Raw genomic sequence first — 42,310 nt, 5'->3', positions numbered from 1 at the left:
CGCAGTGCGGGAAATCTGCATGCTGCGTTTGACGAGGGGGGCCAGGGGCGACCCTGGCCTCTACTCTACCGGTTCCAATTGCCGAATCTAGGCTAAAGCTAGAAGAGCGGCCAGCCGCGAGCCAGGCCGCCTTGGGAGCGCCGCCTCGGCTCGACTGGCACCCGGTCGTGGCGAGGCACCGCTCCCACCCAGCGGTCAGCTGGATCTCGTTGACCTCCCGAAACGCCGATAGGCCAAAAAATGGAAATCAGCGCTAGCGCGCGAGGGCTGGGGCGTCTTCGGTCGCGTCGGCCGTCTTTCTTGGCCTCAATGCCTCGTCAAGTACCGCGTCGAGCAGACTGCGATGGCTGCCGTCGTCGGCAGTAAGGCTGGCTTTGTCGCAGGCGCAGAGGGTCATGACGGCGTCGACCTTTGCAACCTAAAAGGAGCAGTTGAACCGCAAAGGGCACAAAGAGCGCAAAGAATTTCGACACCTTGTCTGCGAAGCGATGCTCACCCAGAGGGTGAAGCGACGCAGTAATGCAAGCCCCTGTTTCTCTTCGTGTCCTTCGCGCCTTTGGGGTTCCAATTGCCGAATCTAGGTTGCAACGATATGGGGTTGTTCGGCGAGAGCCGGTACGGCGACCGGCTGACGATCTGCCGATCGAGAAGAACATTGTCTGTCCCTGTTCTGTCTGTCCCTGTTCTATTCCTGCCGACGCGGAAGACCGCTTTGGAAGGACTGCGCGATTCGCACATGGGGCTCAGGGAGACGCTGGGCTACCCGGGTCCGGACGGCAAAGGCAACGAGTCAGCGTTTCCTTGGGGCGAGAGAGCCGCCCGCCGTGGCGTGACGTTGCGTGGACGGCCGTGTCTCTGTCCGGCCTTCCAGCGGAGCGATGCTCTCTCGTCCCGCAACGAGCAAGTCAGCCATGCGAAGCCCTCGGTGCATAGTGGCAGCGGTTCTTGGCGAGCTCGAGCAGGATGCCTTCGGGAGCTCGCGGTCGCGTGAAGGGCCGCCAGTGGGGGGTTGGGATGTTCCGCCTTTCTCCGGGCGTGGTGATTCCGATGCTCCGGTACCGAAGCCTTGTGCCGAAGACGGCCTGCACCGCCATGTCGACGAAGACCTCGGCCTCGATGAGGTCGCTGCGAAGATGGGTGTCCTGAATGGCGAGCGAGTGGATCCACTTCCGCGCTCGGCAGACGGCGACCATGTCGGCGACGACATCGGGGAAGCGGTGTGAGGCGTCGAACTGCACGAAGCTGCCCTGCGGGCTCTCCAGCATCTGATCGGCAGCCACGTAGCTCGGGAAATCGCCGTGGAAGAGGCGCACAAAGCGGTCGCTTCCGGGCAAGAGGCTCAGCAGGCGCTCGTAGGTGTAGCCGAGATAGGCGGGGTTGATGTCGGCCAAGTGCAGCTCCAGCCCCAGGTCCTCCGCCGCCTGAGCGAGGTAGGCGCTCGCGCCGCCGAGAAAGACGCCGACCTCGACGATTCTCCGAATCCTGCCGCGCTTGGTGTGCAGGTGGCGGACCAGGTCGCGGTAATACTTGGGGGAGCATTGCTCGGCGAGCATCCATGGGTGGGTGCGGATGCGAGCCGAGTAGCGAGCGAACGCCGAGCGCCGCGGCAGGAGACGGCGTCCGCCCGCCAGCCCGCGGTGCGCTGCCGCCGCGGGGATGCCGTACTTCTCCAGCAGATCGGGCGAGTCCCTATGAAGCGCGATGTCATTGAGCGAGACGAAGCGCCCGAACGTAGCAGCGGCGCGCATCTCTCGCACGAATCTCAGCTCGTCTGCGATTCCCATGGCTTGGTCTCGGCGCGATGAGGGCGCGCGCAACGACTCCCAATCGCTCAGCTGATGAGGGCCTATCCAATCCCCGGAGCGCACCAGCCAGAAACCGGAAGCGCGCGGCCTCCCGGCTCATACTATTTCGGTGGCTTGCTGTCGGCTAGGTGATCGCGTCAGGGCTGCCGCAGCCGAGAAGCGCGATGCTTCCGCCTTCACCTCGGTCTCGCGTCAGTGGAAAGAAGACGGATCGGGCTGTTGCGATCGGCTCGAGTAGGCCAGAGCTTGCGCGAGCGAGTCAAGTATTCGTGTACATCCTGCTGTTGGCGTCTAAGCAAGCACTCCGCCTAGCTTGCGTGCTGCCTCCGAGCAGATGCAGCTTTTCGGCGCCGGATTTCTCCTGGCGACCGATTGGGGCCTTCGAGCCACGAGGCTCTGGGCTCTGGCTTGTTTATTGAAGGTGGATGCGCTGCAATGCTGGTGGTGAATAAGCGATCCCCTGACCCGGCTATCGAATCCACGAGAGCGCGGAGGCCGCCAATGGATGTGCAGGCCGGCTGTTGCCAGCCAGATTCGGACAAGCGCCATGCCAGTCATGGGTCCAGGCCATGCTTCGGGCTCTTGGGATGTCGCCGACTCCGCTGGCCGCGCGACGGCTGTCGGGATTGCGCTTCGGTCGCGGCGCCGCCATGACCACGACCCTCGACCTGAGCCACTCGATCGAACTTGACCGCCGCTTCGGGAGCTTGTGAATGGAGCTGAGGCTTCACGTGACAAACCGTCAGGGCCAGACCAGCGACCGTGAGGTCCGGCTCAGCCTCGCGCAGGGCAGTCTCACCATCGGCCGGGCCGTCACCAGTGACCTCTGTCTCGACGACCCCGAGCGCGTCATTTCAGGGAATCATGCCCGGATCGAGGTCCGCGAGGGCGGTGTCTGGGTCGTCGACACCAGCCGCAACGGGACCTATTTGAATAGTGGCCCCGACCCCATTCCCCAGCATCAGTCGGTCGCACTCTATGACGGGGACGTGCTGGGTATCGGGTCCTATGATGTGATCGTCGGCTTTGGCAGTGTGGAGGCTGCTCCAGGCGAGGAGATTCCTGACCTCTTCGGCGAGACTGGGAAGCGCGATCTTGGCGATCTCACGCCTAGCGGGCCCTCCGCCGATATTCTCGACCTGCTCGATCCCGGCGGCTCGCACGATCAGGGCGATCTGCTGCCGGATCTGCCGCCCGAGCCCAATCTGCATCAGGAGCCGTTCGCCGACGCATCTTCCCTCGACGATGGCTTGGCGGGGCCGGCGGCCGACGCGCCGCCGCGCGGCGCGCCGCATCGCCACACGCCGGTGGAGCACGTCTTCTTTCGTCCCGACGAGCAGCAGCCGGTTCCGGACAACTACGACCTTCTGAACGATGCCTGGGTGGGCGGCGAGGAGCCAGCACCTCCTATCGAGGAGCCGCCAACCTCAGGCGTGGTGCCCTTCGGGCCGGACGCCCCCGAGCCGCCGCCCGAGCCTTTTGCCGAGCCCAAGCCCGAGGTCGATGATCAGAAGACGGACGTCATCCCGGAGCTGCAGACCGAGTCGCCGGAGACGCCACCTCCCCCGCCGCGTCCCGAGCCGTCCCAGCCTCAGCCCCCCCGGCCGCAGGCCCCCCAGGCACCTGCGTCGCCCGGGGGGGAGCTGAGCGCCTTCATCGCCGGCCTCGGCTTCGGTGAGAGCGAGGAGATCGAGGATCCGCAGTCCTTCATGCGGCTCTCCGGCCAGCTGTTGCGTGCCCTCGCCGCCGGGCTGGTGCAGACCATGATCGGCCGGGCCGAGTTCAAGAGCGAGCTGCGCCTCGGGGTGACCAGCATCCGCGCCGCGCAGAACAATCCTTTCAAGTTCTCGCCCAGTACCGACGATATCCTCGACCGCCTGCTGTTTCGCCCGAGCCCCGGCTATCTCCCGGCGGTCTCGGCCGCGAGCGAGGCCTTCGACGACATCCAGGCCCACGAGATGGCGATGACCGCCGGGCTGCAGGCCGCGCTCCGCGCCCTCTTCGCGCGCTTCGAGCCGGCCAGCCTCGAGCAGCGCCTGGGCCGGGCCTCCGGGCTGGACCAGGTGCTGCCGATGGCGCGCAAGGCGAAGTATTGGGAGCTGTTCACCGACGAGTACGAAAAGGTCGCGGCGGACGCGTCCGAGGATTTCATGCAGCTCTTCGAGGACGCCTTCGCGCGGGCCTATCACGAGCAGATCGAGCGGCTGCGCGCGGCACGCTCTGCGGATCGGCGCTGAGACGAGCCGAGTGCATGGGTAATTTTGAGCCATAATCAGCCAGGTGCCCTGACACCGGAGGAGACGACCTTGGATATCCCCGTGAGCGCACGGCGCCGACAGATCTTGACCGGGCTCATCGCCCTCCCGGCTGTCTTGGCCGCCGCCTGTGGAAAGAAGCCTGAGGTCAGGCCCGCGCCTCCGCCGGACAAGCCGCCGCCCAAGCTGAGCGTCGAGATCCGCGCGGATGGCAATGCCAATCGAGGGCCGAGCGGCAAGGGGCTTCCGGTCGTCGTCCGCGTCTACACCTTGAAGAGCGCCGGCGTTTTCAATACCTCTGACTTCTATAGCCTCTTCGACAAGGACGCGGCCGTCTTGGGCGCCGACCTCATCGCGCGCGACGAGATGACGCTGGCGCCCGGGCAGTCGCTCCCGCTCGAGCGCGGGCTGAATGCCGGTGCCGGCTATCTCGGCGTGGTCGCCGCCTTCCGTGACATCGACCACAGCCTTTGGCGCGAGGCGCTGAGGCTGAATCCCGGGGTGGACAACAGGGTGCTGATCGAGGTCGGCGCTAGCAAGGTCTCCATTCGTCACCAATAGGAGCGAGCCTTGTCACTCGACAACAAGGTGCTGTGGTCCGAAGGGCTCTTTCTGCAGCCGCATCACTTTCAGCAGCAGGACCGTTACCTCGAGCACCTGGTCGGCGCCAAATCCGGGCCGGGCATGCCCTATCCCTGGGGCTTGCGGCGGCTGAAGATCGACGAGGAGCTCTTGGCCTTCGGCAAGGTCGCCGTGGTGGATCTGGCCGGCATCCTGCCCGACGGCACGCCCTTCGACGCGCCGGCGAGCGATCCGCTGCCCGAGCCGCTCGAGCTCGACGAGAACGTCGCCGGCGAGGTCCTCTATCTCGCCCTGCCCCTGCGCCAGCCGGGTGCGGCGGAGAGCGGCAGCTCGAGCGATGCCGAGACCATCCTCAGATATCGCTCGGCGGAGCTGACGGTGCGGGACAACATCGCGGGCTCGGAGACCGATGCGGTGGTCGATGTCGGTCGGCTGGGGCTGCGGCTGATGCTCGAGCGGCAGTCGCGCGACGGCTACGCCTGCTGCGGGATCACCCGCATTGTCGAGTGTCGCGCCGACCGCCAGGTGCTGCTCGATGCCGGCTACATCCCGTCCTGCATGGATTTCCAGGTCTCGCGGCGGCTGTCGGACTTCGTCGAAGAGCTGACCGGGCTCCTGCACCGCCAGGCCGAGTCGCGCGCGACGCGGGTGCGCGGCGTGGGGCGGGGCGGCGTCGCGGATTGGGCCGACTTCCTGATGCTGCAGCTGCTCAACCGCGCCGAGCCGGTCGCCGCGCATCTGACCCAGGTGCGAGGGCTGCATCCGGAGGCCGTCTATCGCCACTTCCTCGCGCTGGCCGGGGAGCTGGCGACCTTCGCGAGCGATGAAAAACGCCCGCCCGATTTTCCGCCCTACAAGCATGACGCGCTCGAGACCTGCTTCGGCCCGGTGATCGACCGTCTGCGCGAGTACCTCAATCGCGAGTACGTCGAGCGGGCGATCGCCATTCCCATCCAAGAGCGCCAGTACGGGTTTCGCATCGCCTTGGTGCAAGACAGGTCGCTCCTCAGCGGCTCCCGCTTCGTGCTGGCCGCGCAGTCCAGTCTGGACTCCCAGACGCTGCGCAACCGCTTCCCGAGCCAGGTGAAGGTCGGGCCGGTGGAGAAGATCCAGGAGCTGGTCAAGCTGGCGCTGCCAGGCATCGCGCTGAGGCCCATGCCGACCGCCCCGCTGGAGATCCCCTACCATGCCGGCTTCGACTACTTCGAGCTGGAGCGTAGCGGCGACTATTGGAAACAGCTCGCCACAGGTGGCGGCTTCGGCATGCACATCGGTGGCGATTTCCCCGAGCTGACGCTCGAGCTTTGGGCGATCCGCGAGTAAGCCGTGACAGACGACGATCCTTTCCTCTCGCCAGGCGACGCAGGTCCGACGGTCATCCGCCCGATTCCAGGCGGGCGGCGCGCGCCCGGGATGGCGCCGGGCGCGGCTTCTCCGGCTCCCGCGCCAGCGCCCGCGGGCGCGCCGCCCAGCTTCCAGAAGATCGGCGAGGTGCCGGTCAATCTGGATAACCCCTTGGTCGCCTGCGCCGTGGGCCTTCTGACCGTGGCCGCCCAGCTGCGCGGCACCCAGTCCCACCCGGACCCCGATGGACTCCGCGACGGCCTGACGCGCCAGGTGCGCGACTTCGAGACCTGCGCGCGCGCCAAGGGGCTGGTCGACGCCGTGGTGCTGCCCGCCCGCTATGTGCTCTGCTCGCTGATCGACGAGTCGGTGCTCGACACGCCTTGGGGCAGCCACAGTGTTTGGAGCAACCGCGGCCTGCTCATCAGCTTCCACAACGAGGCCTGGGGCGGGGAGAAGTTCTTCACCGCGCTCGATCGGCTGCTGGCCTATCCGGCCGGGAATCTTCACCTGCTCGAGCTCATGTATCTCTGCCTGGCCCTGGGATTCGAGGGTCGCTATCGCGTCCGCGAGGGCGGTCACGGCCAGTTGGAGCGCGTGCGCGAGCAGCTCTATCAGACCATCCGTGCGCAGCGCGGCGAGCCCGAGCCCGAGCTCTCGCCCCACTGGCAGGGCGTGACCCAGAAGCGCGATCCGCTCATCCATCAGATGCCGCTGTGGGTCTTCGCCTCCATCGCCGCCCTCATCCTGCTCGCGCTCTTCGCCTATTTCACCTTCGCGCTCAATCGCGAGTCGGATCCCGTCTACCTCTCGCTCGGTAATCTGGACAAGGGGCTGCCAACGCTGACGGACCGCCCGCGGACCCCTATCCCCGGGGTCATCCCGGTGGACGAGCCGCCAGGTCCGCCGCCCTTGACGCTGCGTATTCTCTTGGCCGACGAGATCGCCGCCAACAAGCTGGAGGTGGTGGATCGGGCGCAGGGCCAGGTGGTCATCATCCGCGGCGACGCCCTCTTCGCCTCCGGGAGCAGCGCGGTCAGGTCGCAGTACATCCCCTTGCTCAAGCGGATCGCTGAGGCCTTGGCGCAGCTGCCCGGGGCCGTTCTGGTGACCGGACATTCCGACAGCGTTCCCATCAAGACCCTGCGCTTCCCCTCCAACTGGCACCTGTCCCAGGCACGCGCCGAGAACGTGCGGGATCTCTTGGTCGAGGTCGCGGGCAACCCCTCCAGGTTCACCGCCGAGGGGCGCGCGGACACTGAGCTGCGCGTCCCCGACAAGCCCAAGGATGCGCGCAACCGGCGTGTCGAGGTCATGCTGATGACGCCGGCGCGCTCCGTGGGCGGCGTGTCATCCGTCGCTGGAGTCGGCTCATGAAGGCCGTGCTGAAGTTCTTCATCTCGCGCCAGTTCCTGGTGATGGTCGGCCTGGTCGCGCTGGCGCTGCTGATCTGGTTCCTGGGGCCCATGATCAGCATCGGCGGCACCGAGCCGCTGGCCTCGGCGGGGCGCCGCTGGATGATCATCGGCATGCTGGTCGGCGTCTGGGGGCTGTCCCAGATCACCTCCGCGGTGCGCTCGCGGGCACGGAACCGCAAGCTCGTGGAGCAGCTGGCCTCCGGCCCTGAGGCTGAGGAGGATCCGGCGCAGGCGGCCTCGGAAGAGGAGCTCCAGGCCCTGCGCGAGCGCTTCGACCAGGCCCTCGCAACCCTGAAGCGCTCGGAAGGCAAGCACAAGCTGGGCGGGCGCTGGGTCTATCAGCTGCCCTGGTATCTCATCATCGGCCCGCCGGGCTGCGGTAAGACCACGGCCCTGGTCAATTCCGGGCTGCGCTTCCCGCTCGCCGACGAGCTGGGTCAGGACGCCATCCACGGCATCGGCGGCACGCGCAACTGCGACTGGTGGTTCACGGACGAGGCCGTGCTCATCGACACGGCCGGGCGCTACACCACCCAGGACAGCTACGAGCAGGTCGACAAGGCGGCCTGGCGGAACTTCCTGGAGCTGCTAAAGAAGCACCGGCCGCGCCGGCCGATCAATGGCGTGCTGGTGGCGGTGAGCTTTTCGGACCTGATGCAGCAGACCCAGGTCGAGCGCACCGCCCACGCCAAGGCCATTCGGCAACGGGTCCAGGAGCTGTGCCAGACGTTTGGCATCGCCGTGCCCGTCTATGTGCTCTTCATGAAGGCGGATCTGGTCGCCGGCTTCACCGAGTTCTTCGGCGATCTCGGCAAGGAGGCGCGTGAGCAGGTCTGGGGCACCACCTTCAAGCTGGACCAGAGCGAGCGCGCGAAGCCGGCGATCAGTGCCTTCCCGGCCGAGCTCGAGGCGCTGGTCGAGCGGCTCGACCAGCGCCTGCTCGTGCGCATGGAGCAGGAGCGCGAGCCGCACAAGCGCGCGCTGGTCTTCAGCTTCCCGCGTCAGCTCGCCGAGCTCGGGGAGGTGCTGGAGCAATTCCTGAGCGATGCCTTCGCGCCCTCGCGCTACGAGGTCCGTCCACAGGTGCGCGGCGTCTACTTCACCAGTGGTACCCAGACAGGCACGCCCATCGACCGCATCCTTGGCGCCTATGCCGCGAATTTCGGCCTGGGCCGCCAGGGCGCCCTGCCGTTTCGGGGCACCGGGAAGAGCTTCTTCCTGACACGGCTGCTGCGCGATGTGGTCTTCCACGAGGCCGGCCTCGCCGGGCTCAATCTGCGCATGGAGCGCCGCCGCGTCTGGCTGAGGCGCGGGGCCTATGCGAGCGTCGCCGCCATCTTTCTGCTCACCGCGGCGGCCTGGGCGACCAGCTATTCGCGCAACAAGCACTTCATCGAGGAGGTCGAGCAGCGCGTCCTCGACATCGAGACCCGGATCGATGCCCTGCCGCCCGAGGAGCGCAACCCGCTCGGCGTGCTGCCGCTGCTCGATGCCGCGCGCGAGATCCCGCGCGGCTATGCCGAGCGCGAGGCATCCGTGCCGCTCACCATGGGGCTTGGCCTCTATCAAGGCGACAAGCTCGGGTCTCAGGCGCAGCGCGCCTATCTGCGGATCCTCAACAAGGCGCTGCTGCCGCGCGTCATCCTGCGCCTGGAGGACCAGATCCGTCAGGCCGGCGGGGATTCCGAGTACCTCTACGACGCCCTGGGGGTCTATCTCATGCTCGGCAGCGACGAGCACTATGACGCCGAGGCCGTGCAGCTCTGGGTGGGCCGCGACTGGCAGACCAGCCTGCCGCGCGAGACGACGACCGAGCAGCAGGAATCTCTGCGCGATCACCTGGCCGCCCTGCTGGCAAGACGGCCGACGCCCCTGCCGCTCGAGCTGGACGGCGCGCTGATCGCGGATGCCAGAGACATCTTGAATCGCACCCCCTTGGCCGACCGCGTCTACGCCAGCCTCAAGCGCCGCGGCGTCGGCGACGATCTGCCGGACTTCACGGTCGCGGACGCCGGCGGAGACTTCGCCAAGCTGGTCTTCGTGCGCAGCAGCGGCCGTCCGCTCAACCAGGGCGTCCCGGCGCTCTACACCTATGACGGCTACTACCGCGGCTTTGCCGACGCCAGCACGCACATCATCGAGGCGACCGCGGCGGATAGCTGGATCCTGGGGCCGGCGGCGCGTCTGGAGCCAGACTCCGAGGAGGCGCGGCGGCTGTTCGAAGAGGTGCGCCGCCGCTACCTCAACGACTATGTGATCCAGTGGCAGCGTCTGCTCGACGACATCGACCTGGTGGCCGTTCGCGACCTCCAGCATGCGGCCGAGGTGGCGCGTATCCTCGCCGACCCCAGCGACTCGCCCCTACGCCGCCTGCTCATCGCCGCGTCGCAGCAGACCGAGCTGGACCGCAAGCCGGAGCAGGCCGAGGAGGCAGCCGCCGGCGCCGCCGAGGAGGAGGGCGGGCTCGCCGGCTTCCGCCGTCGCGTCGACCGCTATTTCGAGTCCGGCGCCACGGAGTCCGCGCCCGCCGGCGAGGCCCCGGAGGCCTATGTGACGCGGCGTTTCTCCTGGCTCCATGACCTGGTGCGCACCAATGATCGCGGGCAGGCACCCCTGGATGCCGTGCTCGAGACCCTGAGCAAGCTGCAGCTGCAGCTGCAGTCCATGGCGGCCGCCGTCTCCTCCGGGCGGGCGCCACTGGTGTCGGCGGACTCGCCCGAGATGCGGGAGGCGAGGGCGCTTGCCGACCGGCTGCCGCCCGTGCTCGGAAAATGGCTGGGTACGCTCGCGCAGGATACCTCCAACCTCTCCGCCAACCGTGCGCGCGCCCTGCTCAACAACATCTGGACGGCGGAGGTCCTGCCCTTCTGCCGCGAGGCCATCAACGACCGCTACCCCTTCGTGCGCGGGACAGAGCGCGAGACCACGCTCTTCGATTTCGGCCGATTGCTCGGGCCCGGCGGGCTCATGGACGCCTTCTTCAAGGCGAACCTCATGCCTCTGGTCGACACCGCGCGGCCGACCTGGCGCTGGGTCGACGAGAACATCGGCATTCCCAATGAGACGCTGGCGCAGTTCCAGCGCGCGGCGACCATTCGCGAGGCCTTCTTCATGAGCGGGGGCAAGACGCCGGACGTCACCTTCGAGGTCAAGCCGGTGAGCATGGATTCGCGCGTCACCCAGTTCATGCTGGACCTGGGCGGGCAGATCGTCGACTACCGCCACGGGCCGCCGCGCGGTCAAACGCTGAAATGGCCCTCGCCCGAGGGCATCGACCGTGTCCGCCTGGTCTTCGTCGACAGCACGGGCAGCGGTCCGAGCCTCACCGAAGAGGGTCCCTGGGCCTGGTTCCGGATCCTCGATCGGTCGTCCTTCCGCCCCACGCGGCAGCCCGAGAAGTTCAATGTGACCTTCTCGCTCGGCGGCCTCTCGGCGCGCTTCGAGCTGCGCGCGGTCAGCGTGCGCAATCCCTTCAAGCTCGACGAGGTTCGGGCCTTCAGGTGTCCGGGGCGGCTATGAGCGGCAAGGATCAGGCAACGCCCGGCTTCTACGGCAAGCTGCCAGGCCTGGGCGATTTCGTCAGCCGCCGGCTCCCGGTGGACTTCATCCAGCCTTGGGATCTGTGGCTGCGCGAGTCCATCGCCAGCAGTCAGGCGCAGCTGGGCGAGGATTGGCTCAATGCCTATCTGACGAGTCCGCTCTGGCGCTTCGTCCTGTCGCCCGGTGTTGCGGGCCGCAGCGGCTGGGCCGGCGTGCTCATGCCGAGCGTCGACCGGGTCGGGCGCTATTTTCCCTTCACTCTGGCCTCGCCCCTGGCTCCAGGCGCGGATAGCGTCGGTCTTCTGTGCGACTCCCCGTGGCTCGAGCAGGCCGCACGTCTCGCCCTGTCCGGGCTGCAGGACGACTGGAGCATCGAGGCGTTCGACGCGGACGTCATGGCGCTGGGTGCGCCGCCGTCCGAGGGTCAGAGCGCCGCATCCGCGTCGGTCGAGGGAATTCGGCGCAATGCCTGGCGGCTCGCGGCGGACGCGCCCTCGGATGTCCGCCAGGCTATGCCGCGCCTTCTGAATCGCGCCCTGGATCAGATGTTCTGTGCCTATAGCCTCTGGTGGTCGAGCGGCTCCGACCGGGTCGCGCCATCCATGCTCAGCTGCCAGGGACTGCCTCCCGCCGAGGGCTTCAGCGCCCTGATCGGTGGCGGCTGGGCGGCGAGCGGATGGTGGGAGCTATGAGCCTGGATTCGGCAAATCGAACCGCAAAGGCGCAAAGGACGCTAAGAAGGATGCTCCCTGGAAGAGCAAGAAGTTGCTCGATGCATCTCTTTCGCCCGCTGGGTGAGTAAGATCTCCACTCCACAACGCATTGAAATCCTTTGCGCTCTTCGCGCCTTTGCGGTTCAACCGCTCGTTTCAGGATAAGGCACAAGATCGCGGCCGCGGGAGGATTCAGCATGACCAGCACAGCCCGACTCTTCGCCTGGAAGTCCGCCGGCGTCACACATCCCGGGCGCATCCGCAGCCTGAATCAGGACGCCTATCTTGATCGTCCCGAGCTGGGGCTTTGGGTCGTTGCGGACGGGATGGGCGGGCACAGCTCCGGCGGCATGGCGAGCAGCCTCATCGTCGAGCGCATGGCGGCCATGCCCCATGCGCGGCTGCTGGGTGCCGCGGCGGACGAGGCCAGCGAGATCCTGCGGCGCGTCAATCGCGAGCTGGTCGCCGAGGCGGAGATGCTCCACGGCGACATCATCGGCTCCACCGTGGTGGCCGTCATCGCCGTCGGCGATCATTGCGCCTTGCTCTGGGCGGGGGACAGCCGCGCCTATCGGCTGCGCGACGGCGATCTGCAGCAGCTGACCCTGGATCACACCCAGGTTCAGGAGATGGTCGACGAAGGGGTGCTCACGCCCGAGCAGGCCGAGTCGCATCCTCTGTCCAACGTCTTGGTGCGTGCGGTCGGCGGTGACGTGGAGCTGGAGGTCGATCGGCGCGTCGAGGCCCTGGCGGACGGCGACCGCTATCTGCTGTGCAGCGACGGGCTGGTCAAGGAGCTGAGCCTCGCGCGCATCGGCGAGATCCTCGCCGAGCCTGAGCCGGCGTCGGCCGCAGAGACACTCATTCAGGCGGCCTGCGATGCGGGCGGGCGCGACAATGTGACCGTCCTCGTCATCGATTTCATGTCCAATCCGGGCTGACCCTTGTCCGTGCTCAGCATTCCGGCCGTGTGGATGCGCGGCGGCACCAGCAAGGGACTCTTCTTTCGCGCGCAGGATCTGCCAGCGGAGCCGGCACAACGCAATGCCATCCTGCTGCGGGCGCTCGGCAGTCCGGACCCCTACGGCAAGCAGATCGACGGGCTCGGCGGCGCCACCTCCAGCACCAGCAAGGCGGTCATCGTCGGGCCATCCGAGCGTTCGGACGCTGACGTCGACTATGGCTTCGCCCATGTCTCCATCGATTCCCCCGTCATCGACGTCAGCAGGAACTGCGGCAACCTGACCGCCGCGGTCGGCCCCTTCGCCATCGCCACTGGCCTGGTCGAGGCGGTCGAGGGCATGACCGAGGTTCGCATCTGGCAGGCCAATATCGGCAAGCGCATCCTGGCGCGTGTGCCCGTCCGTGACGGCATGCCGGTCGAGGAGGGTGATCTGCAGGTCGACGGTATCCCCTGGCCGGGCGCGGCCATCGAGCTGAGCTTCCTGGATCCTGGTGGATCCGCGGAGGCCCCCTTGCTGCCGACTGGCCGCAGGCGCGACCGCCTCGATGTCCCGGGTGTCGGCAAGCTCGATGTCAGCTTGGTCAATGCCGGCAATCCAACCGTTTTCGTCCGCGCATCGGACCTCGGGCTCAGCGGCCGTGAGCAGCCCGCCGAGATCGACGCCGACGCGGACGGCTTGGCGCGATTCGAGCGCATCCGCGCGCAGGCGGCGGTTGCCATGGGGCTCGGCGACGCGCCCGAGGTGGTCAGCCGCGAGCGCCCGGCGACGCCCAAGCTCGCCTTCGTCGCGCCGGCCGCCGACGATCGCGCCTCGAGCGGCGTACCCATCCGAAGCCAAGACATGGATCTCCTCGCCCGCATCCTCTCCATGGGCCGACTCCATCACGCCTTCCCCGGAACGGGCGCCGTCGCCCTGGCCGTGGCCGCCGCGATGCCGGGGACCCTGGTCAACGAGATGACACCCTGGGCAGGCCAAGGAGGCGAGCGCCGCACGCGGATCTGTCATCCGTCGGGTCTGCTCGAGGTCGGCGCCGAAGTCACCTCGGACGGCAACGGCTGGCGCGCGCACCAGGTCATCATGCGCCGCACGGCGCGCCGCCTGATGGTTGGGCAGGTGCTGGTGCCCATGCGTGGTCTTGATCGTCAGTTGGACGGGTAGGGTAGACTCGCGCGCGCAGTCCACCGAATCCCGCGCCGGCCTTGGTGGACCGCGCTTGTCCGCCCGACACCGGGAGGCCGGGCCGGCCGATGGTCCTAGACAGAGCTGCCAGCCACCAGCGCCAGCTTCAGGTTTCGTCTTGGGGCTGCTTTCAGGTCGTCTCCGAGCCGCCCAGTGGCTGACCGGCTGGCCGGCCAGAAAATCCGACAACGGTATGATTTCCTCCGCTGGCCGCTGGCCGCTGGCCGCTGGCCGCTGACTGCTCCAATTAGGACGATCGGCGCAGGGCAAGACGCCAGCGAGTGCTTTGGCAGGCCAGATTGGTCCTGCTGTCCGCCTTGACCTGCTCGAATCGATCCAGACTTGGCCGCCGGCCGAGTCAGGCTCCCCATGAGAGGCGGCTGAGGTCGGTGCCCGCCCGCTGAAGCCGAGCCGCTCCCAACGCGCTCCTTCGTGCTTCGGCATCTTCTTTGCTGAAAGGCAGCCGTGTAGGCCAGATCTTGGCTATTATTTCCTAGTATCCTGGTCAATCATTGGCACGGCCGCTTGGCGACATGCATGAGGTGCGCGTGGATGGATAATCCGGACTTGCAGCTGCCGCAGATCTCGCGCTATCGCGTGGAGGCTGTCCTCGGGCGCGGTGGAATGGCGACGGTCTTCCTCGCGGTCCAGGAATCGCTCGCGCGCCAGGTCGCCCTCAAGGTGATGACGGAGGACCTGAGCCGGCAGCCGGAGTTCAGGAGCCGCTTCTTGAAAGAGGGGCGTCTGATCGCCCAGCTGGCGCACCCGAACATCGTGACCATCTACGATATCGGGGTGTCCGAGGAGCTGCACTACTTCTCCATGACCTATCTGCCGGGTGGAACGCTCAAGGAGAGGATCCGCGCCGGCGCGCCCCTTGCGGATGCGCTGGACATTCTGAGGAGCCTGGCGAGCGCGCTGGCCTATGCCCATCACCAAGGCATCGTGCACCGTGACATCAAGCCGAGCAATGTCCTCTTCAACGCTGCCGGTGCCGCGGTCTTGGCGGACTTCGGGATTGCGAAGAACGTCGGCGAGGAGACGCAGCTCACCTCGACGGGACTCACCCTCGGCAGCGTTCCCTACATGAGTCCCGAGCAGTTCCAGGGCGACCCGGTCGATCATCGAGCGGATCTCTACGGCCTCGGCGTCCTCTTCTGGCAAATGCTGACCGGCAGTCTGCCCTTCCAGGCGCGTGACCCCTTCGCCGTCGCGGTGATGCACACCAAGGCGCCGATTCCGCAGCTGCCGAGCGAGCTGCGCCACTTCCAGCCTCTGATTGCGCGACTCTTGGCAAAGCGCCCGGACGACCGCTTCAGCTCGGCCGATGAGGTCATTGGGGCGATCGAGGCCATCCCGGAGCGGCTGCGCAAGATCGCGGCACCGGCGAGCGCTGTCACCAACACCGTGCCCATGCTCAATCCCACCCGCTCGGGCAGATCCCATGGGGCTGAGGTCGCTCAGGCGTCCGCGCGACCCGCGCCTGGCCGGTCGCGCCTCTGGGTCGCCGCGGCCTCTGTCGTTGCGCTGGCCTTTGGTCTGGGCGGCTACTTCGGGCTCGGCTATCTCGGCTCGAGCGGAACGGCCCCGAAGGAGGGCGCCGCGAGCGCGGTGCAGAGCAGCGTCAGCCTGGGTGCGGATCCAAAGGACTTGCTGCAGCGTGCCGAGCAGCGGATGCGGGAGGGAAAGATTCTCGCGCCGCCGGGAGACAACGCCTTCGAGCTCTTCCGGCAGCTGCTCTCACTCGATCCGGAGAACGTCCAGGCCAAGCAGCGCCTCGTCGACATCGGGCGGATCCGGGCGGCGGATCGCATCCTGAGCGTCGCCGAGGACAAGCTCCGTCAGGGTGCCATCGAGGATGCCCAGCAGCTCATCCGAACCGGCCTGAAGCTCAATCCGGAGGACGAGCGCTTGATCGGGCTCGCGCGCGCCCTCGAGTAGGCCAGCGGGCGATCGCGGGGATCCGAGACCCGGCTCGGCGGCGGATACTGTAAGGGCTCGTGGCTGGCACGCCCTGGGCGGCCACGCGGTCTCATGCGGTTCAGGGCACAGAGGTCGAGAGCCAAGATTCCTCGACCCGATCTGATCACTTGTCGATCTGATCACTGGTCGATCTGGTCACTGAGCGACTACCTTTCCAGGAGACTCCATCATGAAACACTTGCTGACTGTCGTCGCCCTTGCCGCCTTGGTGTCTTCCGTCCCTTCGGGGGCTGTCGAAGAGGGCGTCTTCTACCGCGTCGTCACCAATTCCAACGTGCGCGCCGCGCCAACCACCAATTCACAGAAGATCGGCTACCTGAAGGAAGGCTCTTCGGTCAGGGTCGTCGGCAGCGCGGCCGGGGGGAACTGGCACCAGGTGCGCTTGAGCAGCGGTCAGATGGGCTTCGTCTTTGGGAGTCTGTTGGAGTCAGAGGGCGGCGAAGGGGCATTGGAGACGACCGCACCCAGCTTGAAGGGCGGACCCACGGAGGCGCCGGAGGACGCCTTCGCCTACATCATCTGGCCCAATGACGGCGAGGTCATCCCAGGCGGCGACTTCGTGGTGCTCTTCGGACTGCACGGCATGGGGATCGCCCCCGCAGGTGTCGACAAGCCCTTCACAGGCCACCAGCATTTGCTTGTCGATACCGACCTTCCGCCGCTCGACGAGCCCATCCCCGCAACCGATCGGCACATTCACTTCGGGCGCGGCCAGACCGAGTATCACCTCACCCTGCCCAAGGGTAAGCACACGCTCCAACTGCTGCTTGGAGATGCCGGCCACATCCCGCACACGCCTCCGGTGATGTCGGAGCGCATCACCATCACGGTTCCCTAGTCCCGCGTCTCGCCCCCAGGCTGCGATCCCATCGTGGCCATGGGCGACATCCGTGCTGGGAGTGCGGCCTCCAGGCCGACATCAGGAGTGCCATGAGCGCCTGATGTACGCATCCAGAGAGACCCGTCCTGGTCCGCGCACCATCAGGTAGAGCAGGAGCGCGGCCCAGACGCCATGGGTTGGATAGGCGTCCGGATAGACGAAGAGCTGAATGACCGCCGTCATGGTCAGGAGCCCCAGCGCGGCGAGGCGTGTCCCTAGGCCGAGCAGGATCAGGACCGGCAAGGCGTGCTCCGCCAATGCCGCCAGGGTCGCGGCCAGCTCGGGGGAGAGCACCGGCAGGCGGTATTCCTCGCGGAAAAGAAAGACCGCCGAATCGGATAGCCGAGGCCAGCCGAGCGTGAGGCTGCGATCGACGAGGTCGAGCGAGAATCCCTCGATCTTGGTCTGTCCGGACTTCCAGAAGACGGCCGCGATCGAGAAGCGCCCGATCAGCGCGATGAAGTCCTCCGGGATGCGCGTCATCGCCCGATTGGCGGCGGTGATCCAGTGCGACACCGACCGCCCGGGATGGACCGTCTGGGCTTGGATGGGATGCGTGGTGCCCTTCATGGTGCGGGATCTCCAGGTGGCTGCCAGGCGACGATGGCGCCGTGACGGATGAGGGAGGCGAGGCACTGTGTCAGGTCGAAATCCGGGGCCGACTCCAGGGCCGCGGCAGTGGCGTCTCCGAGCGTCGCGCCCGTCTTCAGCAGGCTCAGGAAGGCGGCCGTCGCCGGGGGGGTGGGCAGAATCAAGACGTCGTCGCCGCTACGCAGCACCAACGCGGATTCCTGCCGCTCGACCTCCAATGCCCTTGGCGGTGCGGCACCCTGATGCGCGGCCCAGATCGAGACCACGGCATGCGACGAGCTGAGCAGGCTGAGGGAGGGATGCAACTGCAGGCGCGTGCCTGGCAGCTGCTCTGGACGCTGTAGCTGGCTCGTCAGCAGGGCGGTCGAGACCGCCTCCGCATCGGCCGCGTGATAGGCCCGCACCCTCAGTCGCTCCAGACGGGCCACGTCGGGGAGGTAGGCAAGGCCGGCGGCCGGCTCGAAGCCTGCGATGAATGCAGGGAAGCTGTCGCCGTACTCGGCCAGCACCGGCGAGCGCGGCGGCTCGGCCAGGATGTACTCCCGCGCCATCCACAGGAAGAAGTCCTCTCCCACTAGGCTCTGGGTGACGGGAAAGCCGTCGGCCAAAGCTCCGACCAGCGACACCACGACATTGTTGCGGTACACGTCGAAGCGCACCCCTGGGTCCGAGTCGTTCCAGGTCGTAAGCCCCGGGGGCGCCGGTCGATTCGGGGCGCGCAGGCCGGCGGCGAAGGGGGCGAAAAAGGCGGCCGCGGCGCTCATCAGGCGGTCTCCCGCACTATCGAGTCGCGCATGATGGATCGCGCGCGGGCCGCCTCGGCGACCAGCGCCTCCAGCGGCGGAATGCATTGATCGCGCTCGATCAGGGTCGGGCGGGGGCCGAGGTGGCTGATGGTCCGGCGGTATAGCGCCCAGACCGCTTCGGCGACGGCTGCGCCATGCGTATCGATCAGCAAGGGGGCGCCGGCGCCATCGCGGTCCTCAGCAAAGCCAGCAAGGTGGATCTCGGCGATGGCGTCTGCCGGAAGGGCAGAGATGAGGGCCCAAGGGTCGCGGCCGTGATTGACGCCGCTGATGTAGGCGTTGTTGACGTCCAGCAGCAGGCCGCAGCCGGTGCGGCGAACGACCTCGGCCAGGAAGTCGCCCTCGTCCAGGGTCGAGGCCGCGAAGCCGACGTAGGTGCTGGGATTCTCCAGCAGTATCGGGCGCCGGATCTGCTCTTGAGCCTGATGAAGATGGGAGCAGACGCGCTCGAGGCTGGCGGTATCGTATGGAATCGGCAGTAGGTCGTTGAAAAAGGCCCCGCCATGGCTGGACCAGGCCAGATGCTCCGAGAACCACTGGGGCTCGAAGCGTCGGACCAAGTCGGCGATTCGCGTCAGATGGTCCTGGTCCAATGGGCCGGGTCCGCCGATCGAGAGTCCGACCCCATGGATGGAGAGGGCGAAGCGGCTCCGGACCGCCTCGAGGTGACGCAGATTGGGTCCGCCCGCGACCAAGTAGTTCTCCGCGTGCACCTCGAAGAAGTCCAGGGCCGCAGGCGCCCCGAGGATCTCCGGGACATGCTCCGGCTTGAGGCCGAGACCGATCGCGGTCGGACGAGTCGTGAGATCTGTCATCGGATGATCCTCGGGAGGCGGCTCTGTGCTATTGCGCCTTGAAGGCCATCAACTGGCCATAGCCCGTGGGCGAGGTCGTCGAGGCGGTCTGCTCGCAAGTGCCTTTGGGCACCAGTTTCCAGGCGTTCGCCTGGTGATCGACCTTCGAGGAGCCGGCGCAGCTGGTGCCTGGGCCAGCTGCACAGTCGTTCTTGCCCTTGAGCGCGACACCGAAGCACTTCTCCATCTCGCCGCTCTCGGCGGCGACAGCTGTGTCGATCAGGGTGATGGCACTACCCAAGGCCAAGGCGAGTGCGGCGGCGGTCGTCGGGATGGCACGGGATTGAGTCATGATGAATGCTCCTAGTGACAGAAGTGATGAGGTCGATCTCTGAGTGACGCGGCCGAGGTGGTCGACACCGAGCGGCCATCGCTGTCGGGGCTGTCGTCGCGGCTGGCTCCGATCGCGCCCTCAGTGACTCAATCGTCCGAGTGCTTTGGTTGGTTACAGGCAGGAGCAAAAATACTCCGCACCGCTCAGCACGGCGGCGTTCGGCAGTGCTTGAGGGTGCGGCTATCATCGACCGACGGAGCAGGGCGGGCGTGCGGCAAGTGAGGTTCAATTGCCAGTCGGCATTGGTCGGGCAAGCACCGTGCGACGCATTCTTGCAGCGGAGCAGGCAGGCAGACGAGTCGGTGCAGATGGCGTCCGAGGATTCGATCTCATCGGAGGACGCCGGCTTAGGAGTTTGCGGCGATACGGCTAGTACTTGATGGCGCTACCGCCGCTTATCGCATCGACATACTGTCGATGCCATGCTCGATCGACATACAGCCAAACATCCTCGATCGGAGAATCGCGTCGAGGCACTGATTGCTCGCGTCCCATGACGATCAGCTTCGGGATCTCGAAGTTGACCGTCGAGTGCACGCGGGCGACGTTCCCGTCGATCTCGAGGCTGCGAATCTCGTGAGCGTGATACACGAACTGACCGCGTCGAGCGGCGAAGGCATCAAAGGGCATTCGGGCTCGAAAAAACGGATCGTGGTGATCGTAGGCTCGTCGCAAGTCGCCCGCTTGCAGCGCATCCCAGTAGTCGTTGACCGTTTTTCTGAGCTCGAGGCGCTTGTCGTCGGTGCTGTCTTGATGTCTCTCTCGCTGCGCGCGACCAAACGCATCCTGCCAGCTAAGGCGCACTAGCGTCCCATCGGCCTTCTTTCGCGCATCGGTTCTGTACGCATACCAGGCGATGAAGAGGTCGTCCTTACGTGCTCGAATGCGCGGTCGCATGGCATAGTGTCGTTCGTCCGAGACTTGGATGTCTTGGTCGAGCCAGCTCCGACCTCGGTCTCGCGATAGCTGCAGATGCACCGCCGCCCGGATATCGCGTGAGTCTTCCCAGGCGACGGCAACTCGATCGCCGGATACTGCGAGATCCGGAAGCCATGCCCTGGTCGCTGACACCTTTGGACGACTGATCTGCTGAAACTCCCAGGTCTTGCCCCAGTCGTTGCTGGCCGCGGCGTAGATGCGTTGCTTGAAGTGATCACTATCCTCACCACTTAGCACGATCAGGATCCGTCCATCGTCCCAAGCACTGGCGGTCGCTCTGGCAACGTCCAAGCCTTTGGCATCTGGGATCGCAAAGTCCTGCCATTCCCTCCCATGATGTAAGGCTATGCCGAGCCCAAGAGTCCCGTCACGCTGGTACTTGTAGACGACGCCCGGCTTTTTGGAATGCACCAGAGGCTCTATGAAGACGAATCGGTCAGCTTCGCTGACCAGCTTGACGGGACCATCTCGCTCAAGCGAGGGCAGTCGATAGGTCAAGGCACTGATAACAGCCTGAGTGTCAGTGGACGAAGTCACAAAAAGATAGAGTCGTTGCTCGGTGACAACTGCGGAAAGCAGCGCGATCGATCCGATCTCTGCGATGTCAAGCTCAATGCGCTTGCCAACCGAGGGGCTGGATTCGTCGCCCAATGAGGTGACCTGCACCCTCGGATTCGGACCAAGCGAAGCGTCCAACACATAGCGCCGACCTCTTTCGTCGGCAACCACCCGCACGGCGTTGGACGAGATGCGCGAAGCGATCTCGACTGGTGCTGGCAGCTCGCCTTGCGCGGGCACCTCCAGGAGCTGGAGCTTTCGGCCCTCGCCGCTTGCGGTGAGCCAGGCAACGATTGAAGATGCCCGGCTCGCTGCTGCAGAAATGTCGCGGATGCGGCCATCCTTGGCGGGCTGGAGGAGGTGGGGTGGCGTGTCGGGCCGCGATGATTGCGCGACGAGGTCGCCACCGCGCGTCTCGAATAGCCAAGGCGGGCTCAAGACCGGCCCGAAGCGGAGATCGACGGCTGCGTCCTCGTTCGGCGCTCCATACGCGCAGCCTGCCAACAATGCCAAGCCAAGTAGGGTCAGGCTTACACCGGATCGCGTCATGGTCGAGGCTCCTACAAAAAAGGGAGGGACTCGGCCCTCCCCATCAGCGTCTCCCTGATTCAGTCTCGCGTCTAAGGCTGGCCGGGCCCGCTCAGCAGATATCCGTTATTGTTTGTGCCGCCGTAAGCCGGGTCGTTGAGTACGTAGTCGAGCTTATAGATGATCGCTGGGCTCCCGATACTCTGGAAGAAACCCCAACCGCCCGTCGATGCAACGGCCGCTCGCGTGGTGCTGTCCATCAAGTCTTCGAGGTCCACTGCGCCGGTGCAGGTGATCGACGGATTGATGGTCGGCAGTGTGTAGGTCGTGCTCGAGCGATCGACCAGGCTGCCCGCCAATCGAGCGACTGATTGCAGATTCGACGAATCCATGTTGCTGCCCACTGGGGTGACGAAGAAGCGTGTGGTCCAGTCATCGGGCGGGAAGAAACTGAAGGGTTTCAGGCCGCCTGAGGTTAGCTCACTCTCGATCCCCGCGGCAGTGAAATTGTAGTCTTCTAAGGTGCTGTCATTGATCGCCCGCATTCCCCAAGCAGCGCCACTGGCGATGTCTAGGATGACCGCCTCGCCGCCGAGTAGCACGTTGCCACCGGCGTTTGTTTGTGTGCCACTAGCATTGGCATGGGTGACCAGGAGGTAGCCCCGCTTCGGGCCGGACTGGCCGAGCCCAAACCCCCCACCATAGACGTCTACGTCGCCGAAAAGGGCTTCGCCGTTCTCGAGCGTTCCGGAGACGTCAAAGCTGACGAGATCTCGGTCGAACGTATTGCGCGCAAAGCTCGTCGTGTTGCAGGTACCCCCGATGTTTGGGGCCCCGGCCGATATGGCGTCCTTGTAGCGATACGTGTATCTAAGCTGGGGTGGTGTGGCGGTTGCGTTGTTGACCACAGAGACGATCGTAATGACGTTTGGGGGGTTGGATGTCAGTACAGGGAAGAGCAAGGTATCGGCAACGGCCGGTGTTCCCGAAAGCAGTCCAATGCTCGCTGAAAGGAGTGCGCCTCTGGTAATGCGTTTCTTCTCAATGTTCATGTTTTCCTCCTTTACCACCGCCAACGAAATAACACCTCGTGCATTCCGGCTAGCCGCGCCGACCATCCCCGCCGCTCCTGAGATGATGTCTGCGACCCAAAGAGCCGTCGTGGCAAGGGATTGCCTCATTAGAGCTTATTTGACTCGGCCCTCGGGTAGAGCATTCTGAGCTTCGGATCAGCATAAGCTCTGGTGTCGATCCCAGTGTAGTCAATAATCTCAACCTCGACGCTCGGCGAAGGCGATAATCGAAGAAAGGACGCTTTTGGCGCCAGCGCACCTTAGGCTCGTTGAAGAATCTGGTCTACTGCGGGACGCAACAAGGGCCCGGATTGCCGGCGGCCCTGATGTTGAGTGCATGGGCCGTCGAGCAAAGGGTTCGCCGGCGGTTCCCTATGCGCCAGTCTCCGGGGCCCGCTTGCGGGAGGCTATCGCCGACTCCGGGGGGGGGTTGATGGAAGGCTCCAAGTCCCGAGCAGCGCATTGACTTGCGGAGTGCTCTGAGCTGGCGTGGCCTTCAGCATATCGACTTGGCGAGAGTGACCGGAAGGCGACCGAATCCTCGTCCAGCTCTGGCGCGATGCTGGCTGCTGGTCTTCGAGAGAGGGCATCTCGTGATCGGACAAGCTCGATCCCACAGCGCGCCTCGGCCCGGTCGCAGCTGCCTGCTCGGATGGCGCTCAGGGAAGCGAGCGGACGACACGGAAGCCGTGCAGGTAGTAGCGGACGTCATGGTCGTAGTTGTGCCGACGCGTCGTGCGCATGTAGTCCGCGTCCAGGTTCCAGGCGCCGCCGCGCAGCATGCGGCCCAGGCAGTCGCCGCGCAGCCATGCCGTGCCGTCGCTGGGTGCTCCCTGATAGGAGCGATTGACGCAGTCTTGGGTCCACTCCCAGAGGTTGCCGTGGATGTCATAGAGCCCGAAGGGATTGGGCTCGAAGGAGCCGACCGGGGCGGGGGACTCGCCGTCCCACTGGCTCCCGCAATCGTCGCAGCTCGCCTTGTTCTCGCCGACCTCCTCCCCCCACCAGAAGCGGGTCTTGGTGCCGCCCGAGGCGGCGTATTCCCATTCGGCCTCGCTCGGCAGGCGATACTCCTTGCCCGTCTTGCGGCTCAGCCAGTCCAGATACTGCCGGGCGTCGTCCCAGCTGACGTTGCTCATCGGCAGGGTGGCGTCGGTGCGGCTATTGGGCGCCAGATCGCAGGCTCCCTCGCGCAGGCAGGCGTCCCACTCCTCAACGGTGACTTCATAGACGCCGATCGCGAAGGGCTTGGCGAGCTCGACCGGATGCGGTGGGCGCTCCTCCGGCCGGCCCTGGTCCGAGCCCATGGTGAAATCACCCGCGGGGACGACAACGAGCTCGGGACAGCTGTCGCAGTCTTGGATCCTCGAGCCCGCTCCAAGCTCCGGGCCTTTCCGGGCGCCGGGCCTGCTCTCTCGGCCGCCGCGCTGCACCTGTGCCGTGGAGGGCGCTGCTGGCTCGCTACCCGCCGCATCGCCGGCGCGCAGTACGCTCAGTCGGATCTCGGCGAGGCGGCGAAAACGTCCCTCGGGATAGGCTGACAGATAGGCCTCGAGCTCGGACGGGCTGGAGGTGTCCTTGATGCTCTCCCAAAACGCCAGCTCTTCCCAAAACTCAACGTCACCTGGCTCACCCGTCGCGGGCGGCGTCTGTGCGGTCGTCGAGAGCGGTGCTGACAAGAGACCAACACTCAGGAGCAGGGCGGCTACAGCGATGGGGTGCAAGCGTTTCACGGCATCTCCGTGCGTCTTCATCTTGGGATCCTCAGCGGTTTCCCGGGAGCTTCGATGGCCTTGCCCGATGCGCCGAGCGGACAGTGCTCGTTGACCAGGTGACGGAGCGAGGCGTAGCCGAGATCTTAGCGCCAAACGGCTCCCTTGGCCCGATGGCAGAAGAACCGCGATGAGCCCCGGGCAAGCCTGACAAATCGGTCGTCCTCCGAGATTCAGGATCCAAGGCGATCCAGCGGACGCCCTCCGCCGAATACTGACGATTGATTTTTGGGGCTGAGGTTGCATGTCCAACCCTTGAGGCGAGGCAGTTTCCGTCAGGGTCGGCGCAGTGTCCGCGGTTGCCGGCGATGATCGACCTGATCAGCCAATCGAGGTGAGGGCGCGTGAATGGGCCACTAGACCGTCAGCACGCCGTCTTTCTAGGTGTCCACTGGAGCTGGACCGACATCGGCCGCGACCCGGATGCCGGCCTGGATCTGCCGTTCGACGAGGCGTTGACCGCTAAGGCCTCGGCCGCGCTGGCTCGCTTTGGCGCTGCACTGGTCGCGGAAAGTAGCAGCGATCTCATCTTCTCCTTGGAGTCGGTGCGGTGTGCGATCGACGCCGTCTCCGAGATCAATCAGCAATGCGCCAAGGAGTGCGTTGGCCGGCACATCGCACTCCGTATGGGGATCCTGGCCAAGGACGAGCCCCCGCGCAGCGCGAGGGATGCGAGCGAGGAGGTCGCTGGTGCGAGGCGACTCGCCAGCCTTGCAAGTCCAGGGCAGACGCTCGTCTTGCTCCCTGATTCGCTGATTGCGGATGCGCTCGGGGGGCGGCTCACCCCGGTCGACACCTTCGACTGGGACGAAGCGTCGGATCTGCTCGATGCCTTGGTCTTCCAGGTGAATTGGCAAGACGCGGTGGAGACACGGGTGGTGAAGGTCCTCACGCCGGATCGGCAGGTCACGCGTGTCAGCAAGCTGCGTCTGCGCTGGCGCAATCGGCATTGGGTCATGAGGGCTGATTCGGCCGAGCTGTCGCTGGGGCGGGGTGCCGACATGGATATCACCATCGATTCGGAGTTCGCCTCGCGGGATCACGCCCGCATTCGCCCCCACGGCTCTACCTTCGTCCTCGCGGATGTGAGCACCAATGGCACCTTTGTCAATCTCGATGACAGCGTGGTCTTCATCCACGACGACGAGGTCATCCTGCGTGGGCAGGGGTGGATCAGCCTGGGTAAGCATGCTTCCGAGTCTATGGGGAAGGTGCTCTATTTCTCTTCCGAGACAGGCGCCCGCTAGTCGGCGCTCTCCTCTGCTCAGTCGGGCTGCGCTCAGGGTGTCATCGGCGCGGCATAGCAGGATGGACGCCAGTCTTCCTTTGGCTTCTGTTTTCGCGAGCAAAGCACGAAGAGTGCCGGTCGATACGCTTCTTCTTGCGGCGCCTGCGGCGGGCGCTTGTTCGCCCTGAATGGCGAGGCGTCGTGGTGTGGCGTCGTCCTTCGGCGCGCTAAATATGCCGCTTGATGACTAACATAATCCTCGCTTTGTTCTCGCGCTGCCAACATTCGCTTTTTTTACGGCAGGCGGGGATTGTCGGATGTCTTTGATACTTTGAGCCTTGTTCCTGGCGCCGGGCAGGGTTGGCTGTAGGGTGCGGAATTTGCTTGATAAATCCACTGCTGTGCCAGGGATCACTTGGCTGCGGGGATCGAAGTGGCCGCGAGGATCGAAGTGGATGGCACGACGAGGCCGCTGAGCCTGCAAGCGTCTTTGCGGGGGCGTGACGTCGGGGAGCGGTCCTCGGGGAGATGTCCGGATTGCGAGCCGGGCTCGGCCGCCTTGTGGCGACGCGGCAAGGCGCGACGTCCAGCTAGACCCGATGGGTCAGCCTCCAGGTGGCCCCGTGATTGATGACTTCATTTTGAGGAGGGATGACGATGTTGACGATCAAGGATCTCAGTATGAACGAGGAGCTTGACCGCGCTGCGATGCGCAGCGTGCTGGGTGGGATGAATCAGCAAGGCGCGCTGAGTGGCTCGCTCGTGCTGACGCCCCCTCAATCCTTGGGTGTCGATCAGCCGTCCAGCATGCTGGGGCTAGGCGCCGGGATGTTCGGTCAGAATCAGAATGGCTTTGGCGGGCAGAATCCACTCTAGAGCCTTTGATTCTGGATGTATCGCGCAGGGTCTTGCCAAGGCCCTGCGCTGTTGGGCTGATTCTCCAAGGGATTGCCGGATCGGAAGGATGGCCTCCTTCTGGCCAACGCTTTTTCGGGGTTTGTCGTTTCTTGGGAAACGTTTTTCGGCCAATGGCCCGTCGTAAGCGCTGTGCGTTGTTGGTATGGGAGATGCTTAAGAGTCTGCAGTGGATGTGTCCTAGAGCCATTTGAAACCAAGTAGCCCACCGATAACTGGAGATTGACCCATGACGACCCTGAGCATCGAAGACTTGGCCTGGAGCAGAGACTTGGACCAAGAGGCGCGGGCGAAGGTGCTCGGCGGGCGGATGAGCTTCGGTTGGATTACGCCCTACACCGAGCAGACCAGCTCCTCCTCCCCGTTCAACCTTCTTGTGGGGGAGGTCAACGTCTATAACTACAACCTGATCGATCCGGTGTTCCATACGGTGAATCAGGTCGAGTACACCAAGATCGACATCGGCAGCGCGATCGATTCGTCGATCACCAACACCGTAGGGCAGTCGCAGACTGGGCTGGCGACCTGAGGGCGGCTCCCGGCTTCCGGGCTCGATTCCCTGAAGCAGCCATGACGGCTGCGCTTCCCAGTCAGCCTATCCCTCGGTGGGCTTGCGGAAGTCCTTGTAGCTCAGGCCGTGCTTCTTGAGGATGGTTTGAAGGTGGGAGCGGTTCATGCCGATCTCTTTCGCCAGCGTCGAGACGCGACCCTTGACCATGCGCAGGCCTTCCTCCAGGTAGAGCCGTTCGGCCTCGTCGGCCGCGGACTTCTTGGCGTCGGCGAGTGACAGGGACGCGAGGTCGAAGGTGGCGCCTGGGCTCGGTGAGGTCGACTTGGGCCGGGCCATGACGGGCAGGTGGTCGATATCCGCGACCTCGTCCGCCAGACAGCTGATGCGGAGCATGATGTTGCGCAGCTCGCGGATGTTTCCCGGGAAGTCGTACATCAGGAGGTGGCGCCGCAGACGGGTGCTCAGCCTCACCGGCGGTCGGCTCATCAGCTCGGCGGCTTGGTCGGCGAAGAAGTCGATGAGCACCGGAATCTCGTCGCGCCGCTCGCGCAGTGGCGGCAGCGTCACCTGGATCACGCCCAGACGATAGTAGAGATCCTCCCGAAAGCTGCCTTCCTGCACCATCTGCAAGAGATCGCGATTGGTTGCCGCAACGACCCTGGCATTGACCGGGATGGGCTGATCGGAGCCGACGCGCTGGATCTCATGGTCTTGCAGCACCCGCAGCAGCTTCACCTGTCCTGGCAGCGGCAGCTCGCCGATCTCGTCGAGGAAGATGGTCCCGTCGTTCGCGGACTCGAACTTGCCCCGGCGGTCGCTGGTCGCGCCCGTGAAGGACCCCTTCTTGTGGCCGAAGAGCTCGGATTCGATGAGGTTCTCGGGGATAGCACCGCAGTTGACCGAGACATACTCCTGCTCTGAGCGGCTGCCGTTGGCGTGGATCACCTTGGCTAGGAGCTCCTTGCCGGTGCCGCTCTCGCCGTCGATCAGCACGGGCAGCTCGGTCGGTGCTGCCCGCTCCGCCGTCTCCAAACACTCCAAAAGGGCTGGATTGTCGCCGAAGACGCCGTCGTAGACGAAGTTGCGGTCGAGCAAGGCCTGCCGACGCTCGGCGCTCGTCAGCTCCTCCGCCGTGCGCACATTGGCCGTGGCGCTGATGAAGCGATTCTTGTGGGACAGCTGCATCACCTCGGTGCGCAGTCCGTTCGCCTGGCTCAGCAGCTTCTCGATCTGCTCGCGGTCCAGCGCGGAGGCCCAGCGCAGCGTGGAGCGCAGGATCTCGATCTTTTCGAGGACGCCAGCGAATGAGACCTTGGTCTCCTGTGGCTCGATGTCGACGACCTTCATGAGGCTTGGGCGATCTGTTTCTGGATCAGCTGATAATACATGCCTTGCTTGTCGACCAGCGCGTCGTGGGTGCCGGACTCGACGATGGAGCCGTCGTAGAGGACCAGGATGTGATCGGCCTGCATGATGGTGCTCAGCCGGTGTGCGATCACCAGCGCGGTGCGTCCCTCCAGGATGGTCTGCATCTGGTCGAGGATGTTGCTCTCCGATTGGGTATCCAGTGCCGAGGTCGCCTCGTCGAAGATCAGCATGCGCGGCTGACGGTAGAGGGCGCGCGCGATGCAGAGACGCTGAATCTGCCCCCCGGAGAGGCCCATGCCGCGCTCGCCGACGACCTGCTCGTACCCCAGCGGCAGATTGCTGATGAAGCCGTGGGCATCGGCCATCTTGGCGACTTCGATCACCTGGCGGCGGTCCGGGTTGTCGTCGCCAGCGGCGATGTTCTCGCTGATGGTCCCGGAGAATAGGAGATTGGACTGCATGACGTAGCCGATCTGTGCCCGGAAATAGCTCATGTCGAGGGCGAGCAGGTCGTAGCCGTCGACCAGGATGCGGCCTTCGCTCGGCGGGTAGAAGCCCACCAGCATCTTGGCGAGCGTTGTCTTGCCCGATCCGCTGAGGCCGACCACGGCGACCATCTGCCCCGGCTTGAGCTCGAAGCTGATGTTCTTGAGCACATAGGGCGTGTCCGTCTCACCATAGCGAAAGTAGACGTTCTCGAAGGCGACATGGCCTTGCAGGTCCGGGAGCACCACCCGTGACGCGGCATCCGCGGCACGCTGCTCGGGCTCCATGTCCAGGATGTCGCCGAGCCGCTCCATGGCAACCCCGGCCTCGTGCACCTGGTTCCAAAGACCGACCAGGCCGAGCAGTGGCGCCATGACGCTGCCCGTCAAGGCGTTGAATGCGATCAGCTGGCCGATGGTGAGCTCACCGGACAGGACCAGGCTGGCGCCGAACCAGAGGATGCCGATGGTGGTGGCGCCGTTCAGCAGCTGGCTGGCGGCACCCACGAAGATGTTGAAGCGCTTTGCCCGATACTGAACCTCGAGCGCCTTGGCGTAGCGGCCCTCCCACTTCATCCGCAGCGGGCGCTCCAGCCCCATGCCCTTGACCGTCTCCGAGCCGCCCAGGGTCTCCATGAGGATCGACTCGGCATCCGTGCTCGATGTGAAGGCCTCGCGCGCATAGCGCTTGAGGCGCGGTGTCACAGAGACGGTCAGGATGATCAAGGGGATGATGAAGCCGATGAGCAGCAGCGTCATCTTGGCGTTGTAGATGAAGAGAATCGAGAAATAGATGAACACCATGAGCAGGTTGAGCACCGTGCTCACGGTCGATTCGGTCAGGAAGGCGCGAATCTTCTGGTTCTCTTGGAAGCGCGCGATGATGTCGCCGGTGCGGCGCGTCGCGAAGAACTTCATCGGCAGCGACAGCGTGTGCTGCAGGAACTGCGACATCATGACGAAGTCGAGATTGCGCACTAGGTAATTCGACAGGAAGGCGCGCATGACGACGGTCAGCTGGGTGAACACCTGGGTGATGATCAGCCCCATGATCAGCAGGTGCAGCAGGCTGATGTCCTGGTGCACCACCACACGGTCGAGGATGTTCTGGATGACCACGGGCGGCACCAGCCCGAGGATCTGAATCACGAAGGTGGCCAGGAAGAGGTAGCCAAGGATCTTCTTATAAGGCTTGAGATAGCCGATGAAGCGGGCCCAGGGCGACTGGGCCTCGGCGACGTTGGCCAGCTCGGCCGTTGGATTGAACAGCAGGCAGGTGCCGGTCCAGCCCTTCTCGAAGTCCTCGACCGTCAGCTTGCGGAAGCCCGGGCCCGGGTCGGCGACCCAGACATGGCTCTTCGAGACGCCGTAGACGATGATGTAGTGATAGCCCTCCCAGTGCGCGATGAAGGGCAGGTCGAAGCCCTGCAGGGCGTCGAAGGTGCATTTGACGCCGCGCGTATTGAAGCCCAGCGACTCCCCGACCCGCGCCAGGCTGTCCAGGGTTGCGCCCTGGGTGGTGACGTTGGCCATCTCGCGCAGCTTGCCGAGCGTCATCCCGATGCCGTGGTGCTTGCAGATCATCGCCAGGCAGGCGGCGCCGCAGTCCATCTCCTCGGCCTGCTTGACCAGGGGGAAGCGCTTGATGATCCGCTCGCCCATCTTCGGCCGAGACTTCAGGTCCATCAGCAGGGGACGGCTGCGACGCTCCTCGAGCTTCTTTTGGCGCTCGAGCTCGCGGTCGAAGAAGCCGATGCGCTCGAGCAGGACGTCGCGCAGCTTGGGGTTGTGCTCCAGCAGCACGCGCACGGCCTGCTCGGGGACGACCAGGACCACGGCATCCGTCGCCGCCTGGGCGCGCGCCGGCTGCTCCTGGCGCATCAGGCAGGCCTTCTCGCCGAAGACCTCGCCGGATTCGAGCTTGAGGATGCGGTACTGCTCGCCGTCCTCCTCGCGGACGATTTCGACCTCGCCCTGACGCACCACGTAGAGTCGGCGGTCCTCGCGGTTGCCTTGCGCGAGGATCTGCTGGCCGGCCGCGAAGCGCTTGAGGCCGATCTGCTGCGCCAGCTGATCCACCGCCTCCTGCTCGATCTTGCCCTTCAGATCGAAGACCCCGACGAGGAAGTCCCCCGCCGAGCGCAGGGCGACGACGCTGGTCAGCCGCTCGCGCGCCTCGGGATTGGCCGCGATCAGCGGGGAGAAGGCCTGGCGCGGGATGGCTAGCAGCTCCGTCTTGCGCGAGGCGCGCAGCGCCGTGGTATGGCGGTAGTCGCGCAGCGCGGCGATCTCACCGATGACATCGCCGGCCTTGCGCAGCCCGACGCTGACCTCCTTGCCGCCGTCTTCGGTGAAGAGCCGTACCGACCCCTTGCGCACGATCAGGAGATAATCACAGGGCGCGCCCAGCTCCGCGATGGTCTCGCCCATCTCGAAGCGTCGCACCTCGGCGCGCGCGGCGAGATGACGCAGCTCTGACTCAGAGAACGCCGAGAGGAGGTCGACCTTGGCGAGAAACTCAGCGACCTCTGGATCGAAAGCATCGTTCAACCGACTGGCTCCTTAATCCTAAGATGAGCGATCAGCCGCCAGCGCTGTGTCGACGCGGCTTTGTGGGGCTTGGCGCGGCACCCGGCGGGTGATCGACGGCCGCCGAATGTCTGCCGGCCAGGGATCCCCGCGGGCGGGGCAGGCCGATCCGCGCCGCTCACAAGACCTCGACACGGTGCTCGCGCGCCTTGGTGGCGAACCACTCCTCGCGGAGCCTGCGCTTGACCTCTTCCTTGGTGCTCTCGCTGAGCTGGGCGCTCTCCTTCTGATCGATGCGGAAGACCTCGAAGAAGGTATCGCCGACGGTTGCGAAGGGGCCGAGGATGGCGCCCTCGGCGGCATTGAAGATCTTGCCCTCGACCTCGGGCGGCAGGGCGCCCCTCAAGACGCGTCCGATGCGTCCAGCCTCATTGCGGGTGTCCGCGAGCGAATATTCCTCGACCAGCTCCTCGAAGGCCTCCGGCTCCTCTTCCAGGATGGAGATGATCTCCCTTGCCTTGCCCTCCGAGTCCACCATGATGTGGCTGACGGAAATGGCGTCGAACTTCGGCGAGTTCAGTCGGAAATACTCTTCGATGGCTGTGTCGTTGGAGATCTCGGCCATCATCTTCTCGTACCTGAGCATCTCGACGATGTACTGCTCGAACTCCTCGAGCGAGACGCCCATGGTATCCAAGTAGCGGTTCATGTCCGCCGCCCGGTGCAGGCCGCGGACGCGGCGCAGATCGTCGGCACGCTCCTGCACCTCCTCCTCGGTCAGGGGCAGGTTCTGCCGCAAGGCTGCATGGCTGGCGACCTTCTCCTTGACGATGTCTTCCAGCAGTGCGTTGAAGCGCCCCGTGAGCTTCAGCAGCTTCACGAAGGCATCGCTGTCGATCACTTCGTCGTTGATTCTGATGACGTTCATCCGTTTCCCCCATTCGGCCTCGACTTCAGGCGTTGAGTTGACATGTGCGTTCGCTCCGAGGAGAGCTGCCAGCTAGGGGCTCGAAGCCCGCCCTTGGAGCCATTCTCCAGTGACCGATCTTGCGCCGCGCTGCCGGTCTGTCGGAAAAGCCGTTACGCCAATGGCGCGGGCTTGGGTGGACTTCGCTCTCGAGACTGTGAAGACATTCTGCGTAGGTTGGGCTGAGGTACGAAGCCCAACATGGCGGCTAGCCTAACGCTTTGATTGTTGGGCCTCCTGCGTCGGCCCAACCTACACCAATCTGCGATCTTCGCGGTGCGCTTGGATTACTCTCACAGTCTCTCTCGCTCGTCCACCTTACAGGTCGGCGATCCCATCATTGACGATGCGGACGAGATCAGTGCTGGGCGTGTCGGCCTCCAGGCCGACACCTGTGGACCTGGAGGTCAAGAGCCCCGGCGGCGCCCCTTCCTGCAACATCGGTCGGAAGGGAGCGCTAGATGTTGCGCAGCGGGTCGAGCGCGAGGTCGATCAGCCGCCGCTCGCGCACCACGATCTCCGCCGTTGCGATCATGCCGTAGCGCAAGGGATAGACCTGGTCGTCCACCTCGAACCGATCGCGCTCCAGACTGATGCGCGCCTCATAGACCGGCTCTTTAGTCTGAGGTGATAGCTGCGCCGCCGGCGCGAGATACTCGACGATACCCGTGATCTGGCCGTATCTCTGATAGGGAAAGGCGTTGAACTTCAGCTTGGCGGTCTGGCCTTCACGTAGGAAGCCGCGGTCGCGCTCCGGGACCTCGACGACCAGCAGCGGCCGCGCATCACTAGGCGCGATACTGCCCAGCGGGGCGTTGGCGTTGACCTGCTGGCCGGGCTGCGTGACGGCAAGATCGGTCACGATGCCGGAGACCGGGGCGAGCACCCGCAGAAAGTTCTCGTCGTCGATATTCTCGAAGCTCACCCGCCGCGTCGCCTGGGCGCGCAGTCGGGCGCTCTGCAGCTCGGCGTCGATGCGCTTCTCTTCCTGCTCCAGGTCCTTGAGCAGTCTGGCGCGCTCCAGCTTGAGGGCGTTGAGCTTCTGGTCGCTGGTCTCGAGCTCGGTCCTGGCCGAGGCATAGGCCCGGGACAGCTCCAGCTCCAGCTCGCTCAGCTTCGCCTCGGCGACGCGGGCCTCGGCCTCGGCGGCGTCATAGGCCGCGCGGCGGTCCTCGACCTCCTTACGGGCGACCCCGCCGCCCCCGGCACTATTGAAGAGCCGTTGATATTTCTGGTAGTCGGACAGCGCCAGGTCGCGCGCGCGGTTGGCCTGCTCGAGACTGGTCCTGGCCTCCTCCAGGCGGGCCTTGTTGGCCTCGGTCAGCCGGCTCATGCCCTCGGCGAGGCGGCGCTCATGGGCGGCGCGCTCGATCTCGATCTGCCGCTGCAGGGAGGCCGCCTCCTCGAGCTTGAGCACCTTGGTCTGAGGAAACTGCTCGACGCGAAACTCCGCCTCGGAGAGCGCGATCTCCGCGTCCAGCGCGTTGGCGGCGACCTCGACCGCGCGGCGCGCGTTGAGCCGCGCCATGACGTCGCCGGCGGTCACTGGCGTCCCCTCGGCAACATAGAGATCGACGAGCTCGCCCTCCACCGGGGCATAGACGCGCCGCACCTCCCCTTCCGGCTCCAGGGCGCCCGAGACCGTGACCATGACGTCCGCCCGGCCGATGAAGGCCCAGGCCAGCGCCGCTACCAGCAAGCCGGCGATCACCAAGAGGGTCGCCTGAATGAGGCGCGACGGCTCCGCGGTCAGGATGGCGATGCCTTCCGCGCTGTGGTCTTCCAAGGCCGCCTGAAGCGGCTGTAGCTGGTCTTCGCTCATGGCTCCATGGGTCTCGTCTGAACGTCAGCTCTGCTCGTCTTGGGCTGAGCCCGGGGCTGCGGCCTGCCCAATGCGGCAGCTCCGGGACTCCTGTCCTCTCGGTCGCGAGGCGTCGGCCTGGAGGCCGATACGCGCGGCACTAGCGCAGGCGCTCCGGCAGCAGCGCCTGCTTATCCTGCCGCGTGGCGTTGGCGATGACCCCGGTCAGCTCGTCGAGCGCCTGATGCTGCAGGGCGACCTCCCGCTCGATCTCGGTCAACGCGGTCTCCTGCGTCTCCGGCGGTCTGCGCTGCGCCAGTGCATAGAGGTGGCGTGCCTGGCGCGCGTCTCTGGCGGCCCGCGACAGCATGGCCGCGCGCTGCTTGTAGGCGCGGCTGACGCCGGAGCGCAGCCGCAAGGTGCTGGTGATGCCGCCTTGCGCGCGATAGTCGGTCCAGGCCGTGGCGGCGGTCTCGGCGGCGCGGCGCGCGCGCTGCTCGACCGCTGCGCGGCTGTCGGCATGCTTGTCCTGCAGGAGCGTCAGGATGTACGCATCCTGGTCGGGGTCGAGCGCCTGATAGAGCTGGAGCAGCTGCTCGTCGTAGGCGGCGGAGCCTTGGAGCCCCTGCAGCGCGTTGACGCCTTGCATGATGCCCTGCATCCGTGCGACCTCGCGCCGAGCGATCTCGCCGGAAGGGTCGTCCGAGAGCGCCTCGAGCTGTGTCAGTGCGCTCTTGGTTTGGCCCGCGCGCCAGGCGTCGAGCGCCTCGGCATAGCCGTCCAGGAAAGTCTGCTCGGGGAGCCCCTCGCGGACCAGCCGAGCGGCGGCCTCCGTGAAGGGCGTGGCGTGGAACCGGGTCGTGGTCGCGAGCCGAACGGCGTCGATGACGCGCTGCTCCGACACGGCCGTCGCCAGCTCACGGTAGGCGCGCAGATCCGCTTGCAGGGCCTCGAAGCCGCGGAACTGCGCGTAGCGCTCCTTATAGGCATCGAGCTCGGCTGCCAGCCTGTCGAGCGCCCCGTCGCGCAGCTGTCGTATCAGCCTGGCCTCCAGCTGCCTGACCGCGGGCTCGTAGACGGCGAGCTGGCTCTCGAGGGCGCGAATGTCCGATGTCGCCTTCTGGTAGGCGTTGCGATAGCGTCGCGTCAGCTCGGCGTCACTCGAAGGCAGTGCGGCGAGCAGGCGCTGGGTGACCTGGCGCTTGTCCGGGCGCGGGCGATTCCAGCGCTCGACGAGCGCGCGCGCCTCGCTCGCTTGCGGATCCAGCACCCGGAACGGGGCCGTCGCGCCACCGCGCTGATGGATCCTGCGTGCGACATCACCGATCAGTGCCAGGGTGTCGAGGTAGTCCTGGCTCTCCGGCAGTTGGGGCGTGGCCTCCCGAGCGGCTTCGATAATGCGCTCCATGCGTGCGAAATCCCTGTCGTCGTAGGCGTCGAGCCAAGGCTTCAGGCTGCTCGCCGCCAGGGCGCGCAGTGCGAGGCGCTCGAAGGTGTCGTCGTCGCCGAGCGACTCGGCCTGTGCGCGGGCGACTTGCAGCGCTTCGTCGCTCTGGCCCGCCGCCAGCAGTGACTCCATGCGCTCGACTGGCGTGTCGCGCAGGATGAAATAGCCGAGCGCGCCGGCGATGGCGACGACGGCGACCGCACCGAGCTGAATGCGGCGCCAGGTCGCGCGATCGATCCGCTGGATCAGACCTGTCTTGCCGTTGCGCTGCCTGGATCCTTTCGTCGCTTCTGGAGGCGACTCGGCCTGGTCGGTCCCGGCTGGCGCGGGATTGGTGCCGGCCCGCCCGGCTTGATCCGTATCGTCGACGCAGAGGATGTCGAGGAAGGACGTCCCGGCCGCGAGGAAGGTCGTCTTGTCCAGCTCCACGGATGCCGACTTTTTCGCGGACTCTGCTTGGGCCGGCGGGCGGGCGGCTGGCTGTCCTTCGAGGACGACACGGTAGACGAAGTAGCTTCCCCCGAAGGCAACCTTCTGCCCGGTCTCCAGCGGCACGGGATCGGCGCCGATCGGCGCCTCGTCGACGAAGGTCCCGTTGGTGCTTCCGAGGTCTTGCAGCAGGATGCGTCCGTCCTGCCGCGACAGCAGTGCGTGGCGCCTGGAGATGAAGTCCAGCTCGGGGCCGGCCTGCTCGGCATACTTCGCGAAGGTCGGCGCGCTCTTGCTGATGGAGAAGGGGAAGCGCTGGATCTTGATGGGATCCGGACCTGAGTGCGGATCCATCGGCTCGAGCACCAGCGTCGTATCCCTGGCCTCGAGATCGGCGGCCTCGCTGCCGCTGTCGGGCAGCTCGATGCGAAAGGGAAGCGCGCCGCCGAAGTTGATCTCGTCGCCGGGCTCGAGGGCGACTGGCTTGTCGGCAATGGCTCGACCGTTGACGAAGGTGCCGTGCTGGCTGCCGAGGTCGACGACGTAGAGCGTCCCGCTCTTGCCGTAGAGGCGCGCGTGGCGCTCGGACAGGCGCGTGGTGCGCGCTGGGGGCAGCTGTTTGAAATCGCCGCGGTCACGCCCGACCCCGACCAGTGCGTCACGTATCTCGATGACGCTCAGGTCCGGGGCGTCCACTGGTATGAGTCTGATCCGCATCGCCTAGGCCGTGCTCCTGCACCAACGATGGAAAGCGGCGGCGGCAATTGTCGGTGCCGCTAGGAGGGGCGGCCTCCAGGCCGCGCAGTCCTTGGCTCGCCGACCTGGCATTCTCCGTGTCGCCCTGGAGGGCGACACTCCAGGGGCTCGGCGGAGCCCGCCCATGTCGTGCCGCTGCGCCTCAGCCATTGGATGCGACGCGCGTCGCGGACCAGCCGCCGCCAAGCGCCTTGTAGAGCAGGACAGTGTCGGTGAGGATCTGGAAGTAGTTCTCCAGCACCTCCTGCTCGACCGCGACGATGGAGCGCTCGGATTCCATCAGGTCGAGCTGCGAGATCACGCCGGCCTCGACCTGGACGCGGCTCTGCTTGGCCACCTCTCTGAGGTTGGCGAGCCGATCCAGAAGCTGCTTGCGCTGCTGCTTGCGGCTGTGCAGGGTGATCAGGGCATTCTCGACCTCCTCGAAGGCCTTGATGACGACGGATCTGTACTGCTCCTCCGCCAGCTTCATCTCGGCCTCGCTGACCTTGATCTGCGCCTTCACGCTGGGGTCGAACATCGGCAGGCTGACGCTGGGGGAGAGGCCGAAGGTCCAGGCCTTGAGCAGGTTGCTGAGGGCGGCGCTCGCCGTGCCGCCGCGGGCAGTCAGTCCGATCGAGGGCAATTGCGCCAAGCGTGCCTGCCCCACCAGCTTGACCTGAGTCAGGGCCCGATACTCGGCAGCGACGATGTCGGGCCGGCGACTGAGCAGATCGGAAGGCAGTCCGGCCGGAACCTCGAGCAGGCTGACCGAGCGAGTCAGGGCGCCCTCCGGGATCCGCAGGTTGCCCGCGGGCACGCCGATCAGGGTCGCGAGGCTGTTGACCGTGATCTCGCGAACGCGCTTGAGCTCCAGCTCCTGTTGGCTCAGCGCCTTGACCTCGGCCTCCTGCTGCAAGAGCGTGGTGCGCGGCACCAGGCCTTCGCGGTAGCGGGTCTGGTAGATCGACAAGATCGACTTGTTGCGGCGGACGGCCTCGCGCTGCTGGGCGAGCTGCTCGTCGAGTCGGCGGATCGCAAAGAAGGCGGTGGCCACATCGGATACCAGCGTGAGGTAGCCTGCCCGCCAATCCGCCTGGGTGGCGGCGACCTCGGCCTCTTGGGCCTCGACGCCCTTGGCGAACTTGCCCCAGATGTCGAGCTCCCAATCCAGGGTGGCGGCGGCGCTGTATTGCTGGCTCGTGCGGGTGAGTCCGGGCTGGGTGAAACTGGTGACGTCGAGGCCAGCTCCGGCGAGGATCGTCGGCTTGCCCGCGGCGCTAGCCTGGTCGATCCCTGCGCTGGCGACCTCGATGCGCGCGGCCATGACCCTGAGGTCCGCGTTGTCATCGATGGCGGTGGCGATGTACTTGTCGAGGTCCGGGCTGCGGAAGCCTCGCCACCACTGCGGGTCGATGGTCGTCCGCGCCGAGACGGGCTGCTGCGCGGCGTTCCGCCAGCTCTCCTTCTCGGGCAGGTCAGGGCGGACGTATTCTGGTGCCTTGACGTTGCAGCCGCCGGCTGCCAGGGCGACGACGAGCCCGGCGAGCAGGCGCGGGCGCGAGGCTGAGGGGTGGCTTGATCGCATGGCTCAGGACTCTCCTGTGTCGGGCCGACTGAAGAAAACGGGGTTGACGGCGGTTTCGCAGCAATCGGCCGTATCTTGCTCGAGCTCGACCTGAATGGCCACGATCGAGATGTTGTCCCTGGCCTCTCCGCTCAACGCGAGCTGGAGCAGCGCCTCGGCTGCCGACTCGCAATCGTTCTCGCTCAGCACGCGCTCGAGCTCGGGCTCGCTCACTTCGTTGTAGAGCCCGTCGCTACAAAGCAGGAAATAGTCGCCGGGAAAGATGTCGAGTCTCACGTCCTCCAGCTCCAGCCCGCCGCGGGCACCCACGGCGCGGGTCAGCACGCTGGAAGCCGGGTGGCCGACCACGTCCCGCCGATCGAGCAGTCCGCTCTGGACCAGCTCCTCCGCCTGACTGTGATCCCGGCTCAAGCGCCGCAGCTTCCCGTCGCGCAGGAGATAGGCGCGGCTGTCTCCCGCCCAGAGCACCGCGCAGCTCGTCCCCTGCACGATGAGCGAGGCTACCGTGCTTCCCGGCGTGCTGCCCGGCTGATCCGCGCTGTCTTGGGTCAGGCTGTCGTTGACCTCGGTCAGCTTGTCGCGGGCAATGGCGAGCACGCCGTCGAGCTCCAGCGTCGGTGTGATCTGCGCGAGGGCGTCGACGACCATATGGCTCGCCTTGTCGCCGCACTGGTGTCCGCCAAGGCCATCGGCGACTGCCCAGATGCCGAGATCAGGCCGCGCGAGCACCGAGTCTTCGTTGACTTGCCGGACCTTGCCGACGTGCGAGCGCTGCGCGGAGCGCCAAAGATAGCCGCTTGCTTCACTTGGCTTCATGGGCATGCTCTTGGTCGGGGCCTCGCGTGGTGTTGTGCCATTGGTCGATCTCGGGGCGTCCGCGATCTTGGTGCTGTCAGTCGCCGGTTTCTTCTGAGCATCCCATTTGCGTCGTCGGGGCTATACGCATGTGCCATGCCAACCATTTGCAGCGCTCCGTCGCTCGGTACAGCAGCGCCACAACTTAGGTGCAGCCTTTGCAGTCGCGGCAAAACCCGAGTGTGATCCTGCGCTATTTATAAATCGTTATCGTCATTATTCTCGTTGTCAACGCATTCGCGATAAGCCTGGTCTTTTTTTGGCTGCTTTCGGCCGGGCGGTACTGGCGAGCTCGTGCTGGCGATCTGAGCTTCGCCTGGGGTGTCGAGCCTGCGCGTCTCAGGCCCAGCGGCAGCGGATGCCATCTTGGCTGCATGGGTGGGCCAATCTGGCCCGCTTGGGCGAGTACCCCGCATACAGGTAACATCGGTGCGGTCGGACTGGTCTCAAAGACGGAGAAGACAGCTTGATCATGAAGCCGAAGCTGGAGCTTGCTCTCAGCGTCCTGACCTATGATGGACGTCCGCCCAAGCGCGCTTTGGCCGCGCGCGTTGCGGGCGACACCTGTGTGATCGGCCGTCATGCCTCCTGTCAGCTCGAGCTGCCGGATCCGGACCGCGAGATCTCCGGCCACCATGTGCTGATCTATCGGCGAGACGGCGGCTTTTCGGTCACAGACGTCAGCACGAACGGCACCTTCCTCAACGAGGCCGAGGAGCCGCTCGATCCGAGCCAAGCTGTGGATCTGCGCGATGGCGACCGTTTGACCATCGGCCGCTATGTCGTCGAGGTGGCCTTCGCCCAGGCTGCCGGAGCGCCTTCCCAAGCCGATGAGGTCGGCGAGCCGAGTGTCGCTGCCGACCCGGTGCCGGCCCGGTCCGCCTGCCCAGATATCCTCGATCTGATCGGTCCCGCTCCGACCGACCTGGCCGGCGAGGCGCCAGACGGCCAGGCGATGCCGACGCCTGGGGCGGCGACGGAGCAGCTGGCGGTGGTGCCGGAAGCCTTGCTCACGCCTGGACTGGGAGGGGCTGAGCTTCAGGCGCCTGGCGCGGATTCAGGGCGGCTGCCGGCCGGCGATGCGCGGCAGGGGCCTGAGCTGCCTCAGGACGCGGCAGGGGGGGAAGCGCCGGCGCCATCCTTGGCGTCTTTCGTTCCGGATCCCGCCGATGTGCCGACCATGCTCGTACAGCTCCAGAATGAGCCAGCGCGGGCGACGCCCGGAGCGACGGATCACCAGGGCATGGCGCCGCCGCGCGACCCTGGGCCGGAGTCGCCAGTCCCGTCCTCCAGGGAGAGGCCTCCTAGTGCGCTCGCATCCGCGAAGCACGGGCCGGTCGCCGCCGATGCGCCGACACAGATCCTCCCGGCGCCTGATCTGCCGGCCCTCCAAAGGCCCGCCGAGGAGGGCGGGCGGGAGCCCGCAGCGCCACGCGAAGGGACTCAGGAGCAGCCTGCCGCGCTCGGGGAGGGGCATCCGGCTGGGCGCGAATCCCTGGTTAATGGGCATGGGTCGTCAAGGCCGGTCGAGGCGCGAGCTGCATCTGCCGAGACCGCGGAAATGCCCAGGGTGGGCGGCCAGTCGGTCGGTGCTGTCCTGCCGAAGACGCCGAGCACTGCTCGCCCGCAGCCACCCCAATCTTCCGCATCCCTGCTGCCACCGCCCGCGACCCCAGCAGCTCCGCAGCAGTCCGAGAGCGGCGTCGATGCGTCGCGCGCGGGCGCGGGCGCGGACGTCAGCCCGCCAGCTCAAGACGGCTCTGCGAGTCTTGATGCGCCGACGGTGATGGTGAAGGTGGCTGTGTCGGAGTCTGATGCGGTGGGGCGCGCTCGGGCGGATCGCGACGCTGAGCCTCGGGGGGGCAGCCCTGCCGGGGGCCCGGGTCAGTCGCTCCCGGGCGTGCTCGGTGGCGGGCGCGCAGCGGCGCCGCCCGTCCAGGCCGAGCTTCGGCATAGGGTGCAGCGCGCGACCGCGCCTGGACCCGCGCTCGATCTGTCGGATGCCGCAGCCACCGCGATACCCCCTGGGCTTGGCGTCTCGCAAGCACCTTCCGGCGGGGCGGGCGCGGAGGCTGCGCAGACGATTTCGGGCGAGACCAGGGGCTCTGAGCACCCCGTTGTCGTCGACGAAAGGCCGACTGCTCCCCCGGCGCCCAAAGCGTCCCCGCAGCCCCCGATTACGAGCGATGCCGATCCAGGCCGCACGACCGAGGGACCAAGGCAGGCGGTCGGGCACGGCCGAGCCCAGGTCTTGGACGATGCGACCCGCATTCGCGCGCCTAGCGAGCCGGCGCCCGCGAAGCCGCTGTCGCCGTCGGAGCTGGGGCAGATCGAAGCCTTCCTCGCCGGGCTCGGCGCCGGGAGTGCCGAGGAGATCGGCGATGCCGCACGCCTCATGCGCACCTCAGGGGCGCTGCTCAGGACAATGACCCAAGGCCTGGTGACGGCGGCCATGGCCCAGGAGCATCTCAACAGCGAGCTGCGGCGCGGCATGCCTGCCGCACCGCCGGAGGGTGGCAACCCATTCCGGTTCTGCCTGGACATCGACGACACGCTGGCTCGAGTGCTTTGGCGCCCGGGCTGCGAATATCTCGATCCCTCCGCGGCCGCCCGTCAGGCCTTCGATGCCATCGAGGTCCATCAGGCAGCCTCGATGGCGGGACTGCGTGCCGTCCTCAAGGCGCTGCTGGCGCGCCTGGAGCCGCACGCCATCGAGCAGGAGATCGGCGCTCAGGCGGGACTCGGTCAGCTGCTTCCGAACGCCCGCAAGGCCAGGTGCTGGGATCTCTTCATGGCCGCCTTCGAGGAGATTGCCGACGATGTGTCCGAAGACTTCGCGAAGGTCTTCGGCGACGCCTTCACGCATGCCTACGACGACGAAGCCGAGCGTCTGCGCAGGGAAAACCAGGGGCGCAGGGCAAAGCAGGGGCGCTGAGCTGAGGCCGATGCCGTCGCCCTCGTGATCGCCCGATCCGCAGGCAGCGGGTGGGAGCCGCCCAAACCTCGCTTGGCCGCAGGTCCCGCGAAGCGGCCATCCGAGGGAGATGCCGTGCAGACGGCTTCACGCGGGAAGCGCGAAGTCTCGCTCCTGACGGAGTGACAAGCTCTCAACCTAAAGAGAGCAGTTGAACCGCAAAGGGCACAAAGAGCGCAAAGGATTTCAACACCTTGTCTGCGAAGCCATGCTCACCCAGAGGGTGAAGCGACGCAGCAATGCAAGCCTCTGTTCTTCTTCGTGTCCTTCGCGCCTTTGGTGTGCCAGGAGAAACCTGGCCAGTCTAGCAGCCTGCGAGGTGGCTGCCATGTGAACTGCTGATGAGACATGTAGCTGCG

At 66.0% G+C, this 42,310-nt stretch carries 29 protein-coding genes; 14 read left to right on the top strand and 15 right to left on the bottom strand.

The annotated features are described in order from the left end of the window. Positions 1-905 precede the first annotated feature (905 nt). Positions 906-1,784: a class I SAM-dependent methyltransferase gene (locus G3446_RS15945; RefSeq protein WP_164453825.1), complete on the bottom strand. Its 879-nt coding sequence runs from the start codon at positions 1,782-1,784 to the stop codon at positions 906-908. A 752-nt stretch (positions 1,785-2,536) separates the two neighbouring features. Between G3446_RS15945 and tagH (G3446_RS15940) the strand changes: the two genes are divergently transcribed. The 10 genes from tagH (G3446_RS15940) to G3446_RS15895 all read left to right on the top strand — a co-directional run bounded on the left by tagH (G3446_RS15940) (position 2,537) and on the right by G3446_RS15895 (position 16,622). After that, on the top strand, positions 2,537-4,042 hold the full coding sequence (gene tagH, locus G3446_RS15940) for a type VI secretion system-associated FHA domain protein TagH (protein WP_164453824.1): 1,506 nt from the start codon (positions 2,537-2,539) through the stop codon (positions 4,040-4,042). 69 nt (positions 4,043-4,111) lie between these two features. Further along, positions 4,112-4,621, top strand: coding sequence for a type VI secretion system lipoprotein TssJ (gene tssJ, locus G3446_RS15935; protein WP_245232542.1), 510 nt, complete (start codon positions 4,112-4,114; stop codon positions 4,619-4,621). Positions 4,622-4,630: 9 nt separating this feature from the next. Further along, positions 4,631-5,965 (top strand): type VI secretion system baseplate subunit TssK, encoded by a 1,335-nt coding sequence (tssK, locus tag G3446_RS15930; RefSeq protein WP_164453823.1) that lies wholly within the window; start codon positions 4,631-4,633, stop codon positions 5,963-5,965. Between the two features lie 3 nt (positions 5,966-5,968). After that, entirely contained in the window at positions 5,969-7,363 is a 1,395-nt protein-coding gene (icmH, locus tag G3446_RS15925; protein ID WP_164453822.1) for a type IVB secretion system protein IcmH/DotU, read from the top strand. After that, positions 7,360-10,923, top strand: a complete 3,564-nt coding sequence (tssM, locus tag G3446_RS15920) for a type VI secretion system membrane subunit TssM (RefSeq protein WP_164453821.1) — start codon at positions 7,360-7,362, stop codon at positions 10,921-10,923. The genes icmH and tssM overlap by 4 nt, the downstream gene beginning before the upstream one ends. Beyond that, positions 10,920-11,636, top strand: coding sequence for a type VI secretion system-associated protein TagF (gene tagF / locus G3446_RS15915; RefSeq protein WP_164453820.1), 717 nt, complete (start codon positions 10,920-10,922; stop codon positions 11,634-11,636). Before tssM ends, tagF begins: the two co-directional genes overlap by 4 nt. 218 nt (positions 11,637-11,854) lie before the next feature. After that, positions 11,855-12,598, top strand: a complete 744-nt coding sequence (locus G3446_RS15910; RefSeq protein WP_164453819.1) for a PP2C family protein-serine/threonine phosphatase — start codon at positions 11,855-11,857, stop codon at positions 12,596-12,598. A 9-nt stretch (positions 12,599-12,607) separates the two neighbouring features. Continuing rightward, a complete protein-coding gene (prpF, locus tag G3446_RS15905; RefSeq protein ID WP_342450134.1) occupies positions 12,608-13,780 on the top strand; it encodes a 2-methylaconitate cis-trans isomerase PrpF in 1,173 nt (390 codons plus the stop codon). A gap of 573 nt (positions 13,781-14,353) precedes the next feature. Continuing rightward, positions 14,354-15,742 carry a serine/threonine-protein kinase gene (locus G3446_RS15900; protein ID WP_164453817.1) on the top strand — a complete coding sequence of 463 codons (1,389 nt, stop codon included), beginning with the start codon at positions 14,354-14,356 and terminating at the stop codon, positions 15,740-15,742. Between the two features lie 211 nt (positions 15,743-15,953). Next, complete coding sequence (locus tag G3446_RS15895) at positions 15,954-16,622, top strand: DUF4399 domain-containing protein (RefSeq protein WP_164453816.1); 669 nt, start codon at positions 15,954-15,956, stop codon at positions 16,620-16,622. Positions 16,623-16,703: 81 nt separating this feature from the next. Here the strand turns inward: G3446_RS15895 and G3446_RS15890 are convergent, their stop codons facing one another. The 7 genes from G3446_RS15890 to G3446_RS15860 all read right to left on the bottom strand — a co-directional run bounded on the left by G3446_RS15890 (position 16,704) and on the right by G3446_RS15860 (position 24,101). After that, the gene (locus G3446_RS15890) at positions 16,704-17,234 is read right to left on the bottom strand and encodes a DoxX family protein (RefSeq protein ID WP_164453815.1); all 531 of its coding nucleotides are present in this window, start codon (positions 17,232-17,234) and stop codon (positions 16,704-16,706) included. Beyond that, positions 17,231-18,019, bottom strand: coding sequence for an HvfC/BufC N-terminal domain-containing protein (locus tag G3446_RS15885; protein WP_164453814.1), 789 nt, complete (start codon positions 18,017-18,019; stop codon positions 17,231-17,233). The genes G3446_RS15890 and G3446_RS15885 overlap by 4 nt, the downstream gene beginning before the upstream one ends. Then, positions 18,019-18,876, bottom strand: a complete 858-nt coding sequence (gene bufB, locus G3446_RS15880; RefSeq protein ID WP_164453813.1) for an MNIO family bufferin maturase — start codon at positions 18,874-18,876, stop codon at positions 18,019-18,021. The genes G3446_RS15885 and bufB overlap by 1 nt, the downstream gene beginning before the upstream one ends. A 28-nt stretch (positions 18,877-18,904) precedes the next feature. After that, the gene (locus tag G3446_RS15875) at positions 18,905-19,207 is read right to left on the bottom strand and encodes a BufA1 family periplasmic bufferin-type metallophore (protein WP_164453812.1); all 303 of its coding nucleotides are present in this window, start codon (positions 19,205-19,207) and stop codon (positions 18,905-18,907) included. 411 nt (positions 19,208-19,618) lie between these two features. After that, on the bottom strand, positions 19,619-21,295 hold the full coding sequence (locus G3446_RS15870; RefSeq protein WP_164453811.1) for a hypothetical protein: 1,677 nt from the start codon (positions 21,293-21,295) through the stop codon (positions 19,619-19,621). A 71-nt stretch (positions 21,296-21,366) separates the two neighbouring features. Next, entirely contained in the window at positions 21,367-22,326 is a 960-nt protein-coding gene (locus G3446_RS15865) for a hypothetical protein (protein ID WP_164453810.1), read from the bottom strand. Positions 22,327-23,006: 680 nt separating this feature from the next. Then, a complete protein-coding gene (locus G3446_RS15860) occupies positions 23,007-24,101 on the bottom strand; it encodes a formylglycine-generating enzyme family protein (RefSeq protein WP_164453809.1) in 1,095 nt (364 codons plus the stop codon). 362 nt (positions 24,102-24,463) lie between these two features. Here G3446_RS15860 and G3446_RS28980 point away from each other — a divergent pair, with 362 nt between their 5' ends. The 3 genes from G3446_RS28980 (at position 24,464) to G3446_RS15845 (ending at position 26,791) form a co-directional block, all read left to right on the top strand. Beyond that, complete coding sequence (locus tag G3446_RS28980; RefSeq protein WP_164453808.1) at positions 24,464-25,366, top strand: FHA domain-containing protein; 903 nt, start codon at positions 24,464-24,466, stop codon at positions 25,364-25,366. Positions 25,367-26,004: 638 nt separating this feature from the next. Then, entirely contained in the window at positions 26,005-26,223 is a 219-nt protein-coding gene (locus G3446_RS15850; RefSeq protein WP_164453807.1) for a hypothetical protein, read from the top strand. Between the two features lie 268 nt (positions 26,224-26,491). Beyond that, positions 26,492-26,791, top strand: a complete 300-nt coding sequence (locus G3446_RS15845; protein WP_164453806.1) for a hypothetical protein — start codon at positions 26,492-26,494, stop codon at positions 26,789-26,791. A 66-nt stretch (positions 26,792-26,857) separates the two neighbouring features. On the opposite strand, the gene G3446_RS15840 is transcribed toward G3446_RS15845, so the two are convergent. From G3446_RS15840 to G3446_RS15810, 7 genes are all read right to left on the bottom strand, one after another. After that, entirely contained in the window at positions 26,858-28,120 is a 1,263-nt protein-coding gene (locus G3446_RS15840) for a sigma-54 interaction domain-containing protein (protein ID WP_164453805.1), read from the bottom strand. Then, entirely contained in the window at positions 28,117-31,176 is a 3,060-nt protein-coding gene (locus G3446_RS15835) for a peptidase domain-containing ABC transporter (protein WP_164453804.1), read from the bottom strand. Before G3446_RS15835 ends, G3446_RS15840 begins: the two co-directional genes overlap by 4 nt. A 157-nt stretch (positions 31,177-31,333) precedes the next feature. Then, positions 31,334-32,083, bottom strand: a complete 750-nt coding sequence (locus G3446_RS15830; RefSeq protein ID WP_164453803.1) for a peptidylprolyl isomerase — start codon at positions 32,081-32,083, stop codon at positions 31,334-31,336. 496 nt (positions 32,084-32,579) lie between these two features. After that, positions 32,580-33,944, bottom strand: a complete 1,365-nt coding sequence (locus G3446_RS15825) for a beta-barrel domain-containing protein (RefSeq protein ID WP_164453802.1) — start codon at positions 33,942-33,944, stop codon at positions 32,580-32,582. A 139-nt stretch (positions 33,945-34,083) separates the two neighbouring features. Next, positions 34,084-36,516 carry an FHA domain-containing protein gene (locus G3446_RS15820; protein ID WP_164453801.1) on the bottom strand — a complete coding sequence of 811 codons (2,433 nt, stop codon included), beginning with the start codon at positions 36,514-36,516 and terminating at the stop codon, positions 34,084-34,086. A 181-nt stretch (positions 36,517-36,697) separates the two neighbouring features. Further along, positions 36,698-38,122, bottom strand: coding sequence for an efflux transporter outer membrane subunit (locus tag G3446_RS15815; protein ID WP_164453800.1), 1,425 nt, complete (start codon positions 38,120-38,122; stop codon positions 36,698-36,700). A 3-nt stretch (positions 38,123-38,125) separates the two neighbouring features. Beyond that, complete coding sequence (locus G3446_RS15810; RefSeq protein WP_164453799.1) at positions 38,126-38,938, bottom strand: PP2C family protein-serine/threonine phosphatase; 813 nt, start codon at positions 38,936-38,938, stop codon at positions 38,126-38,128. Positions 38,939-39,449: 511 nt separating this feature from the next. Between G3446_RS15810 and tagH (G3446_RS15805) the strand changes: the two genes are divergently transcribed. Beyond that, on the top strand, positions 39,450-41,912 hold the full coding sequence (gene tagH, locus G3446_RS15805; RefSeq protein ID WP_164453798.1) for a type VI secretion system-associated FHA domain protein TagH: 2,463 nt from the start codon (positions 39,450-39,452) through the stop codon (positions 41,910-41,912). Positions 41,913-42,310: the final 398 nt, after the last annotated feature.

Source organism: Thiorhodococcus minor (genome assembly GCF_010820565.1).
GTDB lineage: Bacteria > Pseudomonadota > Gammaproteobacteria > Chromatiales > Chromatiaceae > Thiorhodococcus > Thiorhodococcus minor.
This window is presented reverse-complemented; position numbering and strand designations above follow the sequence as displayed.

Bases quoted from the DNA above. Each gene is read 5' to 3' on its own strand.
- G3446_RS15945 (WP_164453825.1), bottom strand. From the start codon at position 1,784: ATGGGAATCGCAGACGAGCTGAGATTCGTGCGAGAGATGCGCGCCGCT.
- tssM (WP_164453821.1), top strand. From the start codon at position 7,360: ATGAAGGCCGTGCTGAAGTTCTTCATCTCGCGCCAGTTCCTGGTGATG.
- tagF (WP_164453820.1), top strand. From the start codon at position 10,920: ATGAGCGGCAAGGATCAGGCAACGCCCGGCTTCTACGGCAAGCTGCCA.
- G3446_RS15910 (WP_164453819.1), top strand. From the start codon at position 11,855: ATGACCAGCACAGCCCGACTCTTCGCCTGGAAGTCCGCCGGCGTCACA.
- G3446_RS15900 (WP_164453817.1), top strand. From the start codon at position 14,354: ATGGATAATCCGGACTTGCAGCTGCCGCAGATCTCGCGCTATCGCGTG.
- G3446_RS15895 (WP_164453816.1), top strand. From the start codon at position 15,954: ATGAAACACTTGCTGACTGTCGTCGCCCTTGCCGCCTTGGTGTCTTCC.
- G3446_RS15890 (WP_164453815.1), bottom strand. From the start codon at position 17,234: ATGAAGGGCACCACGCATCCCATCCAAGCCCAGACGGTCCATCCCGGG.
- G3446_RS15885 (WP_164453814.1), bottom strand. From the start codon at position 18,019: ATGAGCGCCGCGGCCGCCTTTTTCGCCCCCTTCGCCGCCGGCCTGCGC.
- bufB (WP_164453813.1), bottom strand. From the start codon at position 18,876: ATGACAGATCTCACGACTCGTCCGACCGCGATCGGTCTCGGCCTCAAG.
- G3446_RS15875 (WP_164453812.1), bottom strand. From the start codon at position 19,207: ATGACTCAATCCCGTGCCATCCCGACGACCGCCGCCGCACTCGCCTTG.
- G3446_RS15870 (WP_164453811.1), bottom strand. From the start codon at position 21,295: ATGACGCGATCCGGTGTAAGCCTGACCCTACTTGGCTTGGCATTGTTG.
- G3446_RS15865 (WP_164453810.1), bottom strand. From the start codon at position 22,326: ATGAACATTGAGAAGAAACGCATTACCAGAGGCGCACTCCTTTCAGCG.
- G3446_RS15860 (WP_164453809.1), bottom strand. From the start codon at position 24,101: ATGAAGACGCACGGAGATGCCGTGAAACGCTTGCACCCCATCGCTGTA.
- G3446_RS15850 (WP_164453807.1), top strand. From the start codon at position 26,005: ATGTTGACGATCAAGGATCTCAGTATGAACGAGGAGCTTGACCGCGCT.
- G3446_RS15845 (WP_164453806.1), top strand. From the start codon at position 26,492: ATGACGACCCTGAGCATCGAAGACTTGGCCTGGAGCAGAGACTTGGAC.
- G3446_RS15840 (WP_164453805.1), bottom strand. From the start codon at position 28,120: ATGAAGGTCGTCGACATCGAGCCACAGGAGACCAAGGTCTCATTCGCT.
- G3446_RS15830 (WP_164453803.1), bottom strand. From the start codon at position 32,083: ATGAACGTCATCAGAATCAACGACGAAGTGATCGACAGCGATGCCTTC.
- G3446_RS15825 (WP_164453802.1), bottom strand. From the start codon at position 33,944: ATGAGCGAAGACCAGCTACAGCCGCTTCAGGCGGCCTTGGAAGACCAC.
- G3446_RS15820 (WP_164453801.1), bottom strand. From the start codon at position 36,516: ATGCGGATCAGACTCATACCAGTGGACGCCCCGGACCTGAGCGTCATC.
- G3446_RS15815 (WP_164453800.1), bottom strand. From the start codon at position 38,122: ATGCGATCAAGCCACCCCTCAGCCTCGCGCCCGCGCCTGCTCGCCGGG.
- G3446_RS15810 (WP_164453799.1), bottom strand. From the start codon at position 38,938: ATGAAGCCAAGTGAAGCAAGCGGCTATCTTTGGCGCTCCGCGCAGCGC.
- tagH (WP_164453798.1), top strand. From the start codon at position 39,450: ATGAAGCCGAAGCTGGAGCTTGCTCTCAGCGTCCTGACCTATGATGGA.